Here is a 54,956-nt window from a genome sequence, read left to right as displayed (position 1 = left end):
TGCGATCAACAACTTCTACGACACCGGCAGCTACGCCCACATGGTCAGCCCGCTAGGAGTCCTCGCCGCACACTTCGACCGGATCGGACAGTACGAGGCCGCCGCAACGATCGTCGGATTCGCCGCCACCGCCTTTGCACTGGCGACCTTTCCGGAGATCACCGCCACGATCGCGCACCTTCGAGAAGTGCTCGGCGACAACATCTATGAGTCATTGGCCCACAACGGCGAAAAGATGACGAACGCGAGTGTCGCGCAGTATGCACTTGAGCAGATCGACCGAGCACGGGCGAGACTTCTGCCCGACCGAAAAGACGCGTAAGCCCCCGACACGCCGCGCGTGCGGGGGCTTATGCGTCTTTTCGCGCTAGTCGGCTTCGGCCAGTCGCTGCTTGAGCGCCTCAAACTCGTCCTTGACGCCGGTCGGCAGTTTCTCGCCGACGAATTCGAACCACTCCTCGATCAGCGGCAGTTCCTTGCGCCATTCGCTCGCGTCGACCACGAGTGCTTTCTCCACATCAGCGACGTCGACGTCTAGCCCGTCCAGGTCGAGATCGTTAGCGGAAGGCACGATGCCGATCGGGGTTTCCTGGCCGCTGCCCTTGTGCTCGATGCGGTCCACGATCCACTTCAGCACCCGGCTGTTCTCGCCGAAGCCCGGCCACAGGAACTTGCCACCGTCGCCGCGGCGGAACCAGTTGACGAAGAACACCTTCGGCAGCTTGGACTCGTCGGAGTTCTTGCCCAGGTCGATCCAGTGCTGGAAGTAGTCGCCGACGTGGTAGCCCAGGAACGGCAGCATGGCCATCGGGTCGCGGCGGACGGTGCCGACCTTGCCCTCGGCGGCGGCGGTCTGCTCGCTGGCCATGGTGGCGCCCATGAAGACGCCATGCTGCCAGCCCCGCGCCTGCGTCACCAGCGGCACGGTGGTCTTGCGGCGGGCGCCGAACAGGATGCCGGAGATCGGCACGCCCTGCGGGTCGTCCCACTCGGGAGCCAGCGTGGGGCACTGCGACATCGGAGTGCAGTACCGCGAATTCGGATGTGCAGCTTTGGTTTCCGTTTCGCGAAGGATCCAGTCGTTGCCCTTCCAGTCGATCAGGTGATCCGGCTCGCCTTCCAGACCCTCCCACCACACGTCGTTGTCGTCGGTCAGCGCGACGTTGGTGAAGACGGTGTTGCCCTGCGCGATGGTACGCATCGCGTTCGGGTTGGACTTCCAGTTGGTCCCCGGCGCAACCCCGAAGAAACCGAACTCCGGATTGACCGCGTAGAGCCGGCCGTCCTTTCCGAACCGCATCCAGGCGATGTCGTCGCCGAGCGTTTCGGCCCGCCAGCCGGGAATCGTCGGCTGCAGCATCGCCAGGTTCGTTTTGCCACACGCCGACGGGAATGCCGCCGCGAAGTAGTACGCCTTGTTCTCCGGGGAAATCAGCTTGAGGATCAGCATGTGCTCGGCCAGCCAGCCCTCGTCGCGTGCCATGGCCGAAGCGATTCGCAGCGAATAGCACTTCTTGCCCAGTAGCGCATTGCCGCCGTAACCCGAACCGTAACTCCAGATCTCGCGGGTCTCAGGGAAGTGGGTGATGTATTTGGTGTCGTTGCACGGCCACGGGACGTCTTTTTGCCCGTCCTCCAACGGAGCGCCGACGGAATGCAATGCCTTGACGAAGAACCCGTCATCGCCGATCTTCTCCAATGCGGCCTTGCCCATGCGGGTCATGGTGCGCATCGAAACGACGACGTATTCCGAATCGGTGATCTCCACGCCCAGCTTGGGGTCGTCGGCACCGAGCGGGCCCATGCAGAACGGCACCACCCACATGGTCCGGCCCCGCATGCAACCGCGGTACAGCTCGGTCATGGTCGAGCGCATCTCGCTCGGTTCCATCCAGTTGTTGGTCGGACCGGCGTCTATCTCGCGCTCGGAACAGATGAAGGTCCGCGATTCGACGCGCGCCACGTCAGAGGGGTCCGACAACGCCAGGTAGGAGTTGGGCTCCTTGTCCGGGTTCAGCGGCTTGAAGGTGCCCGCTTCCACCAGCTGCTCGCAGACCCGCCGCCACTCCTCCTCGGAACCGTCAGCGAACACCACCCGATCCGGCTGGGTGAGCTCGGCGACCTCCTCCACCCAGGACAGCAGGCCCTGGTGATTAGTCGGCGCGGTATCCAGACCGGGAACGGTCGCTGAAGTCATCGAAATCTCCTGCACTCTCCTGCGTAGGCGGCTGCTCTAAGGCTCAGAGCGGACCATTTCGCCCGTGCGACTTTGCGGTGGCCCTTTACACAGGTTATCGCGGGGAATATCGGAAGGGCAGGTCGGGCGGGTATTGGATCACTCACAAGAACGATTCAGAACACGTTATCCGCGGTATTCGGCGACTGGGTTTCGTCAATTTCGTCGCTGCCGGCATCGGCCGAGGTGCCGCCGTCCTCGCTCGGGGCTTCTGGGCCCTCGGTCCGGCTCCCGGTTTCCTCGGTCTGCACATCTGCCGATTGCCCGGTTCTCCCCCGCAAGCTGGAGGTGCCCCCACCGCGGGTCGCATCGTCGCCGGGCGTCGCAGGCTCGCCGAGCTCGGCCCGCACCGCTTCGAGCGCGGCCTGCAGCGTCGGCATCTCCCGGCCTCGCAGTGCGGCGGCCCGCGCCCCGACGACGGCGTGCTCGCGCAGCTCGGTGTCAATGACACCGACCTGCTCGGTGACCCGCGCGCTCTCGACCTCGTCCTGCTCGCTCAGGGCAGTGGTCAACGACGACTCGGCACCAAGCACCCGAGTCGCGACCAGCTGCTCGAGTGCGGACCGCAGTGATGACGTCGCATCACCGGCCCAACGGTCGAGCAACGCGCGATCGCGCAGCAGGCCCCTGGTTCCGACCACCCAGACGGTCAGCCCAAGCCCGATCGCCGCGCATGCGACGGCTCCGGCCACGGTGAGCCCCGGAGCCAGGTCGGCCAGCAACCGGCTCAGCGTCAACGCCACACCTAGCCCGAAACCGGCGCCCACCAGCATCATCAGCCGGGTCTCCAGTCGCCGCGACTTCAGCTGCAGAGCCGGAATTTCGATCTCCGACAGTGCGGCGGGTGCCAGCGGGTCAATCGCCAAGCCCAGGCTTTTCCCGACGTCCGCGAGATGTGTCGCGGTGCCCTCGTCCACCTCGGCGACCACCTCTTGGATGCGGCCGCGGGCGTAGGCCTCGAAGGCCGGCAGTTGGCGCCGGGTCAGACTCCCCGCGTCCTCTTGCAGCTCGGAGCGCACCGACGCACAACGGTTGCGGGCGAAGTACGACAACTGAACGCGAGCCTGCTGGGTCTGGCTGCGCAACGCGATCGTGCGCTCGGACTTCGACAGCCGTCGCTGCCGCAGGAGTCCGCTGCGCTGCTTGCGTAAAGCCTCGACCCGCGCTCGCCGTCCCGCGCCGTCGGCGTCCCGATTGTACCGGTCGGCGACGGTCTGCAATCGGGATTCCCAGGCCCGCAACCTGTTTCGTCGCGCAAGATCGGTGTCGGCGAGCTGTTGACGTACCGCGGCGATGAGATCGTCGACGCGTGGTTCACCGCCTTCGGGCAGGGCAGCCGCGCCTGCCCAGGGCACGTGACGGTAGCGCGGCGCGTGCGCCGCCAGCACCTCGCGGTCGGCGGCCAGGACATCACGCCAGGTGCGATGCACGTCGATCTTCGACACCACACCGATCACCGCGTCGGTATCGGCGGTCGCGGCATCAAGCAGCGCGCAGTCGGACTCGGTCAATGCGGCCGCCGCCGACACGACGAACACCACCGCCGTCGGCGCCTCGCCGGCCGCCAGATCGGTCGACTCGATGAAGGTGTGCTCGGGCAGTCGTTCGCTCAGCGCGGCGACCACGCCGCTGACCCCGGCCAGCCACGGCCCGGTCACCAGGACCACGTCGCGGCGCTGCGTGATCGGCGCACCTAGCCGCGGCCCGATCGCCGCCACCATTGCGTCTACTGCGTCTTCTGTGGCGACTGGATCGTCGCTCGCCTGGTCGGTCACGTTGAACTCCCGACCTTCGACCATAGCCGGAGCGAACCCCTGACGATGTCGGCGCTACAGGCGCGGTGCAAGCCTGCGACGGGTCCACGGCGGTAGCGTTGCCAGCCTCGAGCGCGGCGCAGATACGCCGCGGCGCTGTCGCACCGATCGACGTTCAGGCCGGCTGCCTCGACGACGTCAACGGCGACGGCCATCCGAGCGACTACCGTGTCGTCGCGAGCCAGGAACTTGCCGACTCGCGCGTCGGTGACGGCCAACGTCTCCAATTCGGCGACGGCGTCCAGCACGCGTCGGTAGTGCACCTGCGCGCCGAGCGATTCGATCTGGTCGACGACCTCGTCAATGCAGCTCAGCTGGCGCAACACGGTGCGAGTCCGGTCCCGGGTCGCGCCACGCCGGATCGCGGCCACGGCCTGCTCGACGCCGAAAGTGTCGAGGGTGTCGAGCAGCCGCTGCCGCAGCTCTGCCGCCAAGTGCCCGACGGATCGGGTGGCCAGCAGCTGCAGCGCAGCCCACAGCGTGTCGTCCATTACATCGTCGAGGGCCGCGACCGCGAGCAGTCCCACCATCGGCTGGATCGGCAGACCGGTGTGCGCGGAAAGTCGCGCGCAGCGGGTTCTCGCCGCGATGGTAGGCCCGTAGGGGTGCACGCCCGGTTGGGTGGTGGCGATAAGATCCGCCTTGTTCAGCACCGCCAAGACCGGCCGACCAGCCGCGGTGATCGCGTCGTGATCCTCGGGTTTGACCACTTCGGCGACGACGTAGACGTCGACGTCGGCTTCCGCTGACCCGGCCGGGGTTCGAGTCACCGTGATTGTCCCCCGCAAGTCCGCTGCGCGCGCAAGCGCGTGCGCGACAATGTTGCGGCCGACGCCGCGACGTCCGGATACAGCTACCCGCAGCGGCGCGTCGAGCCGATTGGCGATCGCGGCACAGCGCGAGTCAGCGACCTCGGTGGCAAACCGCTTGAGCTCATCGACGAAAATCTGGTGCCCCTATCCGATCATGTGTTTCGCCTGCTAGACCCGTACCCGCCGAATCCCGATGTTCCTCCGGCACCGCCCCATTGTCGCCGAGCGGTGCTTGGCGGCGCGCCGGGTCTGCCGCTGGAATGGTGACATCTGTGGCGCCCGGATGCGAGCCACTCGCTACCAGTCGAAGGCAACTGTTGGGTATCAATCTGGGCCGCGGGAGGCAACATCGTCGATTGATGGGTAACGATGAACGGATGCGTGCGCAGCCCCCGGTGGAAGCGGCCACACCGCCGACACCGCAAGACACCCTGCCTGCGCGCTCTGCTGGTGGGTATCGCCGGACCACCAGCTTCCGGTCGCGCCGGTCGGCGTTGTCGGCCGCTCAGCAGCGGACCTGGGAGCGGTTGTGGCCCGAACTCGGGATGATGGCGGCGCCGCAGCACAGCCCCGATACGCCGGACCAGCCGCTGGATACCCGCGCCTGGTTCGGCCGCGATGCTCCGCTCGTACTCGAAATCGGCTGCGGCACAGGAACTTCGACGCTGGCGATGGCGCAATTGGAGCCAGACGTCGATGTCATCGCCGTCGAGGTTTACCGCCGCGGGCTGGCGCAGCTACTCTCCGCCATCGACCGGGAAGGCGTCACCAATATCCGGTTGATCCGCGGCGATGCCGTCGACGTGCTGGAAAACCTGATCCCGCCGGGCTCGCTGAGTGGCGTCCGGGTGTTCTTTCCCGATCCGTGGCCCAAGGCCCGCCACCACAAGCGCCGACTGCTCCAGCCGGCCACTGTTGCCCTGATCGCTGACCGGCTCCGTCCCGGCGGTGTGCTGCACGCGGCCACCGACCATCCCGGCTATGCCGAGCAGATCGCCGAGGTCGGCGACGCCGAACCCCGCCTGGCGCGGGTCGGAGAGGCCCGCGGGGACCTGGCGATCTCGGTCGTACGCCCGACTACCAAATACGAGGACAAGGCGCAGCACTCCGGCAGCGCCGTCTCCGAATTCCTGTGGGAGAGCCGCTCCGAAAGAAACCGACCATGAGCCTGACCGACGAAACGACCGTGGAACCGACCCCACCGGTCACCGCACCGGTGGCCCTGTCCAGTGAGTCGATGCCTGACGGCGGATCAGCCGTTCACCGCGTACTGCTGGTGTGGGACGCGCCGAACCTGGACATGGGCCTGGGATCCATCCTGGGTCGAAGGCCCACCGCCTTGGAACGCCCACGCTTCGACGCGCTTGGCCGCTGGTTGCTGGCCCGCACCGCCGAGGTCGCAGCCAATCGACAGGATGTCTCAGCCGAACCCGAGGCCACCGTGTTCACGAATATCGCGCCGGGCAGCGCCGACGTGGTCCGGCCGTGGGTGGATGCGCTGCGTAATGTGGGGTTTGCCGTCTTCGCCAAACCGAAACTCGACGAAGACAGTGATGTCGACAGCGACATGCTGGACCACATCGCGCAACGGAGCGCCGACGGCTTGGCAGCGCTGGTGGTGGCGTCCGCCGATGGCCAGGCTTTTCGCCAGCCGCTTGAGGAAATCTCCCGCGGCGGGGTACCCGTTCAGGTGCTCGGATTTCGCGAACATGCGAGTTGGGCGCTAGCGTCGGATACCTTTGAGTTCGTTGATCTGGAGGACATCGCGGGTGTTTTCCGGGAGCCGCTGCCGCGAATCGGCCTCGATTCGCTGCCTGAGAAGGGGGCGTGGCTGCAACCGTTCCGGCCGCTGTCTTCGTTGCTGACGTCCCGTGTTTGAGCGTGTCTGACAACTCAAAACCAATGCGCGGGTCGCCGCAGATCCAGTAAGGAGCTTACGTGTTCGCCTGGTGGGGTCGAATTGTGTACCGCTACCGGTTCATCGTGATCGGCGTCATGGTGGCGCTGTGCCTCGGCGCGGGCATCTTCGGGATCAGCCTCGGCAACCACGTCACGCAAAGTGGTTTCTTTGACGACAGCAGTCAGTCGGTCAAGGCGTCGATACTGGGCGACGACACCTACGGCCGTGACCGGACCAGCCACATCGTGGCTACCTTCACGGCTCCGCAGGGCAAGACGGTCGACGACCCGGCCTGGTCCAAGCAGATCACGGACCAACTCGACAAATTCAAAGCCGATCACCCCGACCAGGTACTGGGCTGGGTCGGCTACCTGGCGGCACCGAATTCCACCGACCCCGTTGTCAAGGGCATGGCGACCGACGACAAGAAACACACCTTTGTGTCCATCCCACTCAAGGGCGACAGCGACGACTCCATCCTGAATAACTACAAGGAGATCGCACCCGACCTGCAGAAACTCGACGGCGGAAAGGTCGAAGTCGCCGGCCTCGAACCGGTAGCCAACGGCTTGACCGGCACCATCGAAACCGACCAACGACGAATGGAAGTTCTCGCGCTGCCGCTGGTGGCGGTGGTGCTGTTCCTGGTTTTCGGCGGAGTGGTCGCCGCCTGCCTGCCGGTGATGGTCGGCGGCCTGGCAATCGCCGGCGCGCTGGGCATCATGCGATTCATCGCGATGTTCAGTCCGGTGAACTTCTTCGCCCAACCCGTGGTGACGATGATCGGCCTTGGTATCGCCGTCGACTATGGGCTGTTCGTAGTGAGCCGGTTCCGGGAGGAGATCGCCGAGGGCTACGACAGCGAGGTCGCCGTTCGCCGCACGATGATGACAGCTGGGCGCACCGTCACGTTCTCAGCGGTGCTGATCGCCGTGTCCGGGGCCAGCATGCTGGTGTTCCCGCAAGGCTTCCTGAAGTCGCTGACCTACGCCGTCATCGCAGCGGTCATGCTGTCGGCGATCTTGTCGATCACCATCCTGCCGGCCGTGCTGGGTATCCTCGGTCACCACGTCGACGCGCTGGGCGTGCGGACCCTGCTGCGAGTGCCGTTCTTGGCGAACTGGAAGCCGTCGCGGGCCTACCTGAACTGGCTTGCCGGCCTGCTACAAAAGACCAAGACTCGGGAAGAGGTCGAGCAGGAGTTCTGGGGCAAGCTGGTCAACCGGGTGATGAAACGCCCGCTGGTCTTCGCCATTCCGATCGTGGTGGCGATGATCCTGCTGATCATCCCGCTGGGCAACCTGAAACTCGGCGGCTTCAGCGAGAAGTACCTGCCACCGAGCAACCCGGTCCGAGTGGCACAGGAGAAATTTGACAAGCTGTTCCCCAGTTACCGCACCCAGCAGATCACCGTGGTGATCCAAAGCGACAACGGCAGCAAGGTCACCGACCAGCAGGTCGCCGAAATACGCAACGGCGTCGGCTCAATCAGCGGGTTCACCGACAAGGACTGGCAGGAACGACCCTGCCCGACGATCGCCGATAATCCCTGCTTAGCAGGCCCCAATGGGACCAGCCACCCCAAGGACGCGTCGGTCCGGGTGATCCAGAACGGGCTGGTGAATGGGAACGACTCGGCCAAGAAGATCAACGAATTGCGGGCCATCACCGCACCCAAAGGTCTGACCGTTCTGGTCGGCGGCACCCCGGCGCTCGAGCAGGACGCCATCCACGGGATTTTCAGCAAGCTGCCGCTGATGTTGGTCATCCTGTTGACCACCACCACGCTGTTGATGTTCCTGGCGTTCGGATCACTGGTGCTCCCGTTCAAGGCCACCGTGATGAGCGCACTGACGCTGGGATCGACGATGGGCATCCTGACGTGGATCTTCGTCGACGGCCACTTCGCCAAATTGCTGAATTTCACACCAACGCCGTTGACCGCGCCGGTGATCGGTCTGATCATCGCGGTCATCTTCGGGTTGTCGACCGACTACGAGGTCTTCCTGGTCTCCCGGATGGTCGAAGCGCGAGCACGCGGCATGTCCACCGCGGAGGCCATCCGGATCGGCACCGCGGCCACCGGTCGCATCATCACCGCGGCGGCAACCGTCCTTGCCGTGGTCGCCGGCTCGTTCATCTTCTCCGACCTGGTGATGATGAAGTACCTGGCGTTCGGGCTGATGGCAGCACTTCTGTTGGACGCCACCGTCATCCGGATGTTCTTGGTGCCGTCCGTGATGAAGCTGCTCGGCGATGACTGCTGGTGGGCCCCGATGTGGATGAAGCGCCTGCAAAACCGCATCGGGCTTGGCGAGATCCACCTGCCCGATGAGCGCAAGAAGCCTGTCCCACGTGCCCGGGCCGAGCGGCCTGCGGTCGCGGCACCTACCCTCGTCGCCGCGACACCGCGTCCACCGCACGACCCCACCCACCCCGGCGCGGAGGCTCCACCGCGGCCAACCAGACGGGCTGGGCCGGCCCCTCGACCGGAATACCGACCGCCGGCTCAGGACACGCCCTCGGCCGCAGGCACCACGAAGATGCGCGCGCAAAGGCGCCCGGAGCCCAAAGAGCCGCCGACGACGCGCTTCTCGGCCCAGCAGAACGCTGCGCCGGCTCCCGCCCCCGGGCGCGAACGCCCACCCACACCCGCCGCCCCACCGCCGGGGGCCCAACCGCCCCGCGGTGAAGACCGCGAAATAGAGTCCTGGCTCAGCGAATTGCGGGGACCGCAGCCGACTCCCCCGCCGCCGTCGGAACCGTCCGCCGATCAGACCCGGGCGATGCCGGTTCCGGGCCAGCGCTCTCCGGGTCAGCGGCCCGACGACGAGGGCGATGCCACCACCGACATCCCGACCGGCCCGCGGGACGAGAAGAACCCCGACGTCGCCACCCAGAAACTGAACGCCCGCGGAAACGATGCCGGCGATCGGCCGCATCAGCGCCGAGGCGGCGGGCTCAGCGCTCAGGATCTGCTGCGCCGGGAAGGCCGGATCTAGCCCTCGGCCTCGCTTTCCGGCTCCGGCACATCCGGTACAGCTTGGATGATGGAAGTATCGTCGCCGGTCTCCTTGGTCGCGGCGGACGGATCCTTTGCCAGCAGCACCTGGAACGCGTTGTTGAAGAAAGCCACCGTCGGGACCGCCAACAGTGCGCCGACGACCCCGGCGAGCACACCGCCCGTCGAGATCGCTAGCACCACTGCCAATGGATGTATCGACACTGCCCGGCCCATCACCAATGGCTGCAGGATGTGCGCCTCGAGCTGGTTTACGCCGATCAGCACGCCCAGCGTGATGAGTGCATAGACCCAACCCTTCGCGAGCAGCGCGACCACCACCGCGAGAAAACCGCTGATTACGGCACCGACCAGCGGGATGAACGCACCGAGGAACACCAACGAGGCCAGCGGCAGAGCCAGCGGCACGCTCATGATCGCCAAACCGGTGCCGACTCCCGCCGCGTCGACCAACGCCACCAGAAAGGTGGCCCGCACGTAGCCCACCAGCGACCCGTAACCTGCGCTGCCCGCAGCACGCACCCGGTCCCGGACGTGGGAAGGGAAGATCTTGGTGACATAGGCCCAGATATTGCGCCCGCCGTAGAGGAAGAAAATCAGCGTGAACAGCATCAGCAGTGCCGCGGTGAGGATTTCGGTGACGGTGGCCGCGGTGGACAGCGCGCCACTGGTCAACTTCGCCTGATTGTTCTGCAGCGCCTGGATCGCCGCGTTGCCGGCGTTCTCAATCTGTTGGCGGCTCAGATGCAGCGGGCCCTCGATCAGCCAATTACGGGTTTTATCGATGCTGCGGGTGACCTGGTTGACCAAGTCCGGCAAACCGATGACGAACTGGCTGATGACGAATGTCAAAATGCCGCCCAGAATCGCGAAGGCGATCAGTAACACCAGGGCGACCGCGCCACCGCGGGGAGCCCCCCGCTGGTCCAGCCAATCGACGGCCTGGACCAACAATGCGCTCAACATCAGCGCCAGCAGCAGCGGAACGATGATGATTTCCAGCCGCTTGATAACCCATAGCAACGCGACCAGAGCCGCCAAGATGGCCAACAATCGCCAGGACCAGGCAGCCGCCTTCCGAACGATGGGTTCTACCGAATCGTCGTCGGCCCTCGACGGCATATGCTCAAGCCTAATCGCCAGCCCGCAGGTCACCGTCGGCAAATCCATCCGGACACCTGCGCCGCGCACCGATCCCGGCGCGACCTGCGCGGCTACGCTGAAGGACGTGCCTCGCGACGCACCGGCCACGAACGTCAACGGTCATTACGAACAACGTGCCCGCGGCAAGTACTGGTGGGTGCGCTGGGCGGTTCTGGGCGTCGTCGCGATCGTGTTGGCGGTCGAAGTGGCACTGGTGTGGGACCAGCTGGCCAAGGCCGCCAAGAGCCTGTACTCAGCTAAGTGGTACTGGCTGCTGGCCTCGGCCCTGGCCGCCGTCGTCTTGATGCACAGCTTCGCCCAGATGCAACGGACCCTGCTGGCATCGGCCGGTGTGCACGTCAAACAACTGCGGTCGGAAGCCGCCTACTACGCCGCCAACTCGCTGAGCACCACGCTGCCCGGCGGTCCGGTGCTCGCGGCGACGTTTCTGCTTCGGCAGCAACGGATTTGGGGTGCGTCGACGTTGGTGGCGTCGTGGCAGCTGGTGATGTCGGGTGTGTTGCAAGCGGTTGGGTTGGCCCTGCTTGGCCTGGGCGGGGCGTTCTTCCTGGGCGCGAAGAACAACCCGTTCTCGTTGCTGTTTACCCTCGGCGGCTTCGTCGCGTTGTTGCTGCTGGCCCAGGCGGTGGCGTCAAGGCCGGAACTGATCGACGGGATCGGGTGCCGGGTGTTGTCGTGGCTCAACTCGGTTCGCGGTAGACCGGCCGACACCGGCCTGGCGAAGTGGCGCGAGATGCTCTCCCAGCTGGAATCGGTCAGCCTGAGCCGCCGGGACTTGACGCTGGCGTTCAGCTGGTCACTTGTCAACCGGTTCGCCGACGTCGCCTGTCTCGGCTTCGCTGCTTACGCGGCCGGTTATCACGCATCGGTCGGCGGCTTGACGGTTGCCTGTGCGGCTGCCCGCGCGGTCGGCACGATACCGTTGATGCCTGGCGGTCTGCTGGTCGTGGAGGCGGTGCTGGTGCCTGGTCTGGCGTCCAGTGGGATGCCATTGCCCGGCGCCATTTCCACGATGTTGATCTACCGGTTGATCAGCTGGTTGTTGCTCGGTGCCGTCGGCTGGGTGGTGTTCTTCTTCATGTTCCGCACCGAGAACGATATCGATATCGACAGCGACGCACAGACCGACGACGCGTCGGCGGCCGAACCCGCCGCGGCGGAGCTGCCCGGCGACGCGCGACCAGGCCCGGTTTCGCCGCCGGATCCGGCCGTCAAGCCCGGTGAGACGGCAGCGACCCGCGAGCGTCGGGGCGCCGCCCAGGACTAGCCGGGCGATTACTTGACGGCGCTGAGCCCCGGCATCATCGCCGGGCCGGGTGCAGCCGGGGCAGCCGCCGGAACGCCACCCGGAGGCACCGCAGCCTGAGCGCCGGAGATTGCCTGCGCCGCGGCACTCGGCAGGCCGCCGGGGAGGCCGCCCTGCGCGCTCTGCATGAAGCCGAGCACCTGGGGAAGACTGATCGGCAGCTTGCACCTGCTCGACAGCCCCGCGAGCGGCAGCGCGATCGTCTGCATATCGCTGGCCGCCTTGGGGTTGGCGTCGAAATACGTCTCCAGCGAGTTGACCGACTGCGGTCCGGCCGGCTCTTGCAACACGGTGGTCATTGCCTGGTTGGTCTCCGGGTGCCCGTCCAGGTAGTCGCCGGCCGATCTGGCGACGTTGCCGATCGTTCTGGCCATCTCACTGGCAGCACAGGGGTCAGACGCGCCGACCGCCGACGGCGCAGACAGCAGCACCACCGCGGTGGCACCACCCAACGCGGTGGCGGTCAGAACGCCGAGCAGCCGTCGGCGCAACGCCGCAGTACTCCCAGTCCGGGAAGTCATAGGTAACTCCTTATGGCTTGCGATAGGGGCTCGCGAATCTGGTCGGCCTCGCAAACGATTGCGATCAGCGGCGGATATAACAAACCGCTAACGCCCCCGCCCATCCTGCCATCCGTTCCGGCGGGTCCGCCAATTCACCACACAAGAAACTCGTCACACCGAGATCGTTGCCGAGTTGTTGCAGCTCAGCGTGCCGTAAGCGGCATGGCCACATAGCTTGCTGAGGTAGGCTCACCTGCACGCAACGCTAATGCGGGGAGACCAAAATCCAGCACTTCATGATGCGCCTAAGCAGCAACCTGCGCAGATTCCGCTGGCTGGTCTTCACAGGTTGGTTGCTCGCGCTGATACCGGCGATCTACCTGACGCTGACCCAATCAGGTCACCTTACCGGCGGCGGTTTCGAGGTGACCGGATCCCAGTCACTGCGCGTCCATGACGCACTCGAGGCGCATTACCCCGACCAGGGCACGTCGCCGTTGGCGCTGGTGGCTGCGCCGCGCGCAGATGCCAGCTACGAAGACATGAACGCCGCTGCCACGTTTCTGCAGCAAGTCGCCGGCCAGGTCTCCGACGTGGCGGTGGTGCAAAATCCGGCTCAGCCGGCGCCGCAGCCCGACCGGCCGTATGTGGTGTCGTTGCGACTGGACTCCTCCACCAACAGCAGCGCCAGTGACGCCGCCAAGAAGTTGCGGGCAAAGGTCGGCGTCCAGGGGGATCGGCCGGGACAAATGCAGAACGGCAGGGTCCGGCTGTACGTCATCGGCCAGGGCGCGCTGAGCACGGCCGCGGCGGCCAACACCAAACACGACATCGCCGCGGCGGAACGCTGGAACCTTCCGATCATCCTGATTGTGTTGCTGGCGGTGTTCGGTTCGCTTGCCGCAGCCGCGATCCCGCTGGCATTGGGCATCTGCACCGTCGCCATCACCATGGGACTGGTCTATCTGCTGTCGGCCTACACCACGATGTCGGTCTTCGTCACCTCGACGGTGTCGATGTTCGGCATCGCGCTGGCAGTTGACTATTCGCTGTTCATTTTGATGCGCTTCCGAGAGGAACTACGTGCCGGGCGTCAGCCTCAGGAGGCGGTCGACGCGGCGATGGCAACGTCCGGCCTCGCCGTGGTGCTGTCCGGGACGACCGTGGTGGCCTCGCTCACCGGTATCTACTTGATCGACACCCCTGCGCTTGCGTCCATGGCCACCGGCGCGATCCTCGCGGTCGCGGTCGCGATGCTGACCTCGACAACCATGACACCGGCGGTGCTGGCGACATTCGGCCGGGCAGCCGCCAAGAGATCCGCGGTCCTGCATTGGTCACGGCGACCCGAAACGACCCAGTCGCGGTTCTGGAGTCGCTGGATCGGCGAAGTGATGCACCGGCCGTGGCTGTCGGCGTTGGCGGCATCGGCTGTCCTCATTGCCATGGCGGTGCCGGCGCTATCGATGGTGCTGGGCAACAGCCTGCTCCGGCAATTCGACTCGTCGCATGAGATTCGCGCCGGAGTCTCGGCGGCGGCCGAGGCGCTGGGGCCCGGCGCGCTGGGCCCCGTGCAGGTGCTGGTCACCTTCCCCACCGGCGACGCGTCCTCGCCCACGCACACCCAGACACTGTCGGCGATCCGTGAGCAGATGACGCAGGCGCCCGACATCGTCTCGGTGGCATCGCCGGTGTTCGCCGCCGACAACACCAGCGCCCTGTTGTCCGGGGTGCTGTCGGTGGATCCCGAGGACCTGGGCGCGCGCAGCAGCATCGCATGGATGCGGGCCCACCTACCCGCGGCGGCGGCCGGCTCGGCGCAGGTGGACGTCGGCGGACCGACCGCACTGATCAAAGACTTCGACGACCGGGTGTCTCAGACCGAGCCGCTGGTATTGGTTTTCGTCGCTCTGATCGCCTTCGTGATGCTGCTGATCTCGATCCAGTCGGTGTTCTTGGCGTTCAAGGGCGTGCTGATGACGGTGTTGTCGGTGGCCGCCGCCTACGGCAGTTTGGTGATGGTCTTCCAGTGGGGCTGGCTGGAGAAGCTCGGATTCGCGCCGATCAGCTCGATCGATTCCACCGTTCCGCCGCTGGTGCTGGCCATGACGTTCGGCTTGTCGATGGACTACGAGATCTTCTTGCTGACCCGAATCCGGGAACGGTTCCTGCAATCCGGTCACACCCGCGACGCCGTGGCCTACGGCGTGAGCACCAGCGCGCGCACCATCACCAGCGCTGCGCTGATCATGATCGCGGTGTTCATCGGTTTCGCGTTCGCCGGTATGCCGCTGGTGGCCGAAATCGGGGTGGCCTGCGCCGTCGCGATCGCAGTCGACGCCACCGTGGTGCGGCTGGTGATGGTGCCCGCCCTGATGGCCATGTTCGCCCAGTGGAACTGGTGGCTGCCAGGTTGGCTGGAGCGCATCCTGCCATCGGTCGACTTCGAAAAGCCCTTGCCTACAGTCGATCTCGGCAATATCCTGATGATCCCCGATGACATCTCGGCGCCGGTGGTGCCCAGTGCAGACCTGCGGATCGTATTGAAGTCCGCAGCCAGGCTCAAGCACCTGGTCCCCGACGCGATTACCGTGGCCGACCCGCTGGCCTTCACCGGATGTGGGCGTATCGGCGAATTGCGGGAACACGTCAAGGGCGGAGACGATGCCACCACTGCCACCACGCACCAGTTGGCAGTGGCCGGGACCAACGGTCATTCGAAGAGCAAAAAGCTCGTCGGCGGCCAGCCGCACCGCGACGGCATCGGCCGCGCGGCACCGCGCGCGATCCGGCCCGTGCATCCGGTCACGCTCTGGCGCGGCCGACTCTCGGTTGCTCTGGACGCGCTGGAAACCCAGGCCGAAGCCGACGACCCGCAGTTCGAGCGGCGTAGCCCGGTGGAAACCACCCACGTCCAGTTGCCCACCGGCGACCGGCTGCAGATCCCGACCGGCGCGGAGACGCTGCGTCTGAAGGGCTACCTGATCATGTCCCGCAACAGCAGCCGGGACTATGCCGAATTTGCCGAGCTGGTCGACACGATGGAAGCTGAGACCGCCGCTTTGGTGCTCGCCGGGATGGATAGGTATTACTGTTGTCAATCACCCCGGCGGCAATGGATCGCTACCCAGTTGGTCCGGCGGCTCGCGGACCCACATCCGACAGATCTCGATGACGAGAGTTGGCCCGGTCCCGATACAAAGGCAGACTGGGAGGAGGTCAGGCAACGCTGCCTGTCGGTGGCAGTGGCGATGCTGGAGTAGGCGAGGTGACGTTGGCACCCGATCGACGCCGCGGACCGGCGCCGCATCGATCTCCCGTCCCTCCTCGCAATGTCGCGCGGCCCGTGGAGTTCTGGCCCACCTCGGCCATCCGCTCGGCGCTGGAAGGTGGCGACATCGCCATCTGGAAGCAGATCGCGGTCGCGATCAAACGCGACCCGTACGGGCGCACCGCCCGTCAAGTCGAAGAAGTCCTGGAGAACTCACGGCCATACGGCATCTCCAAGGCCCTCGCCGAGGTGCTGGACCGGGCCCGCGCGCACCTGGAGGCCAACGAGCGCACCGAAGTGGCCCGCCACGTACGGTTGCTGATCGAACGATCGGGACTGAAGGTCCCCGAATTCGCGTTCCGGATCGGGGTGCCGGTCGACGAGCTGGGTGCCTATCTCGCTGCCACGACCAGCCCGTCGGCGGCGTTGATGATCCGGATGCGCCGGCTGTCTGACCGGTTCGCGAAGGCCAGAACTCAACCGCTGCCTCGCCAACCGTCCCAGCAGCCATCTCAGCGGCCGCCCCGCAGCCATTGATGCTCGGCCAGCCCGACGATGTGACGCTGCGGCGGATCCTGGCCGAGACCCGCACCATCGCGGTGGTCGGCGCATCGGACAAGCCGACCCGGCCGAGTCACGAGATCTACTCGTATCTGGTCGCGACGGGCGACTACCAGGTATATCCGGTCAACCCAACGATCACCGAGATCGACGGCGTCCCAGCGTATCCGCGGTTGGCTGACTTGCCGGTGGTGCCCGATATGGTCGATGTGTTCCGGCGGTTCGAGGAGTTGCCATCGGTACTCGCCGAGACGCTCGCCCTTGAGCAACGGCCCAAAACCCTATGGCTACAAGAGGGTTTGTGGCATGAGCAAGTGGGCCGCGACGCCGCGGCAGCCGGAATACACGTGGTGATGGACCGTTGCCTGATGGTCGAGCACGCCCGGTTGCGCTGACCGCCGTTAGCGGGCGTTGATCGGCGACACGTCCAGCACCAGCCAATGGTCGCGCTGCTTGGTCAGCGCGATCCGCAGCGCCAGCACCGCGTTGCTGGGAGGCTGACCCGGCGCGTTCTGGGTAGCGCGCAGGACCACCGCCACGGCGGCCGCAGACGGACCGATCGCTTCGACGCCGGCTTCCAACGTCGAGGCGGAAGCGGTGACGTTTCGGTGCACCAAATCCGCTGTGGCCTTTGCGAAGTTCTCCTTGAACGCGGTCGCCTGCTCCGGCACCATCATGGCCGCGGCCCGGTCGATGGAGGCCGTCGGTTCTTGCGGCGAGAAGGTCGCCGTCGTCTCGGCCATCCCCGTCGCGAGCCGCACCACCTCTGCCGAGTCGGCCTTCAGGCGGCGGTCCGGCAATGTCCAGTGGGTGTAACCGGTCAGCACCGCCGACACCACCGCCACCGCGCACAGCCCGACGACCGCTAATCGAAGACCGGGCGCGTCGTCGTCGGTGCCGACGGTGACCGAATCCCGGCGCAGCAGCCAGACATTCACCGCCACGGCCTGAACGATCAGCAGCACCAACACCGAACACGCCGACACCCACCACCGCGGCCAGCCCAGAACGACCCCGATCGCCAGCAGCGCGCAGATGGCGGCCAACGGCGCGGCGACGTCGAACGCCACAACTCGCCAGGCGTTCCTCATCGAATCGACTCGAGCCGCGAGATCATCAGCTTGCCGTCCACGTCGGAGACCCCTAACCGCAGGTTCCAGTGCACCGTTTGCGGCTTGCCGCCTGCGTTCTCGCTGACCGACGTGGCGACCACCATGACCGTGTCGGTGCGACGGGCGACCGAGGCCGGCAGCTGCTCAGGCGACGGTGGGCGGGTGCCCGGCTGAATGTCGAGGTCGTGGCGCACCCCTTCCACTGCCACCGCCTCGACCTGACCGTGGCTGGTCGACTGCAGCCGCTGCACGACTTGCTGATAGGGCTGCATCGTGGAGTCGAAATCGGCGTTGAGCTCCCCGACGGTCCCGTCGTGCAACCGCCGCAGGCTGGCCGCGACGTTGCTGGTGTTCATGTTTATCAGCACGCCCGTCCAGTCCACGGCGGCCTGCATGATTCGGCTCCGGTAGCCGCGCTCGTCGACGTCGCTGCGGTGCGCCACCCAGATCGCCGCACCCAGCGCGATCGCGGCCACGCAAAGCGCTCCCAGCGCCGCCGATCCGACACCGTAGCCGGAGATAGTCGGGCCGTCGAACCGGTCGGGCTCGGCTGCCTCATCACTGTCGTCGGCTGCTGGCTTGGTCTGCTCGCCGTCGGGCATGGCGTGAGGCTACCTGGCGCCCGGAGTGACGAGAGGGCAGGCTTGGGCTTAAGGAACAATGGTGGCGTGACGGTAGAAGCTATCCGCTCGGGCATCGACCTGAGCAATGTCGACGCTGGTGCCCGCCCCCAAGACGACCTGTTCGGCCATGTCAACGGCCGCTGGTTGGCCGACTATGAGATCCCGGCCGACCGCGCCACCGACGGCGCCTTCCGCTCGTTGTTTGATCGGGCGGAGGTCCAGGTGCGCGACCTGATCGCCGAAGTCAGCCAGAACGCTGAGAAATCTGCGACACGCGGCAGCGACGAACAACGCATCGGCGACCTGTACGCCAGCTTCCTCGACGAGGAGACGGTCGAACAGCGGGGTGTGCAGCCGCTGCTGGACGAGTTGGCGTCGATAGACGATGCCGCCGATCCCGACGCGCTGGCAGCCGTTGTCGGCGCCTTGCAACGTACCGGTGTGGGCGGTGGGGTCGGTGTGTATGTCGACACCGACTCCAAGAACTCCAGCCGCTACCTGGTGCACGTCAACCAGTCGGGGCTGGGACTGCCCGACGAGTCCTACTACCGCGACGAGCAGCACGGCGAGTTGCTGGCCGCCTACCCGGATCACATAGCGCGGATGTTCGCGCTCGTCTACGGCGGTGCGCCCGACGACTATCGCGAAACCGCGTCCCGGATCGTGGCGCTGGAGACCAAACTGGCCGCCGCGCACTGGGATGTCGTGAAACGCCGCGATGCCGACCTCACCTATAACCTGCGTACCTTCGCCGATCTGCAGGCCGATGCGGCTGGTTTCGACTGGCCCGCTTGGGTGGGCGCGCTGGGCAGCACGCCGGATGCCCTCGCTGAACTTGTTGTGCGCCAACCGGATTACTTGACGACATTCGCCGAACTTTGGCGCAGCGGGGATTTCGACGACTGGAAGCGTTGGGCGCGCTGGCGACTGATCCATGCCCGCGCCGGATTGCTCACCGATGCGCTGGTCGCCGAGGACTTCGCGTTCTACGGCCGCAAGCTCACTGGTGCCGAGCAGATCCGCGAGCGTTGGAAGCGCGGAGTCGGGTTGGTGGAAGGCATGCTGGGGGACGCCGTCGGAAAGCTTTACGTCCAAAGGCATTTCCCGCCTGACGCCAAAGCGCGCATCGACGCGCTGGTCGCCAACCTGCGTGAAGCGTATCGGGTCAGCATCACCAACCTGGACTGGATGACGCCGCAGACCCGGCAACGCGCGCTGGCCAAGCTGGACAAGTTCACCGCTAAAGTCGCCTACCCGAAGAAGTGGCGGGACTACTCGAAGCTGGTGATCGACCGTGGCGACCTGTACGGCAACTACCGGCGCGGTTACCAGGTCAACTCCGATCGGGAGATGGCCAAGCTGGGCGGCCCCGTCGACCGCGACGAGTGGTTCATGACCCCGCAGACCGTCAACGCTTACTACAACCCGGGGATGAACGAAATCGTTTTCCCCGCAGGCATTTTGCAGCCACCATTCTTCGGCCCCGACGTCGACGACGCAGCCAACTATGGCGGTATCGGCGCGGTCATCGGCCACGAAATCGGGCATGGCTTCGACGACCAGGGTGCCAAGTACGACGGCGACGGCAATCTGGTCGACTGGTGGACCGACGACGACCGCACCGAGTTCGGTGCCCGCACCAAAGCGCTGATCGAGCAGTACGACGTCTACACACCCCGCGGGCTCGAGAACGGTCACCACGTCAACGGCGCGTTCACGGTCGGCGAGAACATCGGCGATCTGGGCGGTCTTTCCATTGCGCTGCTCGCCTATCAGCTGTCGCTGAACGGCGAAAGCGCGCCCGTCATCGACGGTCTCACCGGCGTGCAGCGGGTATTCTTCGGCTGGGCCCAGGTGTGGCGCACCAAATCCCGTGACGCCGAGGCGATCCGGCGGCTGGCCATCGACCCGCACTCGCCGCCGGAGTTCCGCTGCAACGGCGTCATCCGCAACATCGACGCCTTCTACGACGCCTTCGACGTCGCCGAGAACGACGAGCTATACCTGGACCCGCAGCGCCGAGTCAGGATCTGGAACTAGCGCTCCCAGTCGTTGGAGCCGTCGTTCTTGCTGTAAGTCCCGACGGAGTTCTTCACCACGACGGGGTCACCGGCGCCGAAGTTGGTGAAGAACCACTGCGCATTGGACGGGCTGATGTTGATGCAGCCGTGGCTGACGTCACGCTTGCCCTGATCGTCCACCGACCACGGCGCGCTGTGGATGAAGTCACCGCTGTTGTCGAACTGGACCGCGTTCTCCACATTGACCTTGTAACCCCACGCCGAGTTGACCGGCACCCCGTAGGTGGACGAATCCATCACCACTTTGGCCTTCTTGTCGAGCACGTAATAGGTGCCGTTGGGCGTCTGGTGACCGCCTGCCGCCATACCCATCGACATCGGGATCGTTTTCTCCACAGTCCCGTTGCGGGTGACGGTCAGCGTGTGGGTGGCGTCGTCGGCCGTCGCGATCAGCGAATCGCCGGTCACGAAGTCCGAAATGGTGCCGGCGGCGTCGACGTGCACCGCGGTGTGCGCGGGCCAGAAGCTGAGCGGGCGCCAGCGCAGCTGGGTCGGGGTCATCCAGTAGAACTTGCCGGGCACCGGCGGGGTCGACGACACGTGGATCGCCTGTTCAGCCATTCCCGCGTCGGCGATCGTCCGCTGGAAGTTGATGATGATCGGCTCGCCCACGCCGACCATCGAGCCGCTGACCGGATTGAACGTCGGGGGCACGAATGGTGGCTCGCCGGTGAACGGCGCCGGGTTCTGCCCGGCAGCCGGCCCGGACGGCACGGCGGCGGGGGCCGCCGGCGGCGGTGCCAACGGGTCGCCCGGTGGTGGCGGTGCCGGCGGCGGTGGGGCGTCTACGCCCGGCGCGGGCGGTGGCGGCGGCGCCGGCTCTGGATCAGCCAGCGCCGAGCCGCTGGCCAACGTCAGCACAGCGGTCATTCCCGCTGCGCTCAAAGCAGCGACGAGAGGCCCCTCGGTCCATCGCGACATACGTATCCCTCCAGTCACGTTCTCAACCCAGTATGCATAGCGGTTACCGCGGCTTCGGGCTCGGCAGTGTCGGTTGAGCCGGGACGCAGGCCCATTCTGGGCCGCTGACCTGCGGTGTAGTCGGTCGTTAAGAGAGATTTTACCGGTCGCCGGTGGCGGGGACGTCAAACAGCTGCCGTTCGGCGGTCATCCCCACAGCTCCGGCGCCGATCAGGACCGCTGACGCGGCCAACATCGCCAGCACGCTGCGTTCGTAGAGCAGCCCGCCGGCGAAGGATCCGGCCATGATCCCGATTTGGAAGGCCGCCATATACAGCCCGGACGCCCCGTCCGGGTCGTCCGCCCCGGCACGCATCGCCGCACCTTGCAGCATCGGTGGTACCGCGCTGGCGGTCCCACCCCACAACGCGATCGCGGCGATCCCGATCGCTTCGATCACTAAGCCCGCCCCGGTGTGCGAGCCGTGAAACGCCAGTGCGATCAGCACCAGGAACGTCAACCACAGTGCGGCCATGCAGCTGATGACCGCCGTTCTGGGCCGATGGTCCGACGGTCTGGCGACAAGCGGCATCGCCAACAGGCCGGCGACGCCGTAGGTGGCCAGCAACCAGGCCAGGGCCGGTCCCCGTACCCCGACGACGTCACGGATGATCACCGCGATGAAGGTGTAGGAGATGTAGTGGCCGGTGACCGCGACCATGGTGAGCAAGCTCACGATGACCAGTCGCCTATTCCGATGATGACCTGCCCCCGAGCCGACGTAGGACAGCTGCTCCTCGGTCAACGTCAGCACTGGCAGTACCGCCCACGCCGCCACCGTGACCATGGCGGCTACTGCGGCCACCGCGGCGACAGCGAACCGCCAGCCCCACACCAAGCTCATCGCCGCCGTCGCCGGGCTGCCAACCACCACCGCCAGGCTGATGCCAACGTAGATGACCGTTGTCGCGCGCCCGGAGTGGCTGGCCGGGACCAGCCGGGTGGCGATCGGTGCGAGGACCGACAACATCAGGCCGTGTGTGATCGCGGAGAGCACGCGGCCACCGGCCAGCACGACGAAGTTGGGCGCCGCCGCCGAGATGAGCTGTGAGGCGGTCAGGCACGCCAACGACAGCAGCAGCGCACGACGCCGCGGCCAGTGCGCGGTCCAACGGACCAGTGGAATCGTGGTCACCGCCGCCACCAGCGCGTACCAGGCCAGTAGCGTGCCGACCACGGGCACGCTGACGTGCAGGCCCCGCGCGATCGCGGGCAGCGCACCTACCGGCAGGATTTCGGCGGTGACATAGATGAAGGCCGCTGCGGCCAGTACCGCCAACTGCATTGCGATCCGCGGCGTCCACGGCCCGCTCGCAGCGGGGTCATTCCGCCAGCGGCGCGATCGCGCTGCTTCGTCTGCACGGGCTGGCCCCACGGCCACTACTCAACCATGCGATGCGCTGATCGGGTTAACCATCAGGAGCGGACGAGTCGCGCGATGGCGGCGGACGCTTCGGCGAGCTTCTCGTCGGCGTCGGTTCCGCCCTCGGCGACCGCGCGGCTCACGCAGTGTCCCAGGTGCTCGTCGAGCAGATTCAGCGCGACCGACCGCAGCGCATTGTTGGCGGCGCTGATCTGAGTGAGGACGTCGATGCAGTATTTGTCGTCTTCGATCATCTTGGCGATGCCACGCACCTGCCCCTCGATGCGCCGCAGTCGTTTGGCGTAGTTGTCCTTCTGCGACGAGTATCCGCGTGCGGGTGTCATCTCATCTCCAGCATCTTGGTGTCGATCTCGGCTTGCCGCGCCGTGACGATGTGGTGGAGCATCGTGACCGCGCCGGTATTGCAACCATTCTCAACGCCGGGTTGAGCGATCTCGACGCCGCCCCCGCGAATCGCCTTCTCGACAGCACATTCTATACCCCACCAGGGTATAGAAATGATTTTGGACCAGCAGGGCAGCCCGCGCATACTTGGACGATGCCCGCTAACAACGATCCGTCACCCGCCGTCGATATCAAGCCCCGCAGTCGTGAGGTCACCGACGGCCTGGAGAAGGCCGCCGCGCGTGGCATGTTGCGGGCGGTAGGCATGGACGACGACGATTTCGCCAAGCCTCAGATCGGAGTGGCGTCGTCGTGGAATGAAATTACGCCGTGCAACCTGTCATTGGACCGGCTGGCCAAGGCCGTCAAGGAGGGCGTGTTCGCCGCGGGCGGCTATCCGCTTGAGTTCGGCACGATTTCGGTGTCCGACGGTATCTCGATGGGCCACGAGGGCATGCATTTCTCATTGGTGTCACGTGAGGTGATCGCCGACAGTGTGGAAACCGTCATGCAGGCCGAGCGGCTGGACGGATCAGTGCTGTTGGCCGGATGCGACAAATCGCTGCCCGGGATGCTGATGGCCGCGGCGCGCCTGGATTTGGCGGCGGTGTTCCTCTACGCGGGCACAATTCTGCCGGGTCGCGCCAAGCTGTCCGACGGCAGCGAGCGCGAGGTGACCATCATCGACGCGTTCGAGGCGGTCGGCGCGTGTGCCCGCGGCCTGATACCGCGCGAAGACGTCGACGCCATCGAGCGGGCCTTCTGTCCCGGCGAAGGCGCATGCGGCGGCATGTACACCGCCAACACTATGGCCAGCGCCGCTGAGGCACTGGGCATGTCGCTGCCCGGCAGCGCGGCGCCGCCGGCGACCGATCGTCGCCGCGACGCCTTCGCCCGGCACAGCGGCGAGGCCGTCGTCGAACTGCTGCGGCGCGGCATCACCGCCCGCGACATCCTCACCAGGGAGGCGTTCGAGAACGCGATCGCGGTGGTGATGGCGTTCGGAGGGTCGACCAACGCGGTACTGCACCTGCTGGCGATCGCGTACGAGGCCAACGTCAAGCTGGCGCTGGAGGACTTCAGCCGGATCGGCGCCCGCGTACCGCACCTTGCCAACGTCAAACCATTCGGCCAACACGTGATGTCCGACGTCGATCACATCGGCGGCGTCCCGGTGGTGATGAAGGCCCTGCTGGATGCCGGCCTGCTGCACGGCGACTGCTTGACGGTGACCGGGCGGACCGTCGCGGAAAACCTCGCGCACATCGCCCCGCCGGACCCCGACGGCAAGGTGCTGCGAGCTCTTGACCATCCGATCCACCCCACCGGGGGAATCACCATCCTGCACGGGTCACTGGCACCCGAGGGCGCAGTGGTCAAGACGGCGGGTTTCGACGACGACGTGTTCGAAGGCACCGCAAGGGTTTTCGACCGAGAGCGGGCCGCATTGGACGCATTGGCCGACGGCACCATCACGCACGGTGACGCGGTGGTGATCCGCTACGAAGGCCCCAAGGGCGGTCCCGGGATGCGGGAAATGCTCGCCATCACCGGCGCCATCAAGGGCGCTGGCCTGGGTAAGGACGTGCTGCTATTGACCGACGGCCGGTTCTCCGGCGGTACCACCGGCCTGTGCGTGGGGCACGTCGCGCCCGAGGCGGCCGACGGCGGGCCGATCGCATTCTTGCGCGACGGCGATCGGATCCGGCTCGACGTCGCCAAGAGCACTTTGGACGTCCTGGTCGACCCCGACGAGTTCGCTTCCCGCCGTGAGGGTTTCACTCCGCTGCCACCGCGCTATACCAGCGGTGTGCTGGCCAAGTACATCAAGCTGGTCGGCTCGGCCGCCGTCGGAGCGGTCTGCGGCTAGATATGGGCCACAGCTGATTCCCGGCCGGTATCACCCGGCCGGGTGGGCTAAATCGGCGCTCGTGTCAGCCGGTTGTCGAGCTACGAGCGCGCATACCGAAGTACATCGCGTTCAGGCCCAGCACCGTCAGCACCGCACCTGCGATCACATTCGACCACACCATGGCGCCGTGCGCCGACACACCGTGTAGGACCCAGGGCGAAACGATGAACCAGACACCTAACACCGGCAGCGTCCACGTCATGCCGTGGCTGCGATCCAACGCCATCGCGAACGCAAACGCCAGCGCCACGCACACGATCCCGACGATGAAATCGTTAACCGCAAGCGCTCTCGTTCCTTGGAACCCGATAATCGATGGCGACAAGGCCGCATAGACCGCCGTCAGCAATGTGAGGCCGAATGTGCCGTGTGCGGTCGTCGACTCTGCAGCACGCTCGTAGCGCTGACGCAGAGCCAATAGATCCGGGTGGTGCTCGATTGATGAATGGACTGTACTCATTTTGTGACCTTTCTGTTATGCAGCAAGCCTTTTGAGCCCACTGCAACCCACCCATCCGTTTCAAGATTACGCTTGCCAAGCGACCGCCAGCAAACGAAAAGCGGCTGGCGTACCGACCGTCAAACCGCAATGCAGCCGCGCAAGTCCTGCCGATTAGCGCCCGCCGCCCGCGCTTTGCAGGGTCATCCGCAGTGCATGCAATGCACGGTGCAGTTCATGCTTGACGACCTCGCCGTTGGTACCCAGTTCTGCGGCGATCTGCGTCGTCGTCCGCCCGAGGTAATGGGAGCGGTAGATCATGGCACGCTGTGGATCGGACAGTCGGGCCATCGCCTCCGTAACAATCGTGGCTTCCCGCTGAGGGCGCCACGCCAAGTCGGTCCGTGGACGTCTCACCGCGGCTTGGCCCCGGTTCGCAGGTGCGACAGGGCAACTCCGGGCGTATTGCGCCGATGAAGGCCATTGCTTCGGCCCCTGCCGGCCGCAAGCGGGATCTTCCACGGTGCATTCTCGCCTGCAGCGCATCGACGACTCGATGACGGAACCATCCGGATTCACTCTCGCGCCCGCTTCCGGTTACAACTAACCGATAGTTGTATGTAACGTATACAGCATCGACCCAACTGTGTCAATCACGACATCTTTATCAGGTTTGTCGTATGCTGTGGGGTATGTCGGAAGCGCCGAACTTTCAGGCTGAGGTTCGCCAGTTGCTGCGCGCTCGCGTCTTGGACGCGGCGTATGCGCTGGTCTGCGCCGAGGGTTGGCAGGCGGTCAACATGTCAAGCATCGCCGCCACGGTCGGCATCAGCCGACAAGTGCTGTACAAGGAGATCGGCGCTAAGCAGGCACTGGGCCAGGCCCTGGTCCAAAGGGAGACCGACCGATTCATCACCGGGGTCATTTCGGCGATGCATGGCCATCCCGACGACGTGGCCGCCGGTCTTGCGGCTGGCGCAGCCTTTACCCTGCGCGCCGGCGCCGACGACCCCCTGGTCAAAGCGAGCCTTACCCGTGCTCGCGACACGGAGGTCGGCCTGACTCCGCTACTGACCGTGGGACCGACACCCATCTGGCGCGGTGCGATGGATACGATCGCCGCGGCCGTTCGGGATTTCTATGATCTTTCGGATCCGATCGACCGGCACTTGGACTCGGTCGTCGAAGTCGACGTCCGCTTGACCTTCAGCCATATGCTGCAACCCATGGGCACCATCGACGATGCCGCCCGGCAGATCTATACGACTGTGCGCGCGTTGCTCGACGCCGCTATGGCCCAGGGCGGGTAAGAAAGCTGGACATCGCAGATCGACTCCGCCTCGACGTTCCGGTGGGTCAGGCCGGGATGGGTGGCGGACTGGCCGGCGGTCGACGAACGCGTTGATGTTGTAATGGTGGCGTTTGGCGGCGATCGCAGCGTTGTCGAGCACCTACGCGAGGGCGGGAATCTTCGTCTGCGTGATGGTCGGTACCGACGCGCAAGCACGACAGGTAATCGGTTGGGGCGCAGATGGTTTGATCGCTCGGGGACGAGAGGCGCCCTCACGCTTACTTCACCAAGGCGAGCGCGAACCCGTCCCAATGCTTCGCGCCGACCGTCTGGAGCACTGCGGTATCAAGCTGCGGGTGCTTACCCATAACCTCCAGCGTCCGTCGCGTCGCGCGCACCTTCTCGTCGAGATCGGGTGACAAAATCGCGCCCTCACGAATGACGTTGTCCACCAGGATAACTGAGCCGGGACGGGTTAGCCGGACAGCCCATTCCAGGTAGCCGACGTTGTTTTCCTTGTCTGCGTCGATGAACACCAGGTCGAAGGGACCGCCGGTTACGGTCGGAAGTGTCTCCAGCGCGGCGCCGACCACCACCTCGACGCGATCGCCGACACCGGCGCGGTCGATGTTGGCCCGCGCGACCTCGGCATGCTTGGGCTCATATTCCAGCGTCACCACCCGCCCATCGGGTCCGGCGCCCCGGGCCAGCCAAATCGTGCTGAAGCCGCCCAGTGTGCCGATCTCCAGAATGCGGCGAGCCTGGATCGCACCGGCCAAAAGGCTCAAGAACTTCCCTTGTTGGGCCGATACGGCGATCCGCGGCAACCCGGCCGCTTCGCTGGCCTCCAGGGCGGCGGACAACACCGGATCGTCGCCCACCACGGTGGTGTCCAAAAAAGCGTCAACGTCGGCAGGATTCGGCTTTTGGGTCATGAGCCAACGCTAGCCCGGCGACATCGCCGACCGCCACTTCATAAGATGGTCCTTCCCATATACCCCTGGGGGGTATATGCTAGGTTGATTCCGCTGGATCCTTCGTTCAGGGGTCCCGAGATAGTAAGGGTGGAGTAGATGGCTAACGAGGCAGGAACGCTGCTGACTTGTTCCCACGAAGGTTGTGGCTGCCGGGTGCGCATTGAGGTCGCATGCCACTGCGCCGGCGCGGACCAGCCGTACCGGTGCACCTGCGGCGATGAGATGGTCGAAGTCGGCTAGCACGTGGTCGCTTGCGCTGGCCGGTCATCGTCCGAAGGCCCGGCCGGCGAGCTCGATCTCGGCGGTCAGTTCGAGGTCTACCGCCGAGGCCCCCACCGCCACCGCGTAGCTGCCCGCGGCGATCCGCCAGCTCCCGGCGGCACCGTCGTAGCGGGCAAGCAGCCGAGGATCCGCCTCGATCGTCACCAGCCGAGATTCGGCCGGCTCCAGGTCGACCCGCTCAAATCCCAGCAATCGCATCCGTCGTTGACCGGGCGCCCCGGTCAAATACAGCTGCGGGATGTCGGCGCCGCGGCGATCGCCGGTGTTAATCACGGTGAAGCTGGCGGTGACGGTGTCGCCGCCGGCCACGGTCAGGTCGCGGTGTTCAAAGTTGGCGTAGGACAGGCCATGACCGAAAGCGAACATCGGGGTGTGGCCCTGTTTGACGAACCAGCGGTAGCCGACCTCGGCGCCTTCGGTGTAGTGGATGGTTGTCGAAGAGCCCCAGGGGGCATCGATCCCTGGCAGCTCAGGACGAGGTGTCTGGCTGAGATCGACCGGGAAGGTAACCGGCAACCGGCCAGACGGATTGACCCGACCGGCGATGACCTCCGCGATGGCCTGACCGCCGGCCTGACCGGGGTACCAGGCCTGGACGATGGCGTTGACCGCGTCTCGCCATGGCATCGCAACCGGGTTGCCGGTTTCCAGCACCACAACGGTATTGGGATTGGCATCCGCGACCGCGGCAATGACCGCGTCCTGACCCCACGGCAGCGACAGGTCGACACTGTCGAAACCCTCGCTTTCCACGCGGACCGCGAACACGATTGCGACGTCCGCGCGGCGCGCCGCCAGCGCCGCCTCTGCCGGGCTGATGCCGGGGTCGAATTCGATCCGTGCCGCCGCGAGCTGCTTTCTCAGTTCGATTACCGGTGACGAGGGCAGCAGGTAGAGATTGCGCAGACCACCCGGCCAGCCGATCGGGAACACAGCGGCGTAGCCACCGGGCGGAACCACGGCACTTGACCCGCATCCGGTCGGCACACCGATCTGCGCGCAGCCGCCGATCACCGCGATGTGTCGGGCTGCCAGGGACGAAACTGGCAGCACGCCATTGTTCTTCAACAACACGATGCCCTGTCGCGCGATCTGCAATGCGATCCGGTGATGCGCGGCCATATCGGGCGCGGGCGCGCTGTCCGAGCGGTCGGCGCCGACGGCGAATATCGACCGCAGGATCCGGCGCACCATGTCCGACAAGCGCTGTGGGGACAGCTTCCCGTCGGCGAAGGCGGCCCTCAGCCGGTCGGTGAACGCCTCACCCTGCCACAACAGCGCGTCGATCTGCGCACCGGATTCCTGGTCGAGGCCCTTGACCGCGAACTCCCAACTCGGCGTCGCACCCCAGTCGGACATCGCCCAACCGCGGTATCCCCAGGCGTTTTTCAACACATCGTTGAGCATGGCATCGTTCCCGCCGGCGTACTGACCGTTGACCTGGTTGTACGCGGTCATCACTGCTCCAGGCTGTGATCGCTCGATGGTGATTTCGAAGGCCAGCAGATCAGATTCGCGATGCTCAGCATGGTCGATGACGGCGTTCAGCCAATGCCGGTTGGTTTCGTTGCAGTTCAGCGAGTAGTGCTTGATCGTCGATATGACACCTTGCTGCTGGATGCCGTTGATCGACTCAGCCGCGATCGTGGCGCTCAAAAGCGGGTCTTCCGAGAGGTATTCGAAGTTGCGGCCGTTGCGCGGATCGCGTGCTAGGTTGATTCCGCCTGCCAGCAGCACGTTGAAACCGCGGCTGCGCGCCTCTCGGCCGATCGCCTCGCCCGCAGCGCGCGCGAGCGTAGGGTCAAAGCTGGCCGCCAGTGCCAGACCCGCCGGAAGGGCGGTCGCAGTGTCACCTGGCCGGTAGCCGGGATTGGTGACGCCGAGACTGGCATCGCTCATCAGCAGTGCAGGCACGCCTAAGCGAGGAATACCGGGAACATAACCGGCGCTGGCGGGAATCTCCGGCGGTATGCGCGCATCATGGACTGGCAACAAGTCGTTGGCACCCATCACGCTAACCAGCAAAGAGAACCGCTCGTCGTCGGTCATTTGCGTCTCGATCTCGCGTGCACGGAGGTCGGCCGCGGTATCGATGGGCAGCGCGGCGCCTGCATCGCTCACCTTGCCAAGGTTAATCCCGGTTGGTCGCGCGGCACACAATTGTCTGGCTACCGCACACCCTCTTTGGCGTATACCACCCGCAGCACGTGCCCGAGTTCGGGCCCCATCGCCAGCTCGGCCAGGTTGCACAGCGTCGCGACGTACTGCGATCCGTGCGGCGGCTGTGCGTCGCACAGATGATGCGCGATTTCGTGCAGGACCACCAGCTCACGCATCGCCCAGTCCGCGGTATCGAGCTCGGGGACGGCGATAATGCCGGTGCCGTCACGGTTTTCGTAGTGAGCCGCGGTAGCGGCCCGGCGTGCCCGGACCGTCAGCGGGGCTACGTTAGGCCACTGCCGTCGTACCGCCGGCAAGGCCAACACATCGTCGACGTAGCGCTGCACCCCCGGGACCGACCCGAACCGCGCCTCCGGCGGCAGCGTCAGCTGCGCGCCGAAGAACTCGACGCTGCGTGATCCGTGTTCGGCGGCGCGGTCGAACAGCGTCCGGACGAATTCCTCAGCGGCATAGACCTTCGACCGCTGCCAATCCCGCGCAGCCGATTCCTCGACGTTCACCGCTCCAGCGCGGTCCGCGCCCCGGAGAGCTCAGGGCCGGTTCCCAGCCGCGCCCGCTTACCGGCTCGGTCCCCGGCCCGCCGCGCCGCCGACGAATACCCCGCCGAAGCCCGGCTAGCCTGCCAGGTGCCCCGCGCCCTCGACGCTGTGCGGTAGTAGTCGCGAAGTTCGATTTCCTTGTCCCGCAGCGCGATAGCGGTCCCCGGCGGACGACGGCGATCCTTCTTCGCTTCGCGCTGGGTCTGCTCGCGGGCCTCGACCAACCGCTGACCGACCCGGGCACCGAATGCGAGCTGAAAATTCAGTCGGGCGGTGATCGTCGGAGTGGGCCGGTGCGCACCAGAAGATATGTATCCGTCCGACGCCCGCACCATCTGAACCACCAGGCTGGCGTACAACGCGTGGGTAGCGTCGATGTCCTCGGCGAACCCGTAGGCGTACACGAACGTCGAGTTGGACGCCACGTCGCAGCGCACGTCGTTCGCGGACGCGATCACCACGAAGAGCTGCACATATGTCCGCAATCCCCTGGTGCCGGCCGCGCCGATGGTGATGGTGCGCTGGACCGGCGTCTGCACCGGCGTGCGCTTGTCCGCATGCGACCGCGCCACAGCCAAGTCGATCGACGTCGCCGTGGCCAGCCGTTGCGCGGCCGCCATGAACGCCTCCGCTTCATGGGCGTTGTCGGTGCCTTCGGCCTGACGCAACAGCGCTGCGATCCGCGCCAGCATCTTGTCGTCGCTCATGCCACCAAACTAAATGAACCGTATGACGTTCCGTCGTACCCGCCTGGTGCAAGCCGCCGCTGCCCGTGCCGACGATTCACAGTCTGGCGTTGATCCACGAGACAACATCGTCGAGGACTTGATCCTGCTCCGGCTCGTTGAACACCTCGTGATACAGGCCGGGATAGACCTTGAGCTCGACGTCGGAACTGCCCACGGCCTCGACCAGTTGACGGCTGCCGTCGACGGGGATCAGCCTGTCCTCGGATCCGTGCACGACCAGCAGTGGCGCGGTCAGCGCGGCGGCCCGTTGCGGCATCGTCTCGCCGACCGTCAGCAGCGCGCGAGCGACACCGGCGGGAACCTTGCCGTGATGTACCAGCGGGTCGGTGTTGTAAGCGTTCACCACCGCCGGGTCGCGGGATATCGCGCTGGCGTCGAGTTCCTGCAACGGCAAACCCGGCGCGATCGCGCCGAGAGTCTTGGCCACCAGCACCAGCAGCGGCGACACGGCCGACTGCGCCGCCACCGCCGGTCCGGAGAGGACCATTAGGTCGTAGTCATCGGGGTGTTCGACGCCGTAGGCGAACACGATGCCGCCGCCCATGCTGTGGCCGAGCACGATCCGCGTGCGCCCGGGGTGTTCTTTGGACGCGATACCGACCAGAGTGTCGAAGTCGTCGGTGTACTCGGAGATGTCTTTGACCAGCACCCGCTTGCCACCCGAACGGCCATGTCCGCGGTGGTCCAGCGCGTAGGTCACCAGCCCGTCCCGGCCGAACCGCGCAGCGACGTGGTCGTACCGCCGGGCGTGTTCACCCAGCCCGTGCGAGAGGACGACCACCGCACGCGGTGTGACCCCGATGTCCGCGGGGGTCCAGACGTCGTAGACGATGCGCACGCCCCCCACGCCGTCGAAGCTTCGTTCGGTACGGGTGGTTGTCATCAGGGGCAGCGTAGACCCAATCCCCGGCGCGGCGCGTCCCGCGGCCGTCGCCGCGCGGACCGGATGTCGGACGCGGTCGCCAGCACGGCCGCCGTGAACAGCCTGCTGCAGCGTGCGCGCTCGCTACTGGAGGCTGCCGGGCCCAGCTCCGGAGACCAGCTGGCCACGCCGGATTCGGCGGACACACAAGACCGGTTGACGCGCTACGTCGCGGCCTTCGAGGCCTACGACATCGACCGGCTGGCGGAGTTGTTCACCAGCGAGACGATCTGGGAGATGCCGCCGTTCGTCGGCTGGTATCAGGGTCCGCAGGCCATCGCCGCGCTCATCCACCAACAATGCCCCGCCCAGGCGCCCGGCGATATGCGCCTGATCCCGTTGACTGCGCTGCGATGTACATGCGCGACGGCGAGCAGCACCTGCCATTCCAGCTACATGTGCTGGATATGCGCGCCGACGGGGTGTCCCATGTGGTGGCTTTCCTCGACACCACGCTGTTCGCAAAATTTGGCCTGCCGCAATGGCTCTGAGCCGCTAGAAGAGCCGGCTGTCCGGTGACGGCCCAAGCACCGACCGGACCAACCCCGCGCCGGTGATCAGCGGCAAATCCAGCGCCGACAGCAGACCCGGCTGCGCTTCGCACACCGCCGGGACGGCGTTGACCATCCGGGATGCGCCGGCCGTCCGTGCACCAGGGTCATGATCGTGGGTCGTCGGCCATCTCGAACTCGCACCCGACCTGGACGCCGCGCTCAGGCACGCCCAGACGCTGCTGCGACCCAGGGTAGCCTGACCCACCATGGGACGCGTAGACGGAAAAGTTGCACTGATCAGTGGCGGTGCCCGCGGTATGGGCGCTTCGCATGCGCGGGCGCTGATCGCTGAAGGGGCCAGAGTTGTCGCCGGCGACATCCTCGATGACGAAGGCAACGCGCTGGCAAAGGAATTGGGCTCGATCAGGAACGGAGCGGCGCGATTCGTCCACCTTGACGTGACGCAGCCCGATCAGTGGAAGGCGGCCGTCGACGTGGCGCTGCGCGAGTTCGGCACGCTCAACGTCTTGGTGAATAACGCCGGGATCGTCAACGGCAACACCCTGCAGCACTTCCCGCTGGCCGACTGGCAGAAGATCATCGACGTCAACCTCACCGGGACGTTTTTGGGCATGCAAGCCGCCGTCGAACCGATGATCGCGGCCCGCGGCGGTTCGATCATCAACACCTCCTCCGTCGAAGGTCTGCGCGGCAGCCCGGGACTCTACGGCTACGTCGCATCGAAATTCGGGGTGCGCGGCCTGGCCAAGGCCGCGGCGTTGGAGTTGGCGCCCCACCGCATCCGGGTCAACTCGATCCATCCCGGGCTGATCCGCACCCCGATGACCGCGGGCTTCCCCGAGGGCTACCTGCAGATCCCGTTGGGTCGCGGCGCCAATCCCGACGAGGTTTCCGCCTGCGTCGTCTACCTGGCCTCCGACGAGTCTTCGTACTCCACCGGCGGAGAGTTCGTCATCGACGGCGGGCTGACCATCGGGATACCGCACAACACCGTGTAGGCAGCTATTACCGCAGCTCAAGCCACTCGTTAGCTTAAGGTCGCTCGGGTGAAGACCAAAGGCGCGCTGCTGTGGGAGCTCAATTCGGAGTTCCGCATCGACGAGATCGACCTCGGCGATCCCGTCGTGCCGTTCGAGTCGGCCGCGATCCAGGGTTGCGCGGTGCCGACTGGATTCGGGTCGGCCACCAACGTCGCCCAGGTAGCGCCGGGTGAGACCGTCGCGATTGTCGGCGTCGGCGGCATCGGGATGAGCGCACTGCAGGGTGCTGTGCTCTCCAGCGCCAAGCACGTCATCGCGATCGATCCGGTCGAGTTCAAACGCGAGCAGGCCATCAACTTCGGCGCCACGCATGTCTACGAGTCGATGGCATCCGCCATCGCGCCGATGATCGACCTGACCTATGGGCTGATGGCCGACAAGCTCATCATCGCGGTCGGCGAGATGCGCGGTGAGATGGTCGAAGAGGCGATGACACTGACCGCCAAGACCGGTACCTGCGTCGTGACGGGCATGGGCGCAATGACCGACGTCGACGTCAAACTCAACTTGTTTTTGTTCACCATGCCGCAGAAGACGCTGAAAGGCAACATCTTCGGCGGCGGCAACTCGCATGTCGAGACGCCACGACTGGTGGGGCTGTACAAGTCGGGCCTACTCAAATCGACGAGATGGTGACCTGGGGGCACAATCTGCGACATTTCCCGATCGCCGCGGTTATCACCGGATTCCGCCGGGGCTCGAGGCGACGACGACGTCCGACCGACGCCGGGCGAGTAGCTGGAAATTGCCAGCGGCCGAACGTAATTGGACCGCGCCTAAACCGTCACGCGACTGTTATGCAAGTTTACTGCGTTATGGCCGCGGTTGATGTTGTCCTAGTTGTAACAACTTTCGCGCCGAAAGGGCAACCGTGCCGTCTCTCGCCGCCGCCTTCCGGCGTGCCGCAGCGTGCTGCGCCGGGGTGACGCTGTGCCTGGCGCTGACAACCAGCACCGGGCAGCCGGTCGCGCGGGCCGAGGCGCGTGACCTGCTGGCCAATGCCATCGCGAGTACCCAAGGCTCCTATCTGGTGTACAACTTCGGCGGCGGGCATCCGGCACCGATGCTCAACGCGGGCGGCAGCTGGTATGACGGGACCAGCGGTGGCCACCTGATGATCATCAAGGGTGCCTCGCAACGGCTTTCACCGCATCTACTGGTGGACAGCCATCGCGGATTCCAAGCACGCTGCGAACGCAATCCCGGGGCGCGCACCGGCGACGGGTTGATGCAGGCCTCGGAGACTTACGCGCCGGTGCAGGCGTGGCAGGTGATGGGGCAGCCGACGATCGCCATTAATGCCAACTTCTTCGACGTTCGCGGGCAGAACGGCGGCTCGTGGCGGTCCACGGGCTGTAGTTCACCGCTGGGAGCCTACGTCGACAACACTCGTGGCCAGGGCCGGGCCAATCAGGCCGTCACCGGCACGATTCCCTATGCGGGTAAACAAGGCCTCTCCGGCGGAAGTGAGAATTGGAGCGCCTTGGCGACGATGATCCTGCCGACCCATGGTGCGCCAACGGTGTTGTGGCCCAAAGGCGGCAGGGATGGCCATGACTACGACGCGGCCACCTCGGTCGTCAACGGCTTGGTAGACCGGGATGAGTCGTTTGTCGCGGTCAGTGGGCTTGGCCTGTTATCTCCGGGCAATACCGGCCAGCTCAACGACGGCGGTCCCAGTGCAGCGCGCACGGCGCTCGCGTATTCGAGGCCCCGAGACGAGATGTATGTCTTCCAAGGCGGCGGCTACACGCCGGACAACATCCAAGACCTGTTCCGCGGCTTGGGCAGCGACACCGCCGTCTTGCTCGACGGCGGCGGGTCGTCGGCGATCGTGCTGCGCCGCGATACCGGTGGCATGTGGGCCGGGGCCGGCGTACCGAAGGGTAATTGCGATACCCGCCAGGTGCTTTGCGACTCGCGCGAGCGCTCACTGCCTAGCTGGCTCGCGTTCAACTAGCTTCGGCAGCGGTGCGATCGGGCCCCAACCGAAAGATCAGCAGGCTGACCGCCACCACCCCGGCAGCCACGGCGAACACCGGAGCGACGGCAAACCGCGACATCGTGGCACCGACGATGGCACCCCCGCACATCGCCAAAATGACACTGTAGCGCAGCTTTTCGCGTTTCCCGGTGCCGCCGGCCAGCCGGCTGTCGACACCGATGCCGACGACCGTCGACGTCAGCACGGTGGTGCTGAGCTCCTGAATGCCGAACTGGCGTGCCGTCGCGTTCTGCACACCGAATGTTATTGCCAGCCCGACGATCAGAAGGAGCTTGGTGTTGGCTTGATAGCTCAGCACACCCGTACCGGCCAGGATCGACAACGCCGTCAACCCGAGGACCTCAATGCCCAGCGACGTGGTGAGCCACCGGCGGGTGTGCACGCCGAGATGTCGGACCAGCCGGCCGCCGATGACGGTGCCGGCAAGGAATCCGACGAACGCAACGATTGCGGCGGTCAGATCAACGCCCGCCCTGGGGACGAACCAGAACCCGAGGAAGATGATGTTTCCCGTCATGTTCGCGACGAACACGTGCCCGAGCACCAGCACACTGATCGCATCGACCAGCCCGGTCGCGAACGTCAACAGCAACAACGCTGCAACTGTCAGTCGGTCCGATACCGGCGAGGCCATCATGTCAGCGGCCATGCGGTCGGTGTCCCTTTCGGCGCGCTGCCTTAGAACTTGGGCGTCAGATCCAGCGAGGTGATGGTGGTCATTTTGGTGACCAGCCACCGCGCGTGGTCACGTTTCATGACCAGCCGATAGGACAGGTACTTCAGTGAGGGAATGTCTTTGTTGGCCGGACTGGTGGATGTGGTGTTGGTGTAGACGAGGGCGCTAGCATCCGGCCCGTTCAGTGATTCCACAGCCGCTCCAGTGACCTCCGTGGTGTTGGTGACCTGGGCTTGCTTGTTGGGCGCCGCGATCGCGTCGATGTATTTGCGGTAGGCAGCCTCGAAATCACCGCTGAGATATTGCGCTGCCCGATCTGCCAGCTTGTCCATGTTTTGCGGGGTGTAGGTCCACAATGTCGTGATCGCATTGGCGGCGGTGCGCGCGATTCGCAATTTGGTAGCCACGGTAGCCCGATCGACCAGATACGGCTGAACTGTCGCGCCTGCGAACGCCGCGGAGCCAACGAACAGTACTGCGGCGACAGCCGCAGCGATGACCGACCACTTGCCGGCCGGCCGTCGTTGCCGCAGGCCAGCTTCGGCTTCCTCCGCCGTCTCATCGGCCTTCGGCTCTTCGCCTTCGGCAGTGTCATCGTCGGTTTCGTCGCCGCCGACTGAGTCGATCGTGGATTCAGCCTCCGAAGCCTCCGATTCGGGTTGCGCGGCTTCGGTTTCGGCAACGTCGGATTCGACGGACCCATCTCCCGACTGGTGATCGGGAATCTCGTCGGTCAGATCACCTGCTGCAGGCTGCTGATCTTCCACTGGTCGCCTTCCCGCTGAGCGGTTACCACCCAACGATTTGTGTTATCGATTACTTGCTTTTGGTCCGGAGATTTGTACGTGACGTCGGTGGCCACCAGCATGTTTACACTGCCGTCGTCGTTCCATCTTTCCACGCCGGCATCGAGAGTGGTGCCCTTGGTCGGCTCGGCCTGGGCGATCTGGATGAGGATCTCGTTCTGCTTGTCACGGTACTGCTTGGCGAAATCGCCTGTCGCGTGGGCTAATATCCGCTCCACATAGGCGTTGGCGTGAAACGGATCCAGCGTTGTGAAGCCTGTCATGAATGCTCGAACGAAGCCGAGTACGTCGACGTCTTTCATCGCCACCTGGTGGTGCGATCTCTGGTTGACCAGAACGTAGGCCGACGTCGTGATCCCGCCTGCCGCAATCACTCCCGCGACAACCATGGCCACGGGCATCGCCCAATCCCGAGACGGCTTCCACCACTGCCGCGGTAGGGCCAGCCGGACGGGCAACCTCGACCACAGCGTTGACTTCGGCACCTGCTCGGTAAATAGCGGCACATCGCCGGGCTGAATTCGGCGGCGGGGGCTCATTTTCCGCCCTTGCCCGGCTGCTTGGGCTTCGTCAGCACGGTCAGATCATCGACGAGCCAACGCGCGCCTGCGGCCTTGACGAAGGAAACCCGGACGGTGGCGGTAATGAAGCGCTGCTCGTTTCCTCCCCCGCGGTGGCCCTGCAGAAACACCAGCATCGTGGCCTTATTCCGCGCTGCCGAGAGCACCGCGCTGTCGGTAAACCAGTACTCGTTGACGACTGGGTGACCTTTTTGCACCGTCTCCTGCTGTTTGACCAACTGCGGCCGGTATTTCTCGGTCGTCAGTGATTGAGCCCGCGCGAATTGCTGCTTGAGGGATTTCGGGTCGTAGGTCAGCATCTCGGTGACGATCTTCGGTCCCTGCGCCGAAATGGCGTCGCGCGTCTGGTCGGAGGCCCGATCAGGCAGGTAGACCGCCACGACGCTGGATCCGGCGCCGGCGATGCAGAGCAGCGCCGCGGCGGACACGACGATAGGCACCTTTCGCCCCATGCCGGGGGGCCGACGATCCGGCTCGACTCGGCGCACTTCGGTGCCGAGCAGCAAGTCCGCGAAGGTACGCCGTCGTGGGTCCCACAGCGGCCACAGCCAGCCAACGAATACCGAGATGGTGTCGAGCAGGTGGGCGAGGTCTCGGCACAGCAGTCGCCCCACTCCGGCGGAAGCCCCGTCCGGAAGCACGACAGCAATCCCCATCAGCGCACGTCCCAGGCTCCAACCGCGGACCGCCGGCGCCACCACCCGGTTCATCATGGTCAGCAGCGCCGCGCCGGCCAGGACGAAAAGGCTTAACCACCACCACAGGCTGCGCAGCGGCACCGCCAACCAGACCAACGCCATCGTCGCCACCACGGCGAGGCCGGGTAGCACATCGACGACGAACGCAGCTGCGCGAATGTGCCAGCCCGCCAGCGCATTCGGCGCTGGTTCTTCGACTACCGGTGTGGTCTCGGTCTGCTCGACCAGCACCGTCACTTGGCCACCTGGTCGAGCTTCGCGATCCGGTACTTGCCGTCGTCGGCCACCATCGTCACCCGCAAGCGGTAGCCCGCTTCTTGGTTTTGCGATTCGCTGTTGGACACCTTTACGCGCAGTGGCACCAGCACATCGATCGAACCGTCGTTGTTGTTGCGTTCCACTGCCGCGCGAAGATCCGACACTCGCACTTGAGCGTTGGCAGCCTGATAGGCCTCGACGAGCAAACTGCTGTACAAGATCGCCTGGGAGCGGAAAGCTCCGGTGCCACAGTCGATGATCTTCTGCGCGCTAGCGGCCATCGCTGTTGTGTCGGGCGCCTGGGTTGCCGAGACACAATCCTTGGCGGCCTGCGTGGCCGCGTCGTCTCGGTGCGCGGTGGCCTGGCTGTCCCAGCCGTAACGCAGTGCCAGGTAGCCGCCCGCCCCGACACCGGCGGTCAGCGCGATGAGTGCTGCCGTGATAGCGACCAGCCAGCTGCGGCCCAGACGCGAAGGGTTTCCCCCGTCGTCCGCCGGCTCGGTCGCATCGCCGGCGGTTGCCTCGGTGACGGCCTCCGATTCCGATGAATCGTCCGCCGCGACCTCGGATTCTGCCGAATCGTCCGCGACCTCGGATTCTGCCGAATCCTCGGCCGTCACCTCGGTGCTGGTCTGCTCAGTTCCGACCTCGGATTCTGCCGAATCCTCGGCCGTCACCTCGGAAGACGACGAATCGTCGGTATCGTTCGGGTTCAGCCGGCTGGCGCCAGCATCTCCTTCCATCCGTCATCTCCTGTGTTGCTCGAGTTGTTGACGGAGTATTTAGAACCGTCAGGGCCCATCACCTCGCCACTCATCGGACTATAGATGGCTGCCGGAGGTCCGCCCGGAGTGTAGGTACACGGGTTGGGTTGCTGCCCGTTGCACTGCACGCTGCCTGACCCTGGCCGCTGCAGCGGATCGCTGATCGGCGGCGGCGTCAGCCCTGCTGGCGGCAGCCTGTCGGCGGGCAGTGGGTTCAGGCCGTTGTTGACCGATGGCGCCGGTATCACGTGGCCGGGATCCACCGGCTGATCGCACCGGGCGCCGGGCGCCGGGCAGTTCCGGATCTGGTTGGGATCGCCGAACCACGGGTTGGTGCCCAGCGGCACGTACGGTTTGTTGCTGCGGCACTCTTGCGGCGACGGCGCGCGTTTGCCCGGGACATCCATACACGGCATGTTGCGCGTGCCGCGCACCACGTTCGCCTGGAAATCCTGCGGGATCGCGCAGTATTGTCCCGAGCGCAGCGGCGCGATGCTGGTGTCCGCCGGCGAGCGCCACTCCGGTGCCGGCAAAAACCCGGTCAAACAGGGCGGCGGGTAGTTAATCGCCAACGACAGGTCCAGCGCAGCCTGGTGGTCCTTTTCGTACGGCGCGTTTATCGACTGCACGAGAGACCCGAGCTGCGGCAAGAACACCAGCACCGTCTCGACTCCGGGGTGGTAGCGCTTGAGCATGTCGATCACGATCTCAAGGTTGGCCAGCGTCTGCGGCAGCGAATCGCGGACGTCGCTGAACACCGAGTTGACCTGATCGGCGGTCGGCGCCGCTTGGGACAGAATGCTTTTCAGATGCGAGTCTTCTTGAGCGGACTCCGCGCCCAAAATGTTCAGGTTGTGCGCCCAACGGTCGATCGCGCTACCCGAGACGGCCTGGCTGTCCAAGATTGGCGCCGAGTTCTGAATGATGTCGTCGACTTGGTTGATGTTGGTTTTGAAGTCACCGACGATCGCCTGGGTGGAGTCGACCAGCCGCTGCAACGCCGGACCCAATCCGCCGACTGATTCCGCGGTCTCGTCCAATAACTGGCCGATCTTCTCCTTCGGCAGCACCTCCAACCCACGGTTGGCAGTGTCCAACGCAGGGCCGATCTCGCTCGGCACCGTGCCGTTGGTGATGGTCTGTCCGGGCGAGAAGAACCCGCCCGGCTTGCCCGACGACACCAGGTCCAGATACTGCTCACCAACCGCCGACACCGAATGCACGTTCGCCGACGCATCGAGCGGGATCTTGTACTGGCTGGCGATGCTCATCGTCGCCTGGGCGCCCTGCTCGGTCGGCTCGACATCGGTCACCTTGCCGATGGTGATACCGCGATAGGTCACGTTGGCCGTGGGGTACAAACCGCCAGAGGCCGGCAGGTCGGCCTTCAGCTCGTACTGGCCGATGCCCACCAGAGTCGGAATGCGCAGGTAATACCAACCCAACACGACAAGGGAAACCACGGTCAGGATGGAAAACAGGACCAGCTGGCGCCTGATGACACGAGTCAGCATTGCCTGTCCGCCCTCTCCACCAGTGGTCCGCCGGGGGCGTCGTTCGGGTTCGGCGTGTAGCGCACGTCGGGAATCATCGTCGCGGGGTCCCGACCAAACGACTGCTCCCATGCCCGCAACGCGCCAGAGAACCCAGTCCCGGTGAGGAATGCGTTGTCAATCGCCGACAACGTCGAGTCGACCTCAAGCGACGAATTCATGAAGTCGCCGCGGATCAGCTTCGGAGCGGTGTCGAGATCGAACGGTGCGGTGAATATCAGCTTCAGCGCGCCGAGCAGATAAGGCGATGCGCGGCCCAGTTCCTTCAGCGGGCACTGGAGTAGCTGCAGGTCCTGGTGCAGCGGGCCGCGCGTCTCGGACAGGTATTGATCGGCAGCTTGGCTGAGCTGGCCCACCGAATCGACCGCGTTGATCAACAGTTGTTGCTTGTCGGCGAAATGCTTGATCAGCGGCGGGAATTCGGTCAGCGACCGATCCAGCACATCCGACCGGGTAGCCACGTAGGCCAGCAACCGGTTGGTGGAGTCGATAGCGTGGGTGATGTCGTCCCGTTGCTCGTTGAGTCGCCTGGTAAAGGTGTCCAGTTTGCCGAGGAACGCGCGGATCTGAGGACCCCGGCCGGTCAGGACGTTGTTGACCTCGTTCTGCAGCGTCTCAAGATTGGGGACTCCGCCGCCGCGCAGAATCATGGCGAGGCTGGCCAGCGTCTGCTCGATGGTGGGGTACGCCGACGAGTTCTTGAGCGGGATGGTATCGCCGTTCTTCAGCAGTTCTGGCGACGGGTCGCGCGGCGCAGCCAGCTCTATGTGCTGAGAACCCAGCAGGCTGGTCTGTCCGATTTTGGCGGTGGCGTTCTTCGGCAGTTTGACGTTCTTGCCCAAGCCCAGCGTCAGGGTGGCCACCCAGTTCTTGAGCTCGATCTTGCGAATGGAGCCGACGAAGATATCGGCCACCATGACCTTGCTGTTGCCGTTGAGGGCCAACGTGTCCGGCATTTGCACGTAGATGGTGTAGGAGCCAGCTCCGCTGCCCGGGCCGCCGGGGATCTGCACATTCGAGATACCGCGCCAGCCGCAGGAGCTCAGCAGCAGTGCGGCCACCAGCAGAGCCAGGCCCTGCCAGGCACGGTGGCGGGTCTGGCACATCAGTCGCTTCATTGGCCCCCTCCTGCCGGTGCGGCCGCCGCCTCAGCGGGCAGCGCTGGTCCCGCCGGTGCCGGCCCAGGTGCGGGCCCCGAAACCGGCGCCGGCGTCGGTGCGACGGGACCGGGGATCACTTCGGGTCCTGGCGGTGGCGGCGGTATCGGCGCCGGGTTGCCCGGCACCCCGATGTAGGGCAGCGGACCAGGCGCCTCGTTGTAGGCATTCGGGTAGCCCGGCGGGGTCTGCAGGTTTGATTGAACCGGTGCGATGTCTGGCCCGCCCATGAGTTCGGCAAGCGATTCGGGGGTCAACAAGCCCGCGGTGACCGGCCCCACCTTGACGCCCTGCATACCCGGCGCGGTGATCCAGCCATGCTGGGTGTTGCGGTGCGACAACGGTGTGTCGGGCACCCAGATCCCGGGCACGGTGGTGTCCTTGTAGCCGTTCGGCGGCTGCAGCCGTTGCTCGGAGTAGGCGACCTCCTTGGGCAACGCCGCGGCGGTGCTGAATAGGTTCAACCCGAATGGCGGGTAGTTGAACTTGATCGCATCGAGAATCGGCGCCAGGTACTGCGCACAGAGCTCAGCGGATTCCTGGTAGCCCAGCCGACTGCCCGCCTGGATCGCGCTGCAGATGAGTTCCATCGGGTTCGCGAAGCCCTCGGTGCCGCCGACAAGCCCCGCCGGCTGGCCGACAATGGCGCTCTGCGCCGGGTGGTAAATCAGATTGGCATTCGACAGCGCCGTCGGCAGCACGTGCAGGCCTTTTTCCAAACCGTTTATCGGGTCGGGTTGGACCAGCGTGTTGGTCGTGTCGGCCAGGTTGTTGATGTCGTGCGTCAGCACCTCGTGGTTCTTGTCGAGGAACGGCCGAAGTGTCGTCAGCAGACTGTCGACCTGCTGTAGGGCGTTGGCCAGATCCCGGTCGGTCTGGGTGTAGTAGTCGGTGAAATACGCCAGGTTCTTGTTCAGCGCCACGAACTTCTGGTCGTCGGCGTGCAGGGCGTTCACGAACAGCGCCAGGCTGCGCACCACCGCGAAAAAGTCGCCGCGGCCCTGGTTGAGCGCGGTCAGCGCCCGCGACAGGTCGTTGAAGGTGGTGTTGATCTGCTTGCCCTTGCCGGCCAGCCCATTGGCGTAGGCCTCGATGACGTCGCCGAAGGGCCCCTTGGGCTGCTCCTTGGTGGGGCCGAGTTTGGAGATGATGTTGCTGATCGTGTTGCGCAGCTCGTCCCACTCGGTGGGCACCTGGGTGCGCTCCTCCGGGATCACCGCGTTGTCGGCCAGCACCGGACCGCCCCTATAGGGCGGCTCCAACTGGATCAACCGCGACGCCACCAGGGTGGGGTTGAGGATCAGCGCCTGCGCGTCGGCGGGCACTTTGTACTTGTTGGAGTAGTGAAAGGTCACCTTCATCTTGTCGCCAGCCGGCTCGATCTTGTCGACCGCACCGACCTTCACACCCATGATCTCGACCTTGTCCCCGGAGTACAGCGCGTTGGCCGCCGGGAAGTAGGCCACCACAGTGTTGTTCGTCAGCTTCTTGTACAGCTGGATCCCAACGAACGCGAGGACAAGCGCCAGCACAATCGCCAGCGCGCCGATGATCACCGACGCCCGTGACAGCTTCGGCAGCCGGAGGTTGCGGAAATCAAAGACGGTGCTCAATTCTGGCTACCTCCCTGCGCGCCGCTACCTCCAGCTCCACCTGTGTTGGGGATCAACGGTGCCGGCAGGTTATTGCCGGGTCCCGGTGGCGCCGGAGATCCGGGCGGCAGCCCGGGTGCGAAGGTCGACGGCGGCGGGGTCGGACCGGGGGGCCCCAGCGGTTCGGTGCGCGCCCCGGGCGGTCCCGGCGCTATCGGCACCGGTGTGCCCGGCACGTCCGGCGGCGGGGCGCCCGGCCGCCCGGCGATCGGGATCCCCGGTGTCGGGGGCAGGCCGTTGGGGTTCGGCGGCGACGAGCGGATGTCGGTCGGCGCCAACGGGTTGTCGCCGAACGGGCCGCCACCTGCCATCGCGCAGGGCAGGAAGTTCACAGGAGTCGGGAAGGCGCCGGGGCCCGGGGCGTACGCGCAAGGCGATCCCGGCGGGACAGCCGGACCCGGATGGTCCGGGGTGCCCTCCAGCACCGGCGGTGCCGGCGGTGGTGCACCGTTTGGGAACCGGGTGCCATTGGGGTCGGGGAACCGGAACGCCGGCAGCCCCGCGTTGCGCCAGAACTCCTCCGGGTCGATCCCGCGCTTCTTGAACGCGGCATCCACCCACGGCTGCAGGATCCAGGGCGGCAGCAAGTTGGACAGCTGCACCTTGAAGTACGGTCCCGACCCAACAGTCTCGTTCAGACCCGCGGTGGTTTTACCGATCGTTTTGAGCAATTCAGCCAGGTCGTTCTTGCGGGCCTCCAGCAGGTCGCTGACGGTGCGCAGCTGCTCCAAGACGTGATTCAGGTTCGGGTTGTCGTTGATGAGGTATTGCACCTGGGCCGAAAATGCCGACACGTTGCTCAGCAGCGCGCTGAGCGCCCGACCGCGTTCGTTTAACGCGGCCAACAAGCTGTTGGAGTTGACGAACAACCGGTCGATCTGTTGGCTTCGATCGCCCAAGATGCTGGCGATCTGGTTGGCCTGCGCGAGCAAATGCGTGATCTGCTCGTCGCGTTTGCCGATGGTGTCGGAGAAGTCGGCCACCCCCTTTAGCGCGGCGCTCAGGTGCGGATAAGTCTGATCGATGGTCTGCGACAACACATTCAGCGACTGCTTGACGGTGTCGATGTTCCAGCCGGCGGCGGCCTTGGTGACGTCGAAGAACGCGTCGTAAATCTGGTAAGGGGTAGTGCTTTGCCCCAGCGGCAGCATGCCACGAGGCCGCAGCGTCTGGGCGCCCCGCGGCTCGATCTCAAGCACCTTCTTACCCAGGATGGTGTCGGTCCTGATCGCCAGCCGGCTCTCGGTGCCGATGGTGTGGCTTCCGGTCGTGAATTTCATCACGATGTGATCGCCGTCGATCTTGATGCCCTCGACTTTGCCGACGTCCACGCCGGCGATGCGTACCTTGTCGCCTTTATTCACTTGACCACTGTCGGTGAACTGCCCGTAGTAGGTGGGCTGGGCGAGCAACATCGGCACACTGGTGAAGCTTTGGCCGAAGGCAATGACCAGCACCATTATGACGAGGCCCATGAGGCCGATCCGCAGCCGGTTGGCGGGTTCCAGCGTTCTCATTTCGGCGTGCACCTACCCGTCGGCTGCGACCAGACCTTGACCGTGCGGACCGGGCCGCCCTGCTGCAGTCCATTGGTCTTCAGGGTGAGATCGCACAAGTAGAAGTTGACCCAGTCGCCGTAGTTGCCGACGGCGTTGCCCACAATGTTCATTCCGATCGGCGTCCGGCGGATCTGATCGTCGTACAAGTCTTTCTGGTCGATGACCCCTTGCTGGATGGGCTCGGCGTAGTTGAGGGTCTTGTGCAGCAGGGTCCGGTTGTCGGCGAGCAGGTCGGCCACCGTTCCGGCCGCGTTGCTGATATTCGCGGTGCCGGCCGCCAGTGGGTCGGCATGGTTGTTCAGTCCGGTGATCAGCTTCTCGAAATTGTCGACGGTCTGGTCGAACTGCTGCCGGTGCCTGACGGTGGTGTCCAGCACGATGTTGAGATTCTTGACCACCTCGCCGATCGCCTCGTCACGCGAGGCGATGTGGGCGGTCAGTTGTGCGGTCTGGTCGAGGATATCGTTGATGGTGCCGCCTTCACCCTGGAAGACGGTGATGATCGCTGACGCGATGTTGTTGACCTTGTCCGGGTCCAGCGCCCGAAAAAGCGGCTTGAAACCGCCGATCAGCGCGTCGAGGTCCAAGGCCGGCGAAGTGCGCGACAGCGGGATGAATCCGCCGGGCGGCAGGACCCGGTCCGCGCCCTCGCCTTCTCCGCGCTTGAGTTCGACATAGCGGTCACCGATCAGGTTGAGGTAGCGAATCTGGGCGGTCGTGGACTGGTACAGCGGTACCGAGCGGTCGACGTCGAAGTCGACCCGTACCCGATGACCGTTGTCGATCAGCTTTATGTCTTTGACCTTGCCGATCTCCACCCCGGAGCCGCGAACGAAATTACCGGCCCGCAGCCCACTGACATTGTTGAACTCCGCGGTGTAGCCGTTGGTCCGATCGAAGCGCATCTGACCGAACACCACGATGATCAAACCAGTGAAGAACAGCAACACCAGGGAGATGATGCCGAGCTTGACGACGGTACCGGTGATTTTCATGGGTTGATCGTTTGGTCCCCCATTTGGCGGCCCCAGACGTACTCAGCTGCGTACGGTGAGCCGGTGTCGATATGGTTATACGGAGCGAGACTGGCGCCGGTGTCCATCACCAGCGTGGGTGCGGGCCAGAGATCACGGGTGATGCGCTGCCAGCAACCCGGCGCACCGCCCGGCCCGCCGTGCGCGTTTACTCGCGGCAGGTTCTCCGGGTAGACATACGGATTGGGCGCCCCACCGACCACTCCGGCCAGCCCGAGGAGCCCCATTGAAGCGAGGGTGAGGCCGAGTCCTGGCAGACTCAGAGTCAGCCCCAGCCCGGAGAATATTTCGGTCTCGGACCGCAGCGAATAGCCGTTGAAGCCACCGGTATACGCGGCGACGTCCGGTTCGGCATCGTGCAAGTTTCGGATGGCGCAGAACACCTCCGGGCTGTAGGTGTCGAGCAACTGAGCCGATGGCACCAGATCGGCGGCCCCGCGGGCGAGATACGGTCCGCCGCGGTTGAAGATGTCGGCGCCGGTATGGCCGAAGCCGGCCGCCGCCAGCAATGCCTGATCCAGATCGTTTTCCTGCTGGTGGATCGTGTGCGCCGTGGTCACCGCGTTGTTGAGGAAATCGAACAGATCGGGCGACGCGCTGGCGTAGACATCACCCAGAGTCGCCAATTGCTGAGTGTCGTGGCGGAGTATCGGCATGCGCGGATTGATTTCGTCGAGCGCGGCGCTGCCGTTGATGATCGACTGTCCGAACTTATCGCCCAACCCGCTCAACGCCTGTGCGGCCGCAGAAAGGGTCAGGTTGACCTTGACCGGATCCACCTTCTCGGTGATCGAGGTGATCGTCTGGAACAGCGTATTGATCTCCGTCGTCACCGACCTGGCGTCGATCACATTTGCCGGTGTGATTCGTTGCGCCAGCGGGTTTTTCGGCGCAGTTAGCGACACGTACTTTTGGCCGAAGACCGTGGTGGCCACGATTCTCGCGTCCACGTTGGCCGGAATCAGCTTGAGGTACCTCGGATAAACGTCGAGAATGAACTTGGCCGCCGGCTTGCCGTCCTGGGTGATCTCGGAGATGTTGGCCACCCGGCCGATCTGCACCCCGTTATAGGTGACTTTCGCGCCGGAATCCATCACCAAACCCGCCCGCGATGACAGCATCGTCAATTGGGTCTTCGGCGTGAAATCCCCCCGATACTGCAGGTATGCCAACCACGTCACCAGCGCAATGACCAACATAACGACCACACCGGCCACCCGGTACGGCTGAAGCGGCGGCTTGTTTATCTTCCCCTGCGGAGTCGTCATGGCGGCTACACCGTGAAGTTGAAGTTCGGGTTGACGCCGTAGAGGGTCATTTCAAACAAAATGAGTACCACGTTTATCGCAACCAGCGACAACCGCATCGAGCGGCCGACAGCTTCACCGACGCCGACCGGACCGCCGCTGGCGTTATATCCGTAGTAGCAGTGGATCAGCATCACCACCCCGGCGACAACGATCATCTCGGCGAAGGACCAGAACACGTCATTGGGGCGCAAGAATGTATTGAAGTAGTGCTGATAGCTGCCGGAGGGTTGTCCGTACAAGACTGTCGTGACGAGCTGCGGAGCCACAAACGACGAGATCAGCGCCAGAGCGTAGAGCGGGACGATTACCGCCTGCACGGCTAGCGCCCGGGTGGACACCAGATACGCCATCGAATTGATGCCCATCACCTCCAGTGCGTCGATCTCCTCGCTGATCCGCATGGCGCCTAGTTCGGCGGTAGCGCCGGCGCCGACCGTGGCCGCCAGCACGACGCCGGTGACAACGGGGGCTACAAGACGCACATTGATCAGTGCGGCGACGAACCCCATGAGCGCATCGAGACCAACGTGGGACAGCGTCGAGAAGCCCTGCAGTGCGACCAGCGAGCCGGAGGACGCCGTCACCAGACCGACGATTACGGCGGTGCCGCCTACGACGGCCATGGCGCCGGTGCCCATGCCGACCTCGGCGATCAACCGCAGGACTTCGCGGCGGTAACGGGTCAGCGCGAACACTATGTCGCGACCGCCCATCACGGTGAACCAGCCCAGTCGCCCGGCCTCGTCAAGTGATCGGGTCGTGGCGGAGCCATAGCGACGAAGGTTTTCGGCTGCCCGCGGGAAGCGGGCGCGCAGTACTTGAGGTGTCGTCATGTCAGCGCGCCCCCGTTCCGAACCGCACGCCGATGGCGGTCAGCACCACGTTCACCGCGTACAAAAAGACCACGCACATCACCACAGTCTCGTTGACGGCAATACCCAGGCCTTTTGGGCCGCCCCGCACGGTCAGCCCCCGGTAGCAGGACACCAGGCCCGCGATTAGCCCGAAGATGAAGGCCTTGAACGTTGCGACTAGCACTTCGGGCAGTCCGACGACAAGGGTCAACGTGGCCAGGTAGGCGCCCCCCGAGATGTTCTGCAGGTAGACCCCGAAAATGTAGCCTCCAACCAGGCCGATCATGCTCACCAGGCCGTTGAGCAACATAGCGACTGTGGACATGGCCACGACCCGGGGTACCACCAGCCGGTGGATGGGGTCGATGCCGAGCACCTCCATCGCGTCGATCTCCTCGCGGATGGTGCGCGCGCCCAGGTCAGCGCAGATCGCCGTCGCACAGGCGCCGGCCACCACCAACACGGTCACGATCGGGCCGATCTGGGTGATCACAGCGACCGCCGTGCCCGCTCCCGAGATGTCACCGACGCCGGCCTGGATCAGCAGGAGGTTGAACACGAAATCGAAAAGCACCGTCACCGGCACCGCGACCGCCATGGTCGGCATGAGCGAGACCCTGATGATGAACCAACACATCAAGATGAACTCGTGCCATTGAAATGGCACGCGGAACAACGCTTTTCCGGTTAGCACACACATCCGGAAGAAGCCGCCGACGAGGACCAGCCCCGGGCCAAACTGGTCGCGGACGTAATCGCTGACTCGTGGCTGCGTCATCACTGACACCCCTCCACGGGGCAACCGCGCACCTGGCGCCGAAGCGGCTGATCGTGTCGCACGCCTCCTCCTTGCCCCGTCCCTAGGTGTGTGACCTCCGTCTCCCTACTCACAGGTAGTAAGGCAGACCACAGGACCATACCCGATGGGCTCCTGAGCGTGCATAGCATCCGCACTATTGGCCTTTCATCAAATTTGACCTGCGGGTTCTTCGTTATGTCAGCTAAACCGGTCCCTCGGTGGATCCGTTGACGCGTAAGCGCTTTGAGGCGCATCCGAAGCACCGTAACGTGCCCGCAATTCGGTCTTCAATACCTTGCCGGCGGGGTTGCGCGGCAGCGCATCGACGATCTCCAGGCCCTTGGGGTGCTTGTAGCGCGCCAGTCGCTCGTTGAGGAACTCGTCGAGATCCTCAAGGCTCAACCTGTGTTGGGTGCCGTCTGCCACGACGGCCGCAACCGCGATCGGCACCTCCCCCCACTTCTGGTGTGGACGGCCGATGACAGCGACCTCGACGATCCCGGGATGGCTGGCGAGGACGTTTTCCACCTCCGCGCAGTAGATGTTCTCTCCGCCGGAGATGATCATGTCCTTCTTCCTGTCGACCACCCAGACGTAACCTTCCTCGTCCATCCGGACCAGGTCGCCGGAGTGGAACCACCCGCCTTCGAACGCCTCAGCGGTCGCCTCCGGGTTGTTCCAGTAGCCGCTCATCAATGTCGGTGCGCGGTAGACGATTTCACCGACCTCGCCGATGGGCACGTCGTTCATGTTCTCGTCGACCACGCGGGCAGCCACGGTCGGAATCACCTTCCCGACCGAGCCGCGCTTATGGATCGCGTCTTCGCCGAGCAGCATGCATGTCACCGGCGACATCTCCGTCTGGCCGAATGCGGCCAGGATCTGGGTCCCGGGAAAGGTTTCCGACATTTGTCGCAGCAGGGTGTCCGATGCCGGCGCGGCGCCCCACGACATCACCCGCAACTTCACGTCGCGCGGATTCGCCTGCTGCGCATTGCACACCGCCTGCCATTGCGCGGGCACCAGGAAGATCCCGGTGACCTTCTCCGCGGCCAGCACGTCGAGCAGATGCCCGGGGTCGAACGCGCCCAGCGGATGGATCACCGTGGGGATGCCGAGCAGCATCCCGGTCAACAAGTTGCCGACACCGGCGATGTGGAAGAACGGGACGCCGATGAAGCCGACGTCGTTGACGTCGACGCCGTGGGTATAGAGGCCCGTCATCGTCTGCCCGGTCAGGTTGGTGTGGGTCAGCACGGCGCCCTTCGGCCGCCCGGTGGTGCCTGAGGTGTACATGATCAGCGCCGGCGAGTCGTTGGGGACGTCCACCGGTTCGGCCGGATCGCCGGGTTCGCTCACCAGGTCCTCGTAGCTCAGCAGCCCTTGATCGGACGCGTCGCCGGCGACGACGACGGTCTTCAGCACCGAGGTGATATTGCGTACGCCATTGCCCACCGCGGCCAGGACGGGTTCGGTGATCATTACTCGGGCCTCGCAGTCGTCGACCAGGAAGGCGATCTCGGCCGGTGTCAGCCGGAAGTTGACCGGAACGGCGATGGCTCCGATCATGTTCGCCGCCAGCACCGACTCGACGAACTCGGTCCGGTTCAGCATCAGGATCATCACCCGGTCCCCAGATCCGACCCGTCGGCGGCTCAGGGCGCCGGCCAGCGCAGCGACGCGGCGGCGAAGTTCGGACCAGGTGACGGTGTTGCCCAGGAATCGCAGCGCGGGAGCGCCCGGCTGCATCAACGCGTGCCGTTCGAGTTGATTGACCCAGTTCTGTCGTCGCGCCAGATACGGCTGCTCGGTATTGAGGGCGCCGGAACGAGCCTCGTGGCCAGTCAACTCTGCGGTCAACTAGTCGATTCCTTTCAGGTCGCGAACTCGTGTCCTGAGTTGATATTTGATAAAACTTGGTGTTGTCTGGATCACACTATGATCTTGGCGGCGCGAAGACAACCCCGGTGACTTCGCTGAGCGCACCCTTTTCTACGGGGCTTTCCGCGCGACAGGAGGCGCGGGTTCCGCTGCGCCGAGCACAGCTTTCCGACGAGGTCGCGGGCCACCTGCGGGCCGCGATCATGTCGGGCGCACTGCGGCCGGGGACATTCATCCGGCTCGACGAAACCGCGGCCAAACTCGGGGTCAGCGTCACGCCGGTGCGAGAGGCGTTGCTGAAGTTGCGTGGCGAGGGCATGGTCCAACTCGAGCCGCACCGCGGCCACGTCGTCTTGCCGCTGACCCGGCAGGACATCGATGACATCTTTTGGTTGCAGGCGACGATCGCCAAGGAACTTGCCGCCACCGCGGCTCAGCAAATCACCGATGCCGAGATCGACGATCTTGAACGCATCACCGAGGTGCTGGCGGCCGCCGTCGCCGCCGCGGACACCGAAGCGATCGCGGCGACTGAGTTCGCGTTTCACCGGGCCTTCAATCACGCCACCGGTCGCATCAAGTTGGCTTGGTTCCTGCTGCATGTAGCCCGTTACATGCCGTTGATGGTCTACGCCGCCGATCCGGAATGGGGTGCGGCCGCAGTAGACAACCACCGCAAGCTGATCGCTGCGCTGCGGCGCCGCGACACCGCGGCCGTCATCGAGCACACCCACTGGCAGTTCACCGACGGCGCGCGCCGACTCACCGAAACGCTTGACCGCAGCGGGATCTGGGGCTAATCCGCCGACAACTCCTCAGCACGCTTCTTGAGGTTGTCGGCCAGGTAGTCCAAGACGTTGCCGACCAGCTGCTTGACCATCGGCGCGGGTATCGGCATCTCCGTCTCGACATCCATGTCGACCGTCAGCAGCGATGTCGCGCCCGTCGCCACGACGCTGAACAGCTGCTCCTGCTTTTTGAACAGATTGCCCTGCTGCATCACGGTCTGAATCTGATTCGGGTTCGGGTAGTAGACCGCCTGAATCAATGTGTCCTCGATTGCTTCATAAGCAGCGTCGAGACGTAACTGGCTTGGGCGTCCGTCGTCGTAGCGGGCCAGCACCCACAGTCCTTTTATCTCTTGATTCCACTGCGGGTACGACTCGAAGTCGGCGACGATGGCGAGAATCGTGGCGGCGTCGGCGCTGACTTCGACGGTCTTGCTCACAAACGGCATTGGCCGAGCATAACGAGAGCCCTAGGGCACGGACGCTGTCGCCAGCAACGAGCGAATGGCGTCCGGGATCGGTACCGGTCGGCGGCTGGTGCGGTCGATGTAGACGTGCACCCAGTGCCCGAGCGCCGCGAGCTTCTGCTCTTCTGCGTCTTCTGCGGAGGCGGCTTCTTCGGGCGCCCGGAAGATGCCCAGCCGATAGGTGACGCTGCTGCGGCCCAGCCTGGTGATTGCCAGCCCGACGACGAGCCGTTGCGGGAAATGCAGTTCGGAGAAGTAGCGGCAGCCCGATTCGGCGACGATGCCCTGGGCAGCCATGGTGACCGGGTCGACGTCGACATTCGTGTTGATCCAGCCGTTGATCGCGGTGTCGAAAAGCTGGTAGTAGACCGCGTTGTTCAGGTGCCCGAACATGTCGTTATCGGCCCATCGCGTGAGCACCGGCCAGAGCACCGGAAAGTCGCGGCTGGTGAGCCCGTCCGAGTCGGGCGGACCCGCAGAAGACGGAGTCATGGTTGTATTCGACCATGGTGGAAATCCGGTGCGCGTGGTTTGACTACCAGTAGCGCATTGCACGCCGAAACAGGTCCGCCAGAACTGGTTTGCTCATCTCTCGGGGAGCGTTCCGTAAAAGGCGCTGCTGGGGGTAAGCACCATCTGTCAGGGCGACCACATCATCTTCGGTGTATCCCACCCCACCGAGCCCGTTCGGCATTCGCACCGCTCGCATGACGCGGATGAGTTCGTTGGCTAGCACCTCGCCCGCATCATTCGCGCCGGCGCCTTGCGTGTCAGCGCCGAGCAGACGTGCGCCTTCCAAGTGCCGCTCCGGACTCGCCTGCGCCGTGAAGCGGAACGACGACGGTGCATTGAGGATGACGGCCATGCCATGCGGCACGAGCGGCTCATTGGCCGGGTAGCCCGAGGGGCGGAAGTCATGGACCAGCCCCGCCACCGCGTACGCCATGCCGTGCGGCGCGTGAACGCCCGCGTTGCCGAACGCGATGCCCGCAAGCGTTGCGGCCCACATCATCTGCTCGCGGGCCTCGCTGTCGGAAGCGTCGTGCACCGCACGCTCCAAAAACTGCCCCAGCAGGCGCAGCGCCTCGCGGCAGCCCAAATCGCTCCACGGGTTCGCGCCCTGACTCATCGGCCGCAGGCTGGGCCGTTCGGGCGCGCGCCGCCGGACGTAGGGCCGCGCGGTGTAGGACTCTAATGCGTGAGACAGCACATCGAGCCCTGCCGAGGCGACGACCTCGGGTGGCAGGCTCGCGGTGCAGTCTGGATCGACGAGCGCCTCGGTGGGACGCAGCGCGTGAGAAGCGATGCCCGTCTTCGCCGATAGCGACAGAAGGTCGAAGATCGTGATGCCGGTTACCTCGCTGCCGGTGCCCGCCGTGGTCGGGCACGCGATATGCGGCTTGAGCGGGCCGGGTACGGGTTTGCTCTCGCCAATGGGCGCGTTGACGTAGGTCAGAAAGTCAGCGGGATAGGTGGCGTACAGATTGGCGGCCTTGCACGTGTCGATGACAGAGCCGCCGCCCAGCGACACGTAGCCATCGGGTTTCACCTCTTGCGCGAAACGCGCCCCGTCGAGAAAAGACGCGTCTGTGGGCTCCACATGCACGTCGGTATAGGTGACTACGTCCAGTCCAGCCACGACAAGCGAGTTGTGTGTCTTCGCGAAGATGGGCAGTTTGGCCACGCCGGCGTCGGTAAACAACGCCACCCGCCGCAGCCCGAGCGCGCTGGCTCTATCACCCACCTCCGCCAGGCAGCCGCGCCCGAAAGTGACCCGCGACGCGTCGACGGTGAAGGCTCCGTCGCAGTCCTTTGCAGCAATTGGGAGATCGCAGCACGCCATTCGTCCTCCTGATCCGGTCGCGACGGCAATCTACCGCACGCGGCCAAACATGGCCGCGCAGTAAAGGCGAAGGTTCTGCACCACTCACGCCCCGTGCCAAACGCGGTGGAGGGCTTCCCCCTGCAGAGCGAACAATTCCTCGGAAGTGGGCCAGTCCGGCAGCAGCGAATCGAAGCCGTGGCAGGTGCGCGGAAACACGTGTAGCTCGGTGGAAACCCCGGCGCGAAGCAGCTGTAGCGCATAGTCGACCGCTTCGTCGCGAAACGGATCGATCTCCGCGCACGTGATCAA

Annotated in this window: 51 protein-coding genes and 5 pseudogenes; 19 read left to right on the top strand and 37 right to left on the bottom strand. The window is 65.2% G+C overall.

The features are described from left to right. Positions 1-322, top strand: a pseudogene (locus VEI45_RS11030) (adenylate/guanylate cyclase domain-containing protein); the annotation flags it as partial. A gap of 45 nt (positions 323-367) precedes the next feature. On the opposite strand, the gene VEI45_RS11025 reads toward VEI45_RS11030, so the two are convergent. The 3 genes from VEI45_RS11025 to VEI45_RS11015 form a co-directional block, all read right to left on the bottom strand. Further along, complete coding sequence (locus tag VEI45_RS11025; protein ID WP_324853024.1) at positions 368-2,197, bottom strand: phosphoenolpyruvate carboxykinase (GTP); 1,830 nt, start codon at positions 2,195-2,197, stop codon at positions 368-370. A 155-nt stretch (positions 2,198-2,352) separates the two neighbouring features. Further along, positions 2,353-4,011 carry a hypothetical protein gene (locus tag VEI45_RS11020; RefSeq protein ID WP_414687454.1) on the bottom strand — a complete coding sequence of 553 codons (1,659 nt, stop codon included), beginning with the start codon at positions 4,009-4,011 and terminating at the stop codon, positions 2,353-2,355. Beyond that, positions 4,008-4,820: a hypothetical protein gene (locus VEI45_RS11015; protein ID WP_414687453.1), complete on the bottom strand. Its 813-nt coding sequence runs from the start codon at positions 4,818-4,820 to the stop codon at positions 4,008-4,010. The genes VEI45_RS11020 and VEI45_RS11015 overlap by 4 nt, the downstream gene beginning before the upstream one ends. Positions 4,821-4,859: 39 nt before the next feature. Between VEI45_RS11015 and VEI45_RS26450 the strand changes: the two genes are divergently transcribed. The 4 genes from VEI45_RS26450 (at position 4,860) to VEI45_RS11000 (ending at position 9,764) form a co-directional block, all read left to right on the top strand. Then, positions 4,860-5,129 (top strand): hypothetical protein, encoded by a 270-nt coding sequence (locus VEI45_RS26450; RefSeq protein ID WP_414687452.1) that lies wholly within the window; start codon positions 4,860-4,862, stop codon positions 5,127-5,129. 92 nt (positions 5,130-5,221) lie between these two features. Beyond that, positions 5,222-6,028, top strand: coding sequence for a tRNA (guanosine(46)-N7)-methyltransferase TrmB (trmB, locus tag VEI45_RS11010; protein ID WP_414687451.1), 807 nt, complete (start codon positions 5,222-5,224; stop codon positions 6,026-6,028). Continuing rightward, positions 6,025-6,741, top strand: coding sequence for an NYN domain-containing protein (locus VEI45_RS11005; RefSeq protein WP_324853020.1), 717 nt, complete (start codon positions 6,025-6,027; stop codon positions 6,739-6,741). Before trmB ends, VEI45_RS11005 begins: the two co-directional genes overlap by 4 nt. Before the next feature lie 59 nt (positions 6,742-6,800). Beyond that, complete coding sequence (locus VEI45_RS11000) at positions 6,801-9,764, top strand: MMPL family transporter (protein ID WP_324853018.1); 2,964 nt, start codon at positions 6,801-6,803, stop codon at positions 9,762-9,764. Here VEI45_RS11000 and VEI45_RS10995 read toward each other — a convergent pair. After that, the gene (locus VEI45_RS10995) at positions 9,761-10,906 is read right to left on the bottom strand and encodes an AI-2E family transporter (protein WP_324853016.1); all 1,146 of its coding nucleotides are present in this window, start codon (positions 10,904-10,906) and stop codon (positions 9,761-9,763) included. The genes VEI45_RS11000 and VEI45_RS10995 overlap by 4 nt on opposite strands. Positions 10,907-11,012: 106 nt before the next feature. Here VEI45_RS10995 and VEI45_RS10990 point away from each other — a divergent pair, with 106 nt between their 5' ends. Then, on the top strand, positions 11,013-12,215 hold the full coding sequence (locus VEI45_RS10990) for a lysylphosphatidylglycerol synthase transmembrane domain-containing protein (protein ID WP_414687450.1): 1,203 nt from the start codon (positions 11,013-11,015) through the stop codon (positions 12,213-12,215). Positions 12,216-12,223: 8 nt separating this feature from the next. Here VEI45_RS10990 and VEI45_RS10985 read toward each other — a convergent pair whose 3' ends face one another. Further along, positions 12,224-12,775 (bottom strand): hemophore, encoded by a 552-nt coding sequence (locus tag VEI45_RS10985; protein ID WP_324853014.1) that lies wholly within the window; start codon positions 12,773-12,775, stop codon positions 12,224-12,226. A gap of 278 nt (positions 12,776-13,053) precedes the next feature. Here VEI45_RS10985 and VEI45_RS10980 point away from each other — a divergent pair, with 278 nt between their 5' ends. The 3 genes from VEI45_RS10980 to VEI45_RS10970 are packed head-to-tail and all read left to right on the top strand — an operon-like array spanning position 13,054 to position 16,984. After that, positions 13,054-16,020, top strand: coding sequence for an MMPL family transporter (locus VEI45_RS10980; protein WP_324853012.1), 2,967 nt, complete (start codon positions 13,054-13,056; stop codon positions 16,018-16,020). Between the two features lie 5 nt (positions 16,021-16,025). Next, complete coding sequence (locus VEI45_RS10975) at positions 16,026-16,565, top strand: XRE family transcriptional regulator (RefSeq protein WP_324853010.1); 540 nt, start codon at positions 16,026-16,028, stop codon at positions 16,563-16,565. Continuing rightward, complete coding sequence (locus tag VEI45_RS10970) at positions 16,565-16,984, top strand: CoA-binding protein (RefSeq protein WP_324853008.1); 420 nt, start codon at positions 16,565-16,567, stop codon at positions 16,982-16,984. The genes VEI45_RS10975 and VEI45_RS10970 overlap by 1 nt, the downstream gene beginning before the upstream one ends. A gap of 6 nt (positions 16,985-16,990) precedes the next feature. Here the strand turns inward: VEI45_RS10970 and VEI45_RS10965 are convergent, their stop codons facing one another. Beyond that, positions 16,991-17,680, bottom strand: a complete 690-nt coding sequence (locus tag VEI45_RS10965; RefSeq protein WP_324853007.1) for a hypothetical protein — start codon at positions 17,678-17,680, stop codon at positions 16,991-16,993. Continuing rightward, positions 17,677-18,303, bottom strand: coding sequence for a hypothetical protein (locus VEI45_RS10960; RefSeq protein WP_324853005.1), 627 nt, complete (start codon positions 18,301-18,303; stop codon positions 17,677-17,679). The genes VEI45_RS10965 and VEI45_RS10960 overlap by 4 nt, the downstream gene beginning before the upstream one ends. A gap of 66 nt (positions 18,304-18,369) precedes the next feature. Between VEI45_RS10960 and VEI45_RS10955 the strand changes: the two genes are divergently transcribed. Further along, positions 18,370-20,364 (top strand): M13 family metallopeptidase, encoded by a 1,995-nt coding sequence (locus VEI45_RS10955; RefSeq protein ID WP_324853002.1) that lies wholly within the window; start codon positions 18,370-18,372, stop codon positions 20,362-20,364. Here the strand turns inward: VEI45_RS10955 and VEI45_RS10950 are convergent. The 4 genes from VEI45_RS10950 to VEI45_RS10935 form a co-directional block, all read right to left on the bottom strand. Further along, on the bottom strand, positions 20,361-21,326 hold the full coding sequence (locus VEI45_RS10950) for a L,D-transpeptidase (RefSeq protein ID WP_324853000.1): 966 nt from the start codon (positions 21,324-21,326) through the stop codon (positions 20,361-20,363). The genes VEI45_RS10955 and VEI45_RS10950 overlap by 4 nt on opposite strands. 139 nt (positions 21,327-21,465) lie before the next feature. Beyond that, positions 21,466-22,650, bottom strand: coding sequence for an MFS transporter (locus VEI45_RS10945; protein WP_324852998.1), 1,185 nt, complete (start codon positions 22,648-22,650; stop codon positions 21,466-21,468). Between the two features lie 131 nt (positions 22,651-22,781). Further along, positions 22,782-23,072: a metal-sensitive transcriptional regulator gene (locus VEI45_RS10940; RefSeq protein ID WP_324852996.1), complete on the bottom strand. Its 291-nt coding sequence runs from the start codon at positions 23,070-23,072 to the stop codon at positions 22,782-22,784. Continuing rightward, positions 23,069-23,278, bottom strand: coding sequence for a hypothetical protein (locus VEI45_RS10935; protein ID WP_324852994.1), 210 nt, complete (start codon positions 23,276-23,278; stop codon positions 23,069-23,071). The genes VEI45_RS10940 and VEI45_RS10935 overlap by 4 nt, the downstream gene beginning before the upstream one ends. A 9-nt stretch (positions 23,279-23,287) precedes the next feature. Here VEI45_RS10935 and ilvD point away from each other — a divergent pair, with 9 nt between their 5' ends. Next, positions 23,288-25,003 carry a dihydroxy-acid dehydratase gene (gene ilvD, locus VEI45_RS10930; protein ID WP_324852992.1) on the top strand — a complete coding sequence of 572 codons (1,716 nt, stop codon included), beginning with the start codon at positions 23,288-23,290 and terminating at the stop codon, positions 25,001-25,003. 64 nt (positions 25,004-25,067) lie between these two features. On the opposite strand, the gene VEI45_RS10925 is transcribed toward ilvD, so the two are convergent. Together VEI45_RS10925 and VEI45_RS10920 are read right to left on the bottom strand one after the other, a co-directional pair. After that, complete coding sequence (locus tag VEI45_RS10925) at positions 25,068-25,505, bottom strand: SPW repeat protein (RefSeq protein ID WP_324852990.1); 438 nt, start codon at positions 25,503-25,505, stop codon at positions 25,068-25,070. Positions 25,506-25,658: 153 nt separating this feature from the next. Further along, positions 25,659-25,835, bottom strand: coding sequence for a sigma factor-like helix-turn-helix DNA-binding protein (locus VEI45_RS10920; protein WP_324852988.1), 177 nt, complete (start codon positions 25,833-25,835; stop codon positions 25,659-25,661). Between the two features lie 341 nt (positions 25,836-26,176). On the opposite strand from VEI45_RS10920, the gene VEI45_RS10915 reads away from it, so the two are divergent. Both VEI45_RS10915 and VEI45_RS10910 read left to right on the top strand, forming a co-directional pair. Beyond that, a complete protein-coding gene (locus VEI45_RS10915) occupies positions 26,177-26,794 on the top strand; it encodes a TetR family transcriptional regulator (protein WP_324852986.1) in 618 nt (205 codons plus the stop codon). 5 nt (positions 26,795-26,799) lie between these two features. Next, positions 26,800-27,059, top strand: a pseudogene (locus VEI45_RS10910) (nitronate monooxygenase); the annotation flags it as partial. Here VEI45_RS10910 and VEI45_RS10905 read toward each other — a convergent pair. Then, positions 27,054-27,710, bottom strand: a complete 657-nt coding sequence (locus VEI45_RS10905; RefSeq protein ID WP_324852984.1) for an O-methyltransferase — start codon at positions 27,708-27,710, stop codon at positions 27,054-27,056. The pseudogene VEI45_RS10910 and the gene VEI45_RS10905 sit on opposite strands and share 6 nt — an antisense overlap. Positions 27,711-27,848: 138 nt before the next feature. Here VEI45_RS10905 and VEI45_RS10900 point away from each other — a divergent pair, with 138 nt between their 5' ends. Continuing rightward, positions 27,849-27,992 (top strand): metallothionein, encoded by a 144-nt coding sequence (locus VEI45_RS10900; RefSeq protein WP_324852982.1) that lies wholly within the window; start codon positions 27,849-27,851, stop codon positions 27,990-27,992. Positions 27,993-28,016: 24 nt separating this feature from the next. On the opposite strand, the gene VEI45_RS10895 is transcribed toward VEI45_RS10900, so the two are convergent. The 4 genes from VEI45_RS10895 to VEI45_RS10880 form a co-directional block, all read right to left on the bottom strand. Further along, positions 28,017-30,083, bottom strand: coding sequence for a beta-glucosidase (locus VEI45_RS10895; protein WP_324853030.1), 2,067 nt, complete (start codon positions 30,081-30,083; stop codon positions 28,017-28,019). Between the two features lie 119 nt (positions 30,084-30,202). Then, positions 30,203-30,715, bottom strand: coding sequence for a TIGR04338 family metallohydrolase (locus VEI45_RS10890; protein ID WP_324852980.1), 513 nt, complete (start codon positions 30,713-30,715; stop codon positions 30,203-30,205). Continuing rightward, positions 30,712-31,461, bottom strand: coding sequence for a DUF2786 domain-containing protein (locus VEI45_RS10885; RefSeq protein WP_324852978.1), 750 nt, complete (start codon positions 31,459-31,461; stop codon positions 30,712-30,714). The genes VEI45_RS10890 and VEI45_RS10885 overlap by 4 nt, the downstream gene beginning before the upstream one ends. 76 nt (positions 31,462-31,537) lie before the next feature. Further along, positions 31,538-32,386 carry a lysophospholipase gene (locus tag VEI45_RS10880; RefSeq protein WP_324852976.1) on the bottom strand — a complete coding sequence of 283 codons (849 nt, stop codon included), beginning with the start codon at positions 32,384-32,386 and terminating at the stop codon, positions 31,538-31,540. A 78-nt stretch (positions 32,387-32,464) separates the two neighbouring features. On the opposite strand from VEI45_RS10880, the pseudogene VEI45_RS10875 reads away from it, so the two are divergent. Beyond that, a pseudogene (locus tag VEI45_RS10875) lies at positions 32,465-32,916 on the top strand (nuclear transport factor 2 family protein); the annotation flags it as partial. A gap of 4 nt (positions 32,917-32,920) precedes the next feature. Here the strand turns inward: VEI45_RS10875 and VEI45_RS10870 are convergent. Further along, positions 32,921-33,119, bottom strand: a pseudogene (locus tag VEI45_RS10870) (dihydrodipicolinate reductase); the annotation flags it as partial. Between the two features lie 66 nt (positions 33,120-33,185). Between VEI45_RS10870 and VEI45_RS10865 the strand changes: the two are divergent. The 3 genes and pseudogenes from VEI45_RS10865 (at position 33,186) to VEI45_RS10855 (ending at position 35,940) form a co-directional block, all read left to right on the top strand. Then, positions 33,186-33,938: a glucose 1-dehydrogenase gene (locus tag VEI45_RS10865; RefSeq protein WP_324852975.1), complete on the top strand. Its 753-nt coding sequence runs from the start codon at positions 33,186-33,188 to the stop codon at positions 33,936-33,938. A gap of 117 nt (positions 33,939-34,055) precedes the next feature. Beyond that, positions 34,056-34,633 (top strand): annotated as a pseudogene (locus tag VEI45_RS10860) (zinc-binding dehydrogenase); the annotation flags it as partial. Between the two features lie 218 nt (positions 34,634-34,851). Next, positions 34,852-35,940, top strand: coding sequence for a phosphodiester glycosidase family protein (locus tag VEI45_RS10855; RefSeq protein WP_324852973.1), 1,089 nt, complete (start codon positions 34,852-34,854; stop codon positions 35,938-35,940). Here the strand turns inward: VEI45_RS10855 and VEI45_RS10850 are convergent. The 14 genes from VEI45_RS10850 to fadD5 form a co-directional block, all read right to left on the bottom strand. After that, positions 35,933-36,634 carry a YoaK family protein gene (locus VEI45_RS10850; RefSeq protein ID WP_414687449.1) on the bottom strand — a complete coding sequence of 234 codons (702 nt, stop codon included), beginning with the start codon at positions 36,632-36,634 and terminating at the stop codon, positions 35,933-35,935. The two genes, VEI45_RS10855 and VEI45_RS10850, sit on opposite strands and share 8 nt — an antisense overlap. Before the next feature lie 29 nt (positions 36,635-36,663). Then, a complete protein-coding gene (locus VEI45_RS10845) occupies positions 36,664-37,428 on the bottom strand; it encodes a mammalian cell entry protein (RefSeq protein WP_324852971.1) in 765 nt (254 codons plus the stop codon). After that, positions 37,395-38,006: a mammalian cell entry protein gene (locus tag VEI45_RS10840; RefSeq protein WP_324852969.1), complete on the bottom strand. Its 612-nt coding sequence runs from the start codon at positions 38,004-38,006 to the stop codon at positions 37,395-37,397. Before VEI45_RS10840 ends, VEI45_RS10845 begins: the two co-directional genes overlap by 34 nt. Continuing rightward, positions 38,003-38,983, bottom strand: coding sequence for an RDD family protein (locus VEI45_RS10835; protein WP_324852967.1), 981 nt, complete (start codon positions 38,981-38,983; stop codon positions 38,003-38,005). Before VEI45_RS10835 ends, VEI45_RS10840 begins: the two co-directional genes overlap by 4 nt. Beyond that, positions 38,980-39,747, bottom strand: coding sequence for an Mce protein (locus tag VEI45_RS10830; protein ID WP_324852965.1), 768 nt, complete (start codon positions 39,745-39,747; stop codon positions 38,980-38,982). Before VEI45_RS10830 ends, VEI45_RS10835 begins: the two co-directional genes overlap by 4 nt. Then, a complete protein-coding gene (locus VEI45_RS10825) occupies positions 39,717-41,282 on the bottom strand; it encodes an MCE family protein (protein ID WP_324852963.1) in 1,566 nt (521 codons plus the stop codon). The genes VEI45_RS10830 and VEI45_RS10825 overlap by 31 nt, the downstream gene beginning before the upstream one ends. After that, positions 41,276-42,439, bottom strand: a complete 1,164-nt coding sequence (locus tag VEI45_RS10820) for a virulence factor Mce family protein (RefSeq protein WP_324852961.1) — start codon at positions 42,437-42,439, stop codon at positions 41,276-41,278. Before VEI45_RS10820 ends, VEI45_RS10825 begins: the two co-directional genes overlap by 7 nt. Further along, the gene (locus VEI45_RS10815; RefSeq protein WP_324852959.1) at positions 42,436-44,091 is read right to left on the bottom strand and encodes a virulence factor Mce family protein; all 1,656 of its coding nucleotides are present in this window, start codon (positions 44,089-44,091) and stop codon (positions 42,436-42,438) included. The genes VEI45_RS10820 and VEI45_RS10815 overlap by 4 nt, the downstream gene beginning before the upstream one ends. Continuing rightward, positions 44,088-45,647 carry an MCE family protein gene (locus tag VEI45_RS10810; protein WP_324852957.1) on the bottom strand — a complete coding sequence of 520 codons (1,560 nt, stop codon included), beginning with the start codon at positions 45,645-45,647 and terminating at the stop codon, positions 44,088-44,090. The genes VEI45_RS10815 and VEI45_RS10810 overlap by 4 nt, the downstream gene beginning before the upstream one ends. After that, positions 45,644-46,684: a virulence factor Mce family protein gene (locus VEI45_RS10805; protein ID WP_324852955.1), complete on the bottom strand. Its 1,041-nt coding sequence runs from the start codon at positions 46,682-46,684 to the stop codon at positions 45,644-45,646. Before VEI45_RS10805 ends, VEI45_RS10810 begins: the two co-directional genes overlap by 4 nt. Then, positions 46,681-47,991, bottom strand: coding sequence for an MCE family protein (locus VEI45_RS10800; RefSeq protein ID WP_324852953.1), 1,311 nt, complete (start codon positions 47,989-47,991; stop codon positions 46,681-46,683). Before VEI45_RS10800 ends, VEI45_RS10805 begins: the two co-directional genes overlap by 4 nt. 5 nt (positions 47,992-47,996) lie before the next feature. After that, complete coding sequence (locus VEI45_RS10795) at positions 47,997-48,866, bottom strand: ABC transporter permease (RefSeq protein ID WP_324852951.1); 870 nt, start codon at positions 48,864-48,866, stop codon at positions 47,997-47,999. A 1-nt stretch (position 48,867) separates the two neighbouring features. Then, positions 48,868-49,665 carry an ABC transporter permease gene (locus VEI45_RS10790; RefSeq protein WP_324852949.1) on the bottom strand — a complete coding sequence of 266 codons (798 nt, stop codon included), beginning with the start codon at positions 49,663-49,665 and terminating at the stop codon, positions 48,868-48,870. Positions 49,666-49,884: 219 nt separating this feature from the next. Then, positions 49,885-51,546, bottom strand: a complete 1,662-nt coding sequence (fadD5, locus tag VEI45_RS10785) for a fatty-acid--CoA ligase FadD5 (RefSeq protein ID WP_324852947.1) — start codon at positions 51,544-51,546, stop codon at positions 49,885-49,887. 116 nt (positions 51,547-51,662) lie between these two features. On the opposite strand from fadD5, the gene VEI45_RS10780 reads away from it, so the two are divergent. Further along, positions 51,663-52,367: a GntR family transcriptional regulator gene (locus tag VEI45_RS10780; RefSeq protein WP_324853026.1), complete on the top strand. Its 705-nt coding sequence runs from the start codon at positions 51,663-51,665 to the stop codon at positions 52,365-52,367. Here the strand turns inward: VEI45_RS10780 and VEI45_RS10775 are convergent. The 4 genes from VEI45_RS10775 to VEI45_RS10760 all read right to left on the bottom strand — a co-directional run. After that, the gene (locus VEI45_RS10775) at positions 52,364-52,804 is read right to left on the bottom strand and encodes an SRPBCC family protein (protein ID WP_324852945.1); all 441 of its coding nucleotides are present in this window, start codon (positions 52,802-52,804) and stop codon (positions 52,364-52,366) included. The genes VEI45_RS10780 and VEI45_RS10775 overlap by 4 nt on opposite strands. Positions 52,805-52,825: 21 nt before the next feature. Beyond that, a complete protein-coding gene (locus VEI45_RS10770; protein ID WP_324852943.1) occupies positions 52,826-53,314 on the bottom strand; it encodes a thioesterase family protein in 489 nt (162 codons plus the stop codon). Between the two features lie 43 nt (positions 53,315-53,357). Beyond that, positions 53,358-54,665 (bottom strand): hydroxyacid-oxoacid transhydrogenase, encoded by a 1,308-nt coding sequence (locus VEI45_RS10765; protein ID WP_324852941.1) that lies wholly within the window; start codon positions 54,663-54,665, stop codon positions 53,358-53,360. An 84-nt stretch (positions 54,666-54,749) separates the two neighbouring features. Continuing rightward, a partial coding sequence (locus tag VEI45_RS10760; protein ID WP_324852939.1) for an alpha/beta hydrolase occupies positions 54,750-54,956 on the bottom strand: 207 nt, incomplete at its 5' end.

Source organism: Mycobacterium sp. (assembly GCF_035623875.1).
In the GTDB taxonomy this organism is placed as follows: Bacteria; Actinomycetota; Actinomycetes; order Mycobacteriales; family Mycobacteriaceae; genus Mycobacterium.
This window is presented reverse-complemented; position numbering and strand designations above follow the sequence as displayed.

Excerpts from the sequence above, each read along its gene's own strand:
- VEI45_RS10920 (WP_324852988.1), bottom strand. The coding sequence starts at position 25,835 with ATGGCCCGACTGTCCGATCCACAGCGTGCCATGATCTACCGCTCCCAT.
- VEI45_RS10925 (WP_324852990.1), bottom strand. The coding sequence starts at position 25,505 with ATGAGTACAGTCCATTCATCAATCGAGCACCACCCGGATCTATTGGCT.
- VEI45_RS11025 (WP_324853024.1), bottom strand. The coding sequence starts at position 2,197 with ATGACTTCAGCGACCGTTCCCGGTCTGGATACCGCGCCGACTAATCAC.
- VEI45_RS10790 (WP_324852949.1), bottom strand. The coding sequence starts at position 49,665 with ATGACGCAGCCACGAGTCAGCGATTACGTCCGCGACCAGTTTGGCCCG.
- VEI45_RS10885 (WP_324852978.1), bottom strand. The coding sequence starts at position 31,461 with ATGAGCGACGACAAGATGCTGGCGCGGATCGCAGCGCTGTTGCGTCAG.
- VEI45_RS10795 (WP_324852951.1), bottom strand. The coding sequence starts at position 48,866 with ATGACGACACCTCAAGTACTGCGCGCCCGCTTCCCGCGGGCAGCCGAA.
- VEI45_RS10980 (WP_324853012.1), top strand. The coding sequence starts at position 13,054 with ATGATGCGCCTAAGCAGCAACCTGCGCAGATTCCGCTGGCTGGTCTTC.
- VEI45_RS10995 (WP_324853016.1), bottom strand. The coding sequence starts at position 10,906 with ATGCCGTCGAGGGCCGACGACGATTCGGTAGAACCCATCGTTCGGAAG.
- VEI45_RS10905 (WP_324852984.1), bottom strand. The coding sequence starts at position 27,710 with ATGACCCAAAAGCCGAATCCTGCCGACGTTGACGCTTTTTTGGACACC.
- VEI45_RS10830 (WP_324852965.1), bottom strand. The coding sequence starts at position 39,747 with ATGGAAGGAGATGCTGGCGCCAGCCGGCTGAACCCGAACGATACCGAC.
- VEI45_RS10825 (WP_324852963.1), bottom strand. The coding sequence starts at position 41,282 with ATGCTGACTCGTGTCATCAGGCGCCAGCTGGTCCTGTTTTCCATCCTG.
- VEI45_RS10775 (WP_324852945.1), bottom strand. The coding sequence starts at position 52,804 with ATGCCGTTTGTGAGCAAGACCGTCGAAGTCAGCGCCGACGCCGCCACG.
- VEI45_RS10965 (WP_324853007.1), bottom strand. The coding sequence starts at position 17,680 with ATGAGGAACGCCTGGCGAGTTGTGGCGTTCGACGTCGCCGCGCCGTTG.
- VEI45_RS10985 (WP_324853014.1), bottom strand. The coding sequence starts at position 12,775 with ATGACTTCCCGGACTGGGAGTACTGCGGCGTTGCGCCGACGGCTGCTC.
- VEI45_RS10765 (WP_324852941.1), bottom strand. The coding sequence starts at position 54,665 with ATGGCGTGCTGCGATCTCCCAATTGCTGCAAAGGACTGCGACGGAGCC.
- VEI45_RS10850 (WP_414687449.1), bottom strand. The coding sequence starts at position 36,634 with ATGGCCGCTGACATGATGGCCTCGCCGGTATCGGACCGACTGACAGTT.
- trmB (WP_414687451.1), top strand. The coding sequence starts at position 5,222 with ATGGGTAACGATGAACGGATGCGTGCGCAGCCCCCGGTGGAAGCGGCC.
- VEI45_RS10935 (WP_324852994.1), bottom strand. The coding sequence starts at position 23,278 with ATGCGCGGGCTGCCCTGCTGGTCCAAAATCATTTCTATACCCTGGTGG.
- ilvD (WP_324852992.1), top strand. The coding sequence starts at position 23,288 with ATGCCCGCTAACAACGATCCGTCACCCGCCGTCGATATCAAGCCCCGC.
- VEI45_RS10770 (WP_324852943.1), bottom strand. The coding sequence starts at position 53,314 with ATGACTCCGTCTTCTGCGGGTCCGCCCGACTCGGACGGGCTCACCAGC.
- VEI45_RS10820 (WP_324852961.1), bottom strand. The coding sequence starts at position 42,439 with ATGAAGCGACTGATGTGCCAGACCCGCCACCGTGCCTGGCAGGGCCTG.
- VEI45_RS10800 (WP_324852953.1), bottom strand. The coding sequence starts at position 47,991 with ATGACGACTCCGCAGGGGAAGATAAACAAGCCGCCGCTTCAGCCGTAC.
- VEI45_RS10810 (WP_324852957.1), bottom strand. The coding sequence starts at position 45,647 with ATGAGAACGCTGGAACCCGCCAACCGGCTGCGGATCGGCCTCATGGGC.
- VEI45_RS10865 (WP_324852975.1), top strand. The coding sequence starts at position 33,186 with ATGGGACGCGTAGACGGAAAAGTTGCACTGATCAGTGGCGGTGCCCGC.
- VEI45_RS10960 (WP_324853005.1), bottom strand. The coding sequence starts at position 18,303 with ATGCCCGACGGCGAGCAGACCAAGCCAGCAGCCGACGACAGTGATGAG.
- VEI45_RS11005 (WP_324853020.1), top strand. The coding sequence starts at position 6,025 with ATGAGCCTGACCGACGAAACGACCGTGGAACCGACCCCACCGGTCACC.
- VEI45_RS10950 (WP_324853000.1), bottom strand. The coding sequence starts at position 21,326 with ATGTCGCGATGGACCGAGGGGCCTCTCGTCGCTGCTTTGAGCGCAGCG.
- VEI45_RS10900 (WP_324852982.1), top strand. The coding sequence starts at position 27,849 with ATGGCTAACGAGGCAGGAACGCTGCTGACTTGTTCCCACGAAGGTTGT.
- VEI45_RS10945 (WP_324852998.1), bottom strand. The coding sequence starts at position 22,650 with ATGCAGTTGGCGGTACTGGCCGCAGCGGCCTTCATCTATGTCACCGCC.
- VEI45_RS10840 (WP_324852969.1), bottom strand. The coding sequence starts at position 38,006 with ATGAGCCCCCGCCGCCGAATTCAGCCCGGCGATGTGCCGCTATTTACC.
- VEI45_RS10895 (WP_324853030.1), bottom strand. The coding sequence starts at position 30,083 with ATGACCGACGACGAGCGGTTCTCTTTGCTGGTTAGCGTGATGGGTGCC.
- VEI45_RS10880 (WP_324852976.1), bottom strand. The coding sequence starts at position 32,386 with ATGACAACCACCCGTACCGAACGAAGCTTCGACGGCGTGGGGGGCGTG.
- VEI45_RS10970 (WP_324853008.1), top strand. The coding sequence starts at position 16,565 with ATGCTCGGCCAGCCCGACGATGTGACGCTGCGGCGGATCCTGGCCGAG.
- VEI45_RS10915 (WP_324852986.1), top strand. The coding sequence starts at position 26,177 with ATGTCGGAAGCGCCGAACTTTCAGGCTGAGGTTCGCCAGTTGCTGCGC.
- VEI45_RS10805 (WP_324852955.1), bottom strand. The coding sequence starts at position 46,684 with ATGAAAATCACCGGTACCGTCGTCAAGCTCGGCATCATCTCCCTGGTG.
- VEI45_RS10940 (WP_324852996.1), bottom strand. The coding sequence starts at position 23,072 with ATGACACCCGCACGCGGATACTCGTCGCAGAAGGACAACTACGCCAAA.